Source organism: Mucilaginibacter gilvus, assembly GCF_004054195.1.
In the GTDB taxonomy this organism is placed as follows: domain Bacteria; phylum Bacteroidota; class Bacteroidia; order Sphingobacteriales; family Sphingobacteriaceae; genus Mucilaginibacter; species Mucilaginibacter gilvus.
In genome coordinates, this window is record NZ_SBIW01000001.1 from 57,672 (window position 1) to 115,342 (window position 57,671).

The following is a 57,671-nucleotide window of genomic DNA, read 5'->3' on the forward strand; positions in this document are numbered from 1 at the left end:
TCACAATATCCTGTGCTTCTTTTTTGCTGATGATGTGGCGGGCGGTCAGTTTCTCTTCTTTGATAAACCCACGGTCGCGCAGCCAGTCGTCGTTGTACATTTTGCCCAGGTAGCGGGTACCATGATCAGGGAAAATCACCACTACCACATCGCCCTCTTTAAACATGTGCTTCATTTGCAGCACACCCGCTATTGCCGAGCCGGTTGAGTTACCAGCAAAGATGGCTTCCTTACGGGCTATCTCGCGTGTCATGAGGGCGGCATCCATATCGGTCACTTTCTCAAAATGGTCTATCAGGCTAAAATCAACGTTCGCCGGCAAAAAATCCTCACCGATGCCTTCGGTGATATACGGGTAGATCTCGTTCTTATCAAACTCGCCGGTTTCCTTGTATTTTTTAAATACCGAGCCGTAAGTATCGATCCCTAAAATTTTGATGTCAGGGTTTTTCTCTTTCAGGAAACGGGCTATGCCGGATAGCGTGCCACCGGTACCTACGCCCGCTACTACGTGGGTAACCTTTCCTTCGGTTTGTTCCCAAATTTCGGGGCCGGTTTGCTCGTAGTGCGCCTGCGAATTGCTCAGGTTATCGTACTGGTTCGGCTTCCATGAATTTGGCACTTCGCGCTCCAGGCGCGATGATACCGAATAGTACGATCGCGGGTCTTCCGGTTCCACGTTGGTAGGGCACACAATCACCTCGGCACCAAAGGCGCGCAGGGCGTCGAACTTCTCTTTAGATTGTTTATCGGTACTCGTGAAGATACATTTATAACCTTTTATTACCGCTGCAATGGCCAGGCCCATACCTGTATTACCCGATGTACCTTCTATGATGGTACCGCCCGGCTTAAGTTTGCCGCTTTTCTCGGCATCCTCAATCATTTTGAGGGCCATACGGTCCTTTATAGAGTTACCCGGGTTAGTGGTTTCAATTTTTGCCAAAACCGTAGCCGGAATGTCTTTTACTATTTTATTCAGTTTAACCATGGGCGTATTGCCTATGGTTTCGAGGATGTTATTATACCACATAATTTAAATTCTACCAGTTCTATGTATAAAACGGGGCAGGCCTCAAAATTAGCTTTCTTAAATGATATTTTTTTATGGAATAGTAAATACATGTGCATCTTAACAATATAAGTACTTACCAAACAATCATAAAACGCATAATTTAGCCGTATATGCCACAATTATTTACCAGGACAATCGCATCCGCCCTTTTATTTATTTGCAGTTCAGCGCTTGCCCAGCGCCCGCTAACCAATAGCCGGCAAAGCAGTTATTATACTTACATATACAAATTAAGCGATGCGGATATGCTTGGCTTTTATAGATCGCCCGAGAAACCATTTGACGATAAAGTGCTGAGGAACCCGGTTGATTCTTTCAAAACAAATAAATATTGGGAAAACACCTTGCCGCCCGGTAACTATGTAAAGGCCTATGCCGAACAGAACAGACTGAGGTACTCGCTTATAGAAAACCATTCGGCTTTTTTAAAACTGTTCACCAGCAAATACGAACACCGTTTTGCGCTTACGGATAAAAAGGGCGCGTATATTACCAAAGCAACGGCTTGGCTTAACGGCAAAAAAGTGCTATACGATGAAAAAAGTGGCACCTGGTATTTTAAAAAAGGCAAAAACGGGAACACACTACAGGTAGATTACGCGGGGGTAAGCAACTTCTATACCGTAGCGCCCACCAAGGAATATGATTACTACCAAAGTACATCAAAAAGCTGGTACGCGGCTTTATGGACATCTATCAAAAACATCTTTAAAAAAGATCCCAATAACCGCTATAAACCAAGGCCGTATACCGGGTTTATGGCGTTTAACAAACCCATTTATAAGCCGGGCGATACGGTAAAACTTAAAGCATTCATATTTACCCAGAGCGATAAAAAACCCATCAGGCAGAAAAAACTATTGGTGAAGCTGGTGAAGAATAACGAACGCAAAAACATAGGCGAAGTAACCGCTTATAGGGATGGTGGCTTTGAATATAGTTTTGTGCTGAGCGATACCCTAAAGTTGGAATTGGATGAACGTTACGAAGTACTGCTTACCGACCCTGCAAAAGCATCTAAAACCGGCAATGACGATCGTGACGAAAACAAGGACCTGGTGTACTCCGGCAATTTTCAGTACGAAGAATACGAGCTAAAATCAATAAAGTTTGAAATGCGGGCAGATAAAAAAGAGCATTGGCCGGGCAGCCCGCAAGTTTTATACTTAAAAGCGACTGATGAAAATAACCTGCCGGTAGCCGACGGGCGGGTTACCCTAACCTTAAAAACGGTCAATATCACCAGCCAAAAAACCAGCCACCAATACACACCGGATACCTTGTGGATGCATAAATTCCCGCTGGATGCCGTTGGTGAAACCAAAATAACCATACCAGATTCCATCTTCCCGAAAGCGGATATCAACTACAGTATGGAGGCCGAATTTTTAAACGCCGATAACGAACGGCAAAACCAATGGGCCAGCGCCAATTTTCTGTATCAAAAATTTAATATCCTTACCGATGTGGTTAACGATTCCTTAAAAATTGATTACCAGCACCTGGGTAAGTCCGCTATAAGTAAGGCTATAGTAAACGCATTAAATGCCGTTGGCGACACACTTTCCAAAGAGGAAATAACGCTACCCGGGTTTGTGAAGGTAAAACCCGACGCAACTGATTACAACATTGAAACCGATAGCACCAGCACCGATATTGAGATGAAAGATTTTGAGGGCAACATCTCCCTCTCTGGCGAGCGCACAGCCGATTCGTTATTTGTTACTGTGGCCAACCCGCGTAAACTGCCATTTTTTTATTCGGTTTTTGCAAACGGCAAGTTATTAGACGCCGGCAACGAAACTAAGTTATTTTACAAAAAAGCCTATACATCAAATAAGCCGGTTAACTTTCGCGTTAACTATATCTGGGCGGGACAGGTGCAAACGCAGGATGCCAACCTGGCCTACCGTACAGACCTGCTCACTATTAATGTAAGGCAGCCTGTCTCGGTTTACCCCGGCCAAAAGGCGCAAACCGATATCGTGGTGACAGATGCCGCAGGCCGGCCCGTTGCCAATACCGATGTTACTGCCTGGGCGCTCACCAAAAAATTCAACTACGGTGCGCCGAATACGCCTTTTTTGGGCAAACCTTATTATGTCGCCAAGGGCAAAAAACAATTTAAGATGGAGGAAACCGACATAAACGGGGCCATCAAGTTAAATTGGCTGCGCTGGAGCCGCGAAATTGGGCTGGATAGCATTGCTTATTACCAGTTTACCCATCCTAAAACCACCTATCGCTTAGAGGAGCCCGGTATTGATACCATTACCCAAATAGCGCCCTTTATTGTACAGGGCGGAGACATCATCCCGGTACATATTTTGTTTATCGACAATGTGCCGGTTTATTTTAGCCGGGCAAAACAAATGCAGCCATACAGCTTTAAGGTGAGGCCGGGCTACCACTCCCTCATGTTCCGTACGGCTACACAAAACATCCAGATGGATAGTGTGTTGGTGCAAAAATCAAAAAAACTGATCTTAAGCATTAACGCCGATACTTACCCGGTTATTAAAATGAAAGATACCCTTAGTTTTGCCGAGGCCGATAATGTGAATAAATACCTCATCAGCGTAGTAAATAATTTTGATGGCAAAAGAGCGCTCATTGCACAAACCGACCGGATCTTTTTTTTAAATCCTTACAGCATTGCAGAAAGCACCGTGCTTACCGGCCCGATATCACCAAATTATACCGTGTTCGACCGCCAGGGCGATAAACCGCAACCATTTATTGCCGAATCGAATTATTCATACTGGTTTACGCCGGGGCTCATCACGCAAAAAAGCATCAGCGCCAGCTACCCGTTTAGTCGCGCTTTAGCCAATATATCGGGCAACGCCAATTACAAACAGTATGTGCTTAGCAACAATGCCGCAGATAGCCTTTGGCAAGATTACCTGGACCAGCGCAGCAATAGCAGCCGCCTCTTTAACAACCCCGCTATCGCCGATAAAGAAATTGGAAGGTTAAGCATACGCCGAAAAGTAGTAGAAAACAAGAAGATGGAACTCATTAAAAACGTGATCCTTTACAGATACAATGACCCGGACTTTATCAGGATATACCCCGGCAGCACAACCGATTTTGGCAAGCTGAGCAAAGGTAATTACCGCATGCTGTTCTTACTAAAAGGCGATAGCTACGATATGAAAGAAAACATAAGCGTAAAAGCTTACGGCGTGAACTATTATGAAATGAGCATACTGCCAGTGCACGCCCGGGATTCGGTAAGTATTAGAATAGGCCGGGTGATAAGCGAACGAAAAAGCGAGGTATACCGAAATTTTGATAACCAGATAGAAAACGATGAACTGAAGTTAAAAGAGATATTTAATGAAAAGTATTTCAACACCAGCGATTTCAGCCAAATGGTTACCGGCAAGGTTATCGGCAGCGACGACAAATTGCCAATTGTTGGTGCTACTATAAAAGTAAAGGGTACTACCAATAGCGCAGTTACCAGCATTAACGGCACGTTCCGCCTAAGGGTACCGACGAATGGCAAACTGGTAGCAAGTTACCTGGGTTACTATACACAGGAAGTTGATTTTATCTCCGGCACCAATGTTAAAATAACTATGCAGGCTTCCCAAAACCAGTTGCAGGAAGTTGTAGTAGTTGGATACAGTACTACCAGGAGAAAGGATATTTCGGGTGCCGTTACCCATGTTACCGCCGCTCAGTTTTTGCAAGGCCAGGCCAGCGGCGTAACCGTGATAAGTGAAGGGGTGCCCGGTGCCGGCCCTACTATTTATATAAAAGGCCTGTCATCGATAGCGGGCAAAACCCCTATTTATGTTATTGATGGTGCAATTGTAACTGACCTGAAAGGCCTCAATCCAAATGAAATAGGCGAAATAAGCGTATTGAAAGATGCGGCGGCGACGGCTATATACGGGGCGCAAGGAGCCAACGGCGTTATCATCATTACCAAAAAAACAACGGCAAATGCATTAGTTGCTCCTGCAGATGCGCCTGTGACGGGGCAGCAAACCTTACGCAAAAACTTCTCGGATTACGCTTACTGGCAACCCAAACTTACCACCGATGCCAACGGCAAGGCAAGTTTCACCAGCGTTTTCCCGGATGATATTACCAACTGGCTCACTTTTATCATTGCCGTTAACGGGCAGCGGCAAAGCGGATTTACCGAGCACGAGATAAAATCCTTTAAACCGCTTAGCGCCAATTTTATAGCGCCGCAATTTGCTTTGGAAGGCGATGAGATGAGCTTGATAGGTAAGGTGATGAATTATACGTCCGTCCCTATTATAGCTAACCGTACTTTTAAATATAACGGCGCAGTGCTTAAGCAGGGCGCTATCCAGGTAATAAATGCCAAAATAGATACGCTGAGCATTACTGCAACCAACACAGACAGCCTGGCCTTTGAATATAGTATAAAACGCGATAACGGTTATTTTGATGGAGAGCAGCGCAAAATACCGGTAGTGAAACAAGGCGTACAGGAAACTAAAGGCATTTTTGAAGCTCTGGACCGGGATACCACCATTAACCTCAAATTCGACCCGGCAATGGGGCCGGTAACTTTTAGGGCCGAAGCATCTGCCCTACCCGCGCTTGCCGAAGAAGCCAAACACCTGCGCGAGTATAAATATTTGTGTAACGAACAACTGGCCTCCAAACTAAAAGGTCTGCTGGCCGAAAAACGCATCCAAACGTTCCTAAACCTGCCTTTTAATTACGAACGAAATATTTTGGACATCATCAAAAAATTGCAGGATGGCCGTAACAGCAGCGGTATATGGGGCTGGTGGGCCAACAGTAACGACGAGCTCTGGCTGAGCCTGCACGCTGTAGAGGCTCTTTTAGATGCAAAAACCATGGGTTACACGGTAAACTTAGATCAGCCTAAATTAACGGCCTATTTGGTTCATCAATTAGAAAGCTATCGTGGCGAAGAAAAACTGGCCTGCCTGCAATTACTGTATAAACTTGGTGCCAAGGTGGATTATGCAAAATATTTTGGGGTGATAGAAAAGGAATACAAGGCCCAAAAAGATGTACCTAATTACAACCGCTTGCGCCTGATGTTGTTAAAACAAGAGATAGGGCTGAGCGTGAAAACTGATAGCCTGCTGGCTGCCGCTCATAAAACCATGTTCGGTAATAAGTATTGGGGCGAGGAGAGTTACCAATTCTTTGACAACTCGGTACAGGTTAGCGCGCTGGCCTATAAGATCATCAAAGCCGAGGGCAAGCACCCCGAAGTGCTGGCTAAAATACGCGGATACTTTTTGGAGCAGCGCAGCCATGGCGAGTGGCGCAACACCTACGAATCGGCATTGATACTGGAAACAATCCTGCCCGATCTGCTGGAAAAGGATAAGCAGATAAAACTATCGGTATTGACCATCAAGGGAAGTAGCACCGAAACAATTACGGCCTTCCCCTATACCGCTACGCTTAAAGATAATACCATCAGCTTGAGCAAAACTGGCAGCCTGCCTGTTTACATTACCGGCTATCAGCAATTTTGGAACAGCAAGCCCGAAAAGGTAAACAAGGATTTTAAGGTAGATACCTGGTTTGAGAAAAACGGCGATAAGCGTACCCGGTTAAAAGGCGGAGAGGCGGTACAGCTTAAAGCCGAAGTAACTGTGAAGGGCGATGCTGATTTTGTAATGGTAGAGATCCCCATCCCCGCTGGCTGCTCTTACGACAGCAAAGCGCAACAATACGCCAATAACGAGGTACACCGCGAATTTTTTAAAGAAAAGGTAAGCATATTTTGCCGCAAGCTCAAGCAGGGCACCTACACTTTCACCGTAAACCTGATGCCGCGTTATGGCGGCAATTACAACCTAAACCCGGCTAAGGCCGAGCAAATGTATTTCCCGGTGTTTTATGGCCGGGAAGGGATGAAGAAGGTGGTGGTTGCAGATTAAACGTTATAAAAAAACGTCATTGCTGTAAGGCACGAAGCAATCTCTAAACTATGCATAGCCGCTATATATTGCCGACCTGCCTATCTGGAGATTGCTTAGTTCCTCGCAATGACGCGTGGGGTATTAGCATAACTTAGAATTTCAGGTGCTTCACCGTTAAGCCGCCGTTGATGAGTTGCTTTAACGATTCGATACCTACCCTTAAGTGAGTTTCTACGTATTGTTCGGTTACGGATGAGTCGCTTTCGGCGGTTTTTACACCTTCGGGGATCATCGGTTGGTCTGATACCAGCAGCAATGCGCCCGTTGGGATCTTGTTGGCGAAGCCGGTGGTAAATATCGTCGCGGTTTCCATATCTATTGCCATAGCGCGCAGTTCCTTCAGGTATTTTTTAAAGTCTTTATCATGCTCCCACACGCGGCGGTTGGTGGTGTAGCATGTTCCGGTCCAGTAATCGCGACCAAAATCGCGTATAGTGGTAGATATGGCTTTCTGCAGCGCAAAGGATGGCAGCGCAGGCACTTCTGCTGGGAGGTAATCGTTCGATGTACCCTCACCGCGAATGGCTGCTATGGGCAGTATCAGGTCACCTACGTTGTTCTTCTTTTTCAGGCCGCCACATTTCCCTAAAAATATTACTGCTTGGGGGTGTATGGCGGTTAGCAGGTCCATTACGGTTGCCGCTACCGAGCTTCCCATCCCAAAGTTGATAATGCTGATACCGTTGGCGGTTACGCTTTGCATCGGCTTATCCAAGCCCATAATAGGCGCGTTCTCGTTCCACTCGGAGAACAGCTGCAGGTATTTAGAAAAGTTGGTGAGGATAATGTACTTGCCAAAAGCATCAAGCGGGCGACCGGTGTAACGCGGCAGCCAGTTGGCAACAATGGCTTCTTTGGTTTTTAAGCCCGATTTTACGGGCGATGTTACTTCTTTTACTTTCTTTTCTTCTTTTGGTGTTGCGTCTTTTTTGGCGTCTAATTGTTCGTTCATTTTTTGAGTTCTCCTATTATTTATCCCATTGGCGAATTCCTTTGGGGGCGTTTAAAAACCTTTTTATACAGCAAACCCCGGCGGATTATAGCCAGGGCTGCGGGTTTTGTTATACAAATATAGCTATTTAAAGCCAATTTATTGTTAAGCTACCTTTAATTTTTTAAGGTCCGACTTTTCAAACTTCTCTCTCGCATACTCCAGCGTAACGTTTAAGCGCTTCACATCCTTTTTGGATGGGAACTCAAACATAGCATCTATCATGATGGCTTCGCAGATAGAACGCAGGCCACGGGCGCCTAATTTAAACTCCATTGCCTTATCAACAATAAAGTCTAAAACGTCTATATCAAACTCCAGCTTTACACCTTCGTATTCAAACAACTTTTTGTACTGTTTCAATAAAGAGTTCTTTGGCTCGGTTAAGATATTATGCAATGCTTCCCTATCCAACGGATTAAGATAGGTAAGCACCGGCAAACGGCCTATCAGCTCGGGGATCAACCCAAACGATTTCAGATCCTGCGGGGTGATGTATTTGTACAGGTTCTTCATGTCCACTTCGTTATCATCACGCTTCATTTTGTAACCTACGGTTTGGGTACGCAGCCTGTTGGCGATCTTTCTGTCGATGCCATCAAACGCGCCGCCGCAGATGAATAAAATATTGCTGGTATTAACGGTGATCATCTTTTGGTCGGGGTGTTTACGGCCGCCTTGTGGCGGTACGTTAACCATGGTTCCTTCCAAAATTTTCAATAAAGCCTGTTGCACACCCTCGCCGCTTACATCGCGGGTGATAGACGCGTTATCGCTTTTACGGGCGATCTTATCCACTTCATCGATATATACAATACCGCGCTCGGCAGTGTTTACATCATAATCCGCGCTTTGCAGCAAACGGGTAAGGATGCTTTCCACATCCTCGCCTACATAGCCAGCTTCGGTTAGTACGGTAGCATCACAAATACAGAATGGGACGTTCAATATCTTGGCAAGCGTTTTCGCCAGCAGGGTTTTACCCGTACCAGTTTCGCCCACCATAATAATGTTTGATTTTTCTATCTCTACCTCATCCTTATCAACACGCTGGTTAAGGCGTTTGTAGTGGTTGTATACCGATACCGCCAGCACCTTCTTGGCATCGTCCTGGCCAATGATGTATTGATCGAGGTGGGATTTTATTTCTGCCGGTTTTAAAATAGCAGGCGACGATGGCGAAGCTTTCACCTTGCGCACTTTAAGTTCTTCGGCCAGTATCTCGTTAGCCTGGTTAACGCACTTATCACAAATATGCGCGTCGAGCCCGGCTATCAGCATCAGGGAGTCTTGTTTACCTGCGCCGCAAAATGAGCACCTGATCTCCTTGCTGTTCTTGTTCATCTGCTAATTGGTTTATCAAAAATAATCAATTAAATTTAATTGCAATGTGTGTACAATTGTTAAGGTTGTACACACAATTGATTATTTTGTTTTGTTACTGTTTCCTTTTAAAACTTCATCAACCATACCAAATTCTTTTGCTTCGTCTGCAATCATCCAGTAATCACGGTCTGATGCTTCCCAAACTTTTTCGTACGATGCACCGCTATGGTCGGCGATGATCTGGTATAATTCTTTTTTCAGTTTGGTGATCTCGTGATACGTGATCTCGATATCGCTTTGCTGGCCCTGCGCACCGCCCGATGGCTGGTGGATCATTACCCTTGAATGTGGTAAGGCTGCCCTTTTACCAGCTGTACCTGCGCACAACAATACAGCGCCCATTGACGCCGCCATGCCGGTACAAATTGTAGCCACATCATTAGAGATGAACTGCATGGTATCATAAATGCCCAAACCTGCATAAACAGAGCCACCCGGCGAGTTAATATAGATCTGGATATCGCGCTTTGCATCTGCCGATTGGAGAAATAGCAATTGAGCCTGAATAATGTTTGCATTCTGGTCATAAATAGCGTCGCCAAGGAAAATGATGCGGTCCATCATCAAACGCGAGAACACATCCATCTGGGCAACGTTCATCTGGCGCTCTTCGATGATGTATGGGGTCATGCCGGTTGGGTTGTAAATGCCGCTTGGCTGGCTGTTACGATCGAAGGTTGAAAGGTACTTATCTACGGTGAGGCCGTTTAAACGGTGGTGTTTAACGGCATATTTACGAAATTCGTTCTTATCGATATTACTGCTCATGATATGTGTTTGTTATAAAATAAATGCTTTTGGGTAACAGGGCTAAATATAGTTTTTAGTTGAATAGATTTGATAGTATAAAGTTTGTGTAAAGTAAAAAAAAAGCCTCACCCCAATCCTCTCCAAAGGAGAGGGAGTAAGAGCTTCTTCAAGTCCTCTCCTTTGGAGAGGATTTAGGTAAGGCTTAAACGCCAAAAGCATTTGCTTGTAGGCAAATGCTTTTGGTAAAGGATATTATTAAACGGAAATGCTTAGTCTTCCAGTTTGTTAAAATCTGTAAACAGGATCTCTTTTTTATCCAGGGTGATCACGCTTTTTACGTAATCAAAAACCTTAACGGCCTTTACTTCCTCAAATATTTTGTTTGCCTGTTCTTTGTTTTGCAAATACTGTACGGTGTACTGCGCCAATTGCTCCTCTGGAAGCGATTGCTGGCTGTACGCGCGGAACTGCTGATCCAAGCTCATTTTCGCGTAATTAAATACTTCGTCGTATTTAATATCGATGTTGCCATCTTTCGTGATCTTGTTTGCTATCAGCGTCCATTTCAGGTTTTTTGCAAAATCGTTGTAACCACTTTCCAATTCTTCCTCGGTTAGTTTTTCGTTGGTTGCTTTCAACCAGCGTTTCAAAAACTCATCGGGCAAGTTAAATTGCGTTTTGTTAAGGCTGTAGTTGTAAATGTCGTTCTGCAGTTTGCGTTCGCTATCCTGCTGCATCATTGTTTCAACTTCTTCGGTTATTTTTTCCCTGAAGCCTTCTTCGGTAGTTACGGTACCTTCACCAAATAATTTGTCAAAGAACTCCTGGTTTAAATCTGCTTCTTCTAAACGGTTAACGTTCTTAACCGTTAATTTGAAGTTCGATTTTAAATCAGCTGCTGTTTCCTCGTCAACCTTAAGCACGCCTGCAATTTTAGCTGCATCGTTACCATAAGCTGCCTGGATATCCAGCATTACTTCGTCACCTTTTTTTAAACCTATTAATGATGCTTTGATAGCCTCATCTTTTATCAGATCTAAACGAACCGATGCCGTGTTGCTAATGCCATCCTCAAAAACAGAACCATCCGGAGAAAGTTGCACTAATTCGGAATAAAGAACATCATCATCTGCCGATACGTCAGGATTTGTCATTTTGCCATAAGCGCGACGGATACTTTTCACGCGCTGAGCCAATGTTTCTTCATCAGCTTTGATGGTGTATTGGGTTATCTGGTCTTTAGAAGTAAAGTCGATATCAAACTCAGGTGCCAAACCAATTTCGTAGTTAAACTCAAAATCGTCGGCAAAATCCCAGTTGTACTCTTTACGGTCGTCTTCGTGTTTTGGCAAAGGCTGGCCCAGTACTTCCAGTTTTTCTTCTTCTAAGTATTTGTTCAGGGTATCGCTCAGCATGTTGTTGATCTCGTCAACCAAAATGCTTTTGCCATACATTCTTTTAATGTGTGCAGTCGGCACCATACCCGGGCGGAAACCTGAGATCTTTGCTTTCTTAGCTTGTTCCTTAATCGCTTTTTCTACGCGTGGCTGGTAGTCAGCCGGGTTTAAATTGATCTTTACAACCGTGTTAAGGTTATCAACTTTTTCCTGTGATATATTCATCTTTTTTACCGGATAGTGTTTTAATACAATAAACCACCATGCAATTTTTTCAACCGCATGGCAGCTTTTTAGAGGCGCAAAAGTATAAATTTATTTCGAGAATTTATTTGGCCAGGGGTTTGTTTTCGAATTTTACAAACGTGTTGCTTACCTGTTTAACTATTTGCAGGTAAGCGTGTACCAGCTCCAAGTCACCATTCTTCATGCTGCCGTATTTCCAACAGGGAATAGTAGTTTGGAAAGCGCCGGAGTTTACAACTATAGTTTTGCGCTGCAATTTACTAACTAAGCGGGAAACCAACTATGGTTTTGTCCAGTCACCTATGTCTTTTTGTATATCGGGCTTAATATTTGCCCAGCGTAATTAGCGTCGGGCATGTTATATTCGTTACTACCTACAAACTTCATCCCGAGTATGACTTGCCTAAATCGACTATATTATGACATCGGTACAGCCGGCGGTTTACGCCAAATATTTAACATATTCAATGTATAACCTTGCGTATACAGTCGTCTAATGCTCTTTTTGTGGCATGGTATGTACCGATATATTAGCGAACAATCAAGCTGGTGCTCCGGCCAGGCGGTTTTTCGTTAGGTTAAGGGTGCGCAAAAAAGCAGGGGGGGGGGTATCAAACGACACACAATAAATCAATTGTTGATTTCATTAATTTGTTTACGTGCAGCTAAAGATGCTCTGTGTATAAAAAGCCACGCAGATGCATTATAAAAAGTGCTTATTAATTCCCACCGTATCAAAACCCAAACAGTTAACAATAAAAGATAAATCAAGGGTAATACTGATACAACAACAACTAAAACTTGACAAAGCGATTTATGATGTTCTGATAATAGGTACTCACTATAATACACTCTATAATTAAAAAATGCGAAACCAGCAGATATTATGGCAGTAACAATGACAAACAAAATACCTATACTTAAAATTCTAAAATAGTTCCGCCTATTGACCCATTTTGGTATTACTATTAAAGACCAAACTTGAAAAACAATAGCGCCAACGGTAAAATTCATGAAAAACCAATTAATACCTATACGCCAAGAAGCATTTTCATTCTCCTCTTGAATAGCACTAAATAACACAATAAACAAACAATAAAAACCTGTAAAAAAGAAAGTGGGGAAATATCTTTTTAGCAACGTAGTCGCTTCTTTATCATCACCCTTCGGGCCGAGAGTTTGTAAAAACGAGTTGACTGCCGATAGACTTCCGGTTGAAATAAAGTCCGCTAAATTAAAAAGCGAAGACGCTAATAGAGGGAAAATATCAAGTAGCCTAAAGTCCCGCACTTTCTTATTTTTAAAGACTTCAAAATAGTCATAAGCAGCAGCCCTAATTTTTTCATTTTCTTCAACTTTTGTCGTTAATGGTGGCCTAATTTTCAACACTAAGGCACTTTCAATAAATCCTAATAGAGCGCCACCACCAAAGTAAGCGCCGCATAAAAATTCAAAAAAATGAGACAGGTGGTATAAATGCTCCATTAAAAAATCGACCTAATTAACAAACCACTTTTTTTGAATCAGGAAACTCTGTGTCAAAAACGTTGATTAATGTTGAAGCATTAGTAAGATCATTAAAGCTAAACCAAGCAAGGTAATTTTCGGTATCCTTTTCGAATCTATATTTATTATTATCAAAAACAGAAAAATGTTTAACTTTTCCTTCTTTTGATAATTTGTCGATAAGCGAATTATTAGCCATTTTGCATTCGATTGGTTTTCCAGCCTTTTTCGCTGTTAACAGCATTTTAAATGCTTTCGAATTAGTGTTGGGTAAGTCTAAAAATAAAATTTGAAATTTTACGTCTTTTTCAATGGCACTTCTCAAGGAACCAAGATAGTTTTCTTGATTACTAACCCTACCATCAAAACTACCTACGACCATTCTGGCTATAGTTTTTGTTTCGTCCAATAGTTTGGACATAGCGATCGCCGCGTGATACTGTCCGGCATTTGCCAAAGTTTCATTAGAATTTATCTTCGCTTTCGAATCGACAAGCTCTTGATAATATTTTAATTCATCGTGATTAATGAGTATAAGGTCCATTTTATCCATATATAAAGGGATAATCGTTATTAGGTTAAGGTTTGTATATAACGTGCAAATTATAAATAAAGTTTCATTATTTCCTAATAATCAATTATTTAAGCAAGCTAAAATTAAGGAATTAGCAAATAGGCTACTTAAAGTCGACGAAAAATAAATTATTTAAAAAAAAATAGACTTTAAATGAAATAATTGCATTTAAACGGGCAGTTTATTCTAAACGATGTGGTCAACATGCTTAATAACTATCTTCTCAAATCGTGACATGTCTCTGTGCATCGATGTGGTCGTCATAACAAAGCACACCGATTATCGTTCAAGCTTAGCTTTTTGCTTAATTAATTGATCTTGGTGATCGACGAAGCACCTGATTTATCGCTGCTTACATTTGAGGGGCTGCCGCGGTATTCAATTTCTGATGCTCCGCTGGTGTGTACGCTCAGATCTTTCAACACGTTGATTTTGCAATGGCTGGCCCCAGATGTTTCGATTCGGTACTTGCCCACTACAAAATCAAGCGCGTCAATGTCCCCGCTGCCGCTCAGGCTTACATCGTGCGATGCCGCCTGGCCTTTCAGCTTTAGTTCGGTACTTCCGCTGCCTTCGGTATGTACATCTGCCGCGCTGATATCCATATCTAATTTGGTAGAACCTGAAAGGTTTAGATCCAGGTTGCCGGTAGTGATACGGCCTATGGAAGTTATTTCTACCGCGCCCGATGCTTCAACAGCGCTAAGCGCTTTCACACCAATAGAAATTACCATTTCGGTGCGGCTATCGAGGTTACGGGTGGTGTATATGCGCAGTTTGTCGCCCTCTACTTCTGTTTTAATATATTTAAGCAAATTGTCATCGGCGGTAATGGTTACTATGGATGAGCTATCCTGTTTAAGGGTAACTTTTAATCCGCCCGAAATATCAACTTTTGTAAAATCTACAACGGTACGCTTTTCTGTAGCCGCCTTACCCGAGCCATGGATACGCCTGAACCTTCTGCATGATGATGATAACAGGCTCACCGAAAGCAGTGCAACCAAAACGAATATTTGTAAATAAGATTTTTTCATGGTAAGTTTTTTTGTTTTTGACACCGTTTATTGCCCTGAAGTTACACTAAAAGTTAAAATAAAAAAAGCCGTTACCCGGCAACAGCTTTTAACATATATATGTTGAATTGTGAAAGGTGCATATTATAAACCGGCTATGTCTCTTTTACCTGCTGCAGGCACCTGCATTTTGCTTTCGTTAACGGTGATGAAGTTATCGTTGATCACTTTTGCAGAGTCTGCGTATTTTAAGCTGTATTCGGTAACGCTGCCGGTTAAGGTTGCTTTTGCATTGTCGTTTACGGTTAAGGTGGTGCGGTAGGCTTCTATGTTTAAAGTTGCGGTTGCGTTATCATACAAATTAACATCCAGGTCTATTTTTGACAAGCTGCCGAATGATTTTACAGCTGCGTTATCATAAACCGAGATGGCACGCAGATCGTTTGCGGTTACCCAAACCACTAATTTTTCTGCTTTGTAAGATGAGATGCGTAACACACCGTTTTGGCTTTGTACCAAAGCGCTTTCGGCATAGTACTGGTTGTATACTTTCACCTGGTCGGTGTTGCCGTCAGATATGTAAAGCTCTACGTTGCCGTGTACTTCTATTTTGCTGATCTGGCTGATGTTTGTTAAGATAGTGCTTACTTCTTTGTTATCATTTTTTACGGAAGCGAAGCTTGAATTTGTGCTGCCAACTGCTAATGCTACGATAGCTAAGATGGTAAATATTGATGTTTTCATGATATTAATATTTTGATTTTGAATACTTTATGTTGTTTAGTAACTTAATACACAGATAAGACGACCCCAAGCAGGAAACGTTACAGCCAAATAGTGTGAAATAGACACAGTGCGGGTTTATATCGGTGAACGACGGATTTGAGTCGGCGAAGTAGGAGGAGAAAAGATGTGCAGATAGGCAAGAAATAAGAGACAAGAATCAAGAAGGAGAAAAATCTATTTCTTTTCCCGCAGCGGCTCTTCACGCCCTTTTTGGTGTTGTCACCAACAAGCCGCCATGCATCCAAGCCTCGCATCTCGGAGACCGTCCTAAACGATGTTGGTGACACCACTTACAGCGGTGGAAAAATCACAACTTATTAATACATTTAAGCCGCCTAACAAATGGGTTTTTATGAATATTAATTTGGCGTTATTATTAAAAAGGCTATCATTATTGTGGCTGTTAATATTCGGAGTGTTAACAAGTGTGGTCCTTTTTTTCTGTGTGTCTGCACGGATTCATCCGCACGAAAAAGGCATTTCGCTTACTGACTTAAAAGATTATTTATATCTGTCAGTAGGGTTGTTATTTATGTCCCTTTTGTTTAGAGTTTTATCAATTGTGGTTTACAAAAAGTGAATTTGGGCTTCCTGATACTAACAAAAAAGCCACCGTTTACACGGTGGCTTTGACTGAATATATGTTGAACTTTTGCAAAAGTATTACTTACAAGATAGCTAATTCTGCTTTAGCCGGGGTAAACCTGTTGGTGATCTTCTCTGTTTTGCTGATTGAAGCTAAATCAGTGTTGTTAACGGTTGCAGACTGATCACGAACCAGGTTATACTCGCTTACGTTACCGGTAACATCTGCTTTAGCGTGGTCGTTTACGGTGATGTTTGCTTTAAAAGCATCAAGGTTCAATTTTGCAGATGCGTTGTTGTAGAGGTTAACATCCAGGTCGATCTTAGACAGGTTACCGAAAGATTTTACTTCAGCGTTGTCATAAGCAGAGATGCTGCGCAGGTCGGCGGCTGTAACCCAAACCACTAAGGTTTTTGCGTTGTATGATGCGATGCACAGTACACCGTTCTCGTTTTTAACCACCGCGCTTTCGGCATAGTAACGGTTGTAAACTTTTACCTGGTCGGCAATGCCGTCTGATACAAATAACTGCACGTTACCGCGGATCTCAATTTTGTTTATCTGGCTTACGTTTGTTAAAACGGTTGCTACTTCTTCCTGGTTATTATTTGCTGCAGCGAAGCTGGTTGTTACAGTACCTATGGCTAAAGTGAAGATGGTTGCTATGGTTAAAAATGTTGTTTTCATGATTCCTAATATTTTGATTGTGAGTGCTATTTGTGTTTTTCGTTTTATTAAATACACCAATATGACGCCCTCACATAGGAAACGTTACAGCGAAATACGGCCAATTAGACGTACGGGGGGATTACATCGGTGAACGGCTGAAATAGGTCGGCGAAAAGCATGGAGAAAAACGTGCAGATGAGCAAATTTCAGATGTACAGATGAATAATACTTACGCTGGAACTTTTAAAAAGTTGTCAAATCTATACAATCCTCTTCCCTACAGATAATACTTCTCCCCATCCGTTTTTATTTTACCTGCATCCAGCAGCATACGGATAGTTTCTATCTTTTCCTTTTCGGCACCGATTTTAAGGGTGGTTACCAACTCGCCGATGTTATAATTGTCGATACTAAGTAGCTGCACTATCTCGTTGGTAATATTCTCAAAAATTTCAGCGGCGTTCTTTTGGCGTTTTTCGGCAAGGCATACATCGCACACGCCGCATTTGGTGGCGTTGGGTTCATCAAAGTAAGCCAGCAGCATTTGACTGCGGCAGCGCTTGTGTTCGGCATAGGCAAAAACGGCTTCCATTTTACGGCGGTAGGTAGCTTTCCGGGTCTCTATATCAGCCTTATTTATGTATACGTTATTGGCTTGCTGCCTTGCCCTTATCCAGGTTATCTGGGGCTTATCGGTTTGGGGCAGGTAGTTCAACACCCCAAAACTTTGCAATTTAGTTAAGCCCTCTGCCACCTGTTGCACGCTCATGTTGGTGCGCCGCGCCAGGTCGAACTCTTTTAAACGCACGTAATTTTCAAATGCCCCGCCGTAAGAGCGTAGCAAGGTTTTAACGAAGGGGTCCCAGCCCGGGTTTTGGATCTGGAAGTTATACAGTTCCTCATTCAAAACCTCAAACCTGAACCGCGATGGTAAAAAAACGCTCTCGCTGAAGGCAATGTATTCGTTCTGTTCTAAAAACTTTAAGGCATTAATGGTTTTAATACTATCCAATTTGTAACGACTGCAAAAATCGCCCAGGTCAAGGTCAAAATTGGCACCTTCGCCTGTATCATAAGCTACTTGGCAATAATTGCCCAAATAGTGATAGATCTGTTTTATCTCCACCACTGAGGGGAAATTCAGCAAGAACATTTTTTCCTTCCGCAACCTATCGCTAAGGTTGTATAATAATATACCGTAAGCCTTCTGCTCATCGCGGCCTGCCCTGCCGGCTTCCTGGTAATACGCTTCCAGGCTATCAGGCATTTCCAGGTGTATCACAAACCGCACATCCGCCTTATCAATCCCCATCCCGAAGGCGTTGGTAGCTACGATGATGCGGTTACGGTTGTTTTTCCAGGCCTCCTGCTTTTCGGCGCGTTCATCGGCACTTAGGCCGGCGTGGTAATAATCGGCTTTGATGCCATTATCGTTAAAAAATTTGGCAACCTCGGCGGTGCCTTTGCGGCTGCGCACATACACAATGCCGCTGCCTTTTATATTATTGGCGATATCCAGCAGATTGCGGCTTTTGTTTTCGGTATCGCGCACTACATAGCTGATATTCTTGCGGGCAAAGCTTTGCTGGTATACTATGCTGCCGGGTTTAAAAAGTAATTTCTCCTGAATATCTGTCCGCACATCTGCTGTAGCGGTAGCGGTGAGGGCAAGCACCGGCACGTTGGGGTGCAATTCGCGCAAGTCGGCGATGTGCAGGTAAGGCGGGCGAAAATCATATCCCCATTGCGAAATACAGTGCGCCTCGTCTACCGCAAACAGGTTCACCTTCATGTATTTGATGCGTTCGCGCACCAATTCGCTCAGCAAGCGCTCGGGCGAGAGATACAGGAATTTGGTATAGCCGTAAATGCAGTTATCCAAAGCTATATCCACCTCTCGCCTGCTCATGCCCGATACAATGGAAACGGCATCAATACCTTTGGCTTTCAGGTTCTCTACCTGATCTTTCATCAGCGCGATAAGCGGCGAAACCACAATACAGATGCCATCCTTAGCCAACGCGGGGATCTGAAAACATACCGATTTACCGCCACCTGTTGGCAATAGCGCCAACGTATCGTGCCCCTGCAATACCGACGCGATGATCTCTTCCTGCATCGGCCGGAAGTTATCGTGCCCCCAATATTGTTTGAGTATTTCGCGTGTGGTCATTGGCCGGTATAAAAAAAGCCCGGCAAATGGCGGGCTTTTCAATAAATTATAGTGTGATTATTATCTCGTTTTGATATCGGTATACTCCCTGTCGGTGGCGCCAACGTAAATCTGGCGAGGGCGGCCGATAGGCTCTTTGTTGGCTTTCATCTCTTTCCACTGGGCAATCCATCCCGGCAAACGGCCAAGGGCAAAAAGCACGGTAAACATATCGGTAGGGAAACCTAAAGCGGTATAAATGATACCCGAGTAGAAATCTACGTTAGGGTAAAGCTTGCGCTCTACAAAGTATGGATCGCTCAAGGCAACTTCTTCCAGTTTTTTAGCTATTTCCAGGGTTTCGTCCTGTATGTGCAGTTTCTCTAAAATATCGTCGCAAGCTTTTTTAATGATCTTGGCACGCGGGTCGAAGTTTTTGTAAACACGGTGGCCAAAACCCATCAAACGGAACGGGTCATTCTTGTCTTTTGCTTTCTTTATCCATTTATCGGTATCACCGCCATCTTCCTTAATTTTATTCAGCATTTCTATTACGGCCTGGTTGGCGCCGCCATGCAGTGGGCCCCAAAGCGCAGAGATCCCTGCGGATATAGACGCGTATAAGTTAGCATCAGACGAGCCTACGATACGCACGGTTGAAGTAGAGCAGTTTTGTTCGTGGTCGGCATGTAGTATCAGCAGTTTGTTCATGGCGCTTACTACAACCGGGTCTATCTCCATATCTTCTGTACGCTGCCCAAACGTCATGTGCATAAAATTGGTTACGTAATCCAACTTATTCTGCGGATACATCATCGGGTGACCCAATGATTTTTTGTAGATCCAGGATACGATGGTGCTCATTTTAGCGATCAGCTTAATGATCTCGAGATTCACTTCCTCAGCAGTTAAGCCTTGTTTAAGCGATGCCGGGTTAAATGCCGCCAAAGCGCCAATTAACGATGACAACTGCCCCATTGGATGCGAACCTGAAGGGAAGCCATCAAAAAACTTCTTCATATCCTCGTGCACCAAGGTATGGCGGCTTATCTCCAGCTCAAAACTTTTCAGTTGTTCTGTAGTAGGCAGTTCTCCATATATCAGCAAATAAGAAACTTCGGTAAAAGTTGAGTTTTCTGCAAGCTGCTCTATCGGATAGCCACGGTATTTCAAGATTCCTACCTCGCCATCTAAAAATGTGATAGCGCTTTTTGTAGCGCCGGTATTTTTATAACCCACATCAAGGGTTACATAACCGGTAAGGTCGCGTAGCTTAGATATATCGATAGCTTTTTCACCTTCAGTACCCTCAATCACCGGCAGATCGTACGTTTTATCACCAATTTTTAGTTGTGCAGTATCAGACATAGAAAATTTAGTATTTGCAACAAATGTAAATAAATATGCGTATTAAACAGCTTCAAGATAAATTTACCGTTTGTAAAATTCTTAACGTAAGTTGGCATCTTTTTACCGTATATTGTTTCGTGCAAATTAAAAACAACTTAATAGATGTCGTTTAGAGAGCGAACCCTCCAGTTAATAGAAAATGACAATACCATTTACAGGTTGCTTTTATTAGGGCTGCTTATTGCCGGTCCGTCGCTGCATTACCTGTGTTTCTACAATTCTTACGATCCCATTTGGCTGCGCGCCATCAATTCATCACTGAGCGCCGCAGCGCTCGCACTATCATTCACTCCGTACAAAACAGCTTACCGCTGGCTGGTTAATATCACCATTTTATCGTACCTGGTTATTAATAATGGCATATTGCTTGGCGCAAACGGCTTTGAGCACGTGTACCTGTTCAGTTCTATCACCATATTTATTTCGTTAACTTTCTTTTGCAACGAGCGCGGGGAATTTGTTATCGTTAGTGTACTTAATTTTCTTGCCATACTTGGCGCTTATTATTATTCACCCAAATTATTCATATCGGGCGGGGTACTTGCTGTTCTGCTCGTTGTTTTTACAATAATAGCTTACATATCGTTCTTTGTAATGCTCAATTATCAGGTTCAGTTTAAAAAGGCGCTTAGCGAGGTAATGCAGCTGAACGAATCGCTTGTAGAGAACGATCATAAGCTGCGCGCCAGCCGCGAACAACTCCACGCGCTCATCAGTTCGGTAAACGACACCATTTTTGAACTGGACGAGAATTTTATATGCCTTAATGTATGGTTTGGGCAGCAAAGCCCATCGTACCTAACAAAAGAGCAGTTTTTAAATAAACACCTGTTTGATGTACTGGGCCAAGAAAAGGCTACACCGTTTGCCAACTTATATGCGCACGTATTGGCGCACCAGCAAACGGCCACTTTAGAGTTCCCTTCGTTATACGGCCAGCCAAAATGGTTTATGGGTAAAGCCGCACCGGTCTTTGACGCCAATGGAACTTACCTGCGCCGCATATCGTTATCGGTAACCGATATTACCGACCAAAAAAAGCGTGCAGATGCCCTCAAGGAAAGCGAAGCCCTTTTAAAACAGGCACAAAGCATAGCAAAAACAGGCAACTGGTGGTTTGACGCCGTTACGAGGGAGAATTATTGGTCTGATAACCTGCATAGAATACTGGAAATTGATGAGATACCCGGGGGTATGGACAAGTTTCAATATTACATGAGCTTAGTACACCCGGACGACCTAAAGCCGACTGTGGAATACTTCTCCAATATCACCATTATTACCAACCCCAACCACGAACATAAACTGGTAACACCCCAGGGTAATATTAAATATATTAAGGTATTACGTGGCGACCTGCAAACCGACGAAACCGGTAACTTAAGCCGTATAGTTGGCATTATACAGGATATTACAGACGCCCGCCTGGCCGAAAAAGCGGTAAAAATAAGCCAGACCGAACTGCTGGAAGCCCAAAAAATAGCAAAAATTGGTAACTGGAAATTTGATAACACCACAAAAAACCTCACTTGGAGCGATGAAGTAAACGCTATTTATGAACTGGACGGAAGCGAAGCGATATTATCGCTGGCTGGCAGGGCGTTAATAAAATACATTCACCCCGAGGATGTTTACCTGATCAGAAACTTGTTTAAAGCTGCTTCGGAGGTTGCAGTGGAATACCGTATTATTACGCCAAAAGGTAATATAAAATACATCAGCGTAATTACCGGTAACCTTATGTTACGCGAAGATGGCTCCGTACGAAAAACTGTAGGCACCCTGCAGGATATCACCCAACGCAAACAGGCCGAAATCGACCACAAAAGCACCGAGAACAAATTCCAGCAGGTACTGGAAACCATTAAACTGGCGGCTATTTCCCTGGATGCCAACGGCACCGTAATATTTTGCAATAAATATTTGGCCCAATTGCTCGGCTATCAGCAGGATGAGGTACTTGGCATGAACTGGATGGATAGTTTTGTGCCGAACGAACTGCAGGAAACGATGACCGGCTGGTTTAAAACCAATACCGTTAAAGCACATTTTATAAACCCAGTTATTTGCCGCAACGGCGAAACCCGCACTATCAGCTGGCAAAACACCATCAGCTACGATGAAGAGGGGAATTTAAAGGGCACCACCAGCATAGGTGAGGACATTACGCTGCAACAAATTGCAAGGCAGGAGCTCATTATAGCCAAAGAACAAGCCGAGCGCTCTTCGCACTTTAAATCGGAGTTCCTCTCTATCATGAGCCACGAGATCCGCACACCCATGAACGCCGTAATAGGCACCACCAACCTGCTGCTGTCAGAAGATCCACGCCCCGAGCAATTAGAATACCTAAACACCCTAAAATTTAGCGGCGAAAACCTGCTGGCCATTATTAACGATATACTGGATTATAATAAAATAGAGGCCGGGAAACTGGTGCTAAACCAATCGGTGTTTAACATCCACCACCTGGCACAAAACATACGGCAGTCGTTTTACGCCAAAGCGATAGAAAAAAGCCTGGAGATCGTATTGATAGCCGACAATAGCATCCCCGAGTACCTCATGGGCGACCAAACCAGGCTGGGCCAGATACTTATAAACCTGGTAAACAACGCCGTTAAGTTCACCAAAAAGGGCAAAGTAACCCTTGAACTGGTAAACGAGCAGCTAAACGATAAAGAAATACTGATCAAATTTAAAGTTACCGATACCGGCATAGGTATAGCTGCCGAAAACCTGGACGTTATCTTTGATCCGTTCATCCAGGAGGAGCAGGTAATCAATAACGATTACGGCGGTACCGGGCTTGGCCTTGCCATCACCAAGCGGCTCGTGGAGCTTTATAACAGCAGCATCCATGTAACAAGCGAATTAGACAAAGGCACCCAGTTCAGTTTCTCGGTACTGTTTAAACTTGCCGCACAACGCATAAACCAACCCGAAACAGCATCCCTTATAACGTTGCCGCCAAACCTGTATGGCATGAATATTTTGGTGGTTGATGATAACAAAATGAATATCATGATAGCCTCCAAGTTCCTTAAAAAATGGCAGGCAAATGTAGATGAAGCCCTAAACGGACAAATAGCGGTGGATATGGCGGCCGACAAGGTGTACGATCTAATTATTATGGACCTGCAAATGCCGGTAATGGACGGCTTTGAAGCCTCGGCCGTTATCAAGCAAGCTCAGCCCGCCATACCTATTATAGCCTTCACAGCAGATGCCATGCCCGAAACGCACGCCAAAGCTTTTGAACACGGCATGTGCGATTACCTCACCAAGCCATTTGTGCCCGAGGATCTGTTCAGCAAGATATCGAAACATTGCAAACCGGCGTCTATTGCACCTACGGGTTTAGTGTAGTTTTATTTAGTTTGTGCGGATAGCCTCTACCGGGTCTAATCGCGAAGCAAAGTAGGCCGGCACTATGCCTGATACAACGCCGATGCCTACGGAGATGCTTATTCCGAGTATGATATTACTCATATCCAAAACTATCTCCAGGTCAGCAGCGGCTTTTACCGCCAGGGTACATAAATATACAACACCAAGCCCTATCAGGCCTCCCATAATACATAGCACAACCGATTCAATCAAAAATTGAAGCAGGATAAAATAATTTTTCGCGCCCAGCGATTTTTGAATACCGATAATATTGGTACGCTCTTTTACCGATACGAACATAATATTGGCAATACCGAAGCCCCCAACTAACACAGAAAATCCGCCTATGATTAGCCCTGCCCAGTTTACAACTGTAAATAAACTATCCAGGCTGTTAGTGAGAATGCTGGATTTATTCAGTGAAAAATTATCTTCGGCGCCGGGGCGTATGCTACGAATAGAGCGCATTAGCCCCCGTACTTCGCTTTCTACCTCAACGTCCGACAAATTATCATTTCCTTTTACAACAATTTGTGGGTTATACTTTTCATTCTCAATATCAATAACGTTTTTGGCAAAGTTTAGCGGCAACAATACCTCCTTATCAGTAGAGATGCCCAGCATATCATCTCCCTGTTTGCTAAATACACCAATAATGGTAACCTTACGGCCCATAATTTTTATTTGCTTACCCACGGCTGTCCCGTCCGGAAAAAGGTTTGCGGCAATATCGTAACCTATTATCGTAATAGGCGAACCCGTTCGCGATTCGATATCTGTAAAATACCGCCCGTCCTGAAAGTCAAAGTTCAGCACCTTATCATGCTCGTGCGATACGGCATCTATCTGCGCGCCGTCAACCGTATTGCTTCCGTACTTTACTGTGCGGTTATCAATGCTTATTTCGTATGAAGTTGCTTTGGCCGTTTGGCTGCGTCGGCGGATCTGTTCAAAATCGCGTAGCTTAGGTACCGGGCGTTGCAAATACTTCCACCACGGGAAATTATCTTCGCCTACCCAGGGCCATTTTTGTATATAAATACTGTTGCTGCCTAATTTATTTACGCTTTTTTGCAAGTTATTTCGCAAGGTATCCACGGCAGAAAAAACCGCTATAATGGTAAATATACCAATGGTTACGCCCAGTAGAGATAATAGCGTACGCAGTTTATTTTGCCTAAGCGCATCGTATGCAAACAGGAAACTTTCGCGGATAAGTTTTAATATGATCATATCAGTATTTTTCTGTAGAGGCTTCTTAGGCCGCCCTGTTATTTAACAAAACCGGGGTAACAATTGGTTAGACCGCCATTAAGGCTTTAAGTTACAGCAATTTTAATAAAAGTATTTTCCTTACAATCAAAACGAAATGCAGAAAAATCGGTTAATCTAACAAAAAATCCGTACATTTGCGCCCTGAAAATTCATATATAAAGCATGAAATTATCCCAGTTTAAATTCAACTTACCCGAGTCATTGATCGCTCATTCACCATCAGATATACGCGACGAATCGCGTTTAATGGTTTTACACCGCGATTCGGGCAAGATTGAGCATAAAATATTTAAGGATGTACTGGATTATTTTGACGACAAGGATGTAATGATCCTGAACAACACAAAAGTATTCCCTGCGCGCATGTACGGCAACAAAGAAAAAACCGGTGCCACCATCGAAGTTTTTTTGCTGCGCGAACTTAATAAAGAACTACGCCTTTGGGACGTTTTGGTTGACCCGGCTCGTAAAATACGTGTTGGCAACAAACTATATTTTGGCGACGACGATCTGTTAATTGCCGAGGTTGTGGATAATACTACCTCGCGTGGCCGTACCATCCGCTTTTTGTTTGACGGTACCGACGAAGAGTTCCGCCGCAATGTGGAGATCTTAGGTGAAACGCCACTGCCAAAATACATTAAACGCAAAGCCACTGCCGACGATAAAGAACGCTACCAAACCATATTTGCCAAGCACGAAGGCGCTGTTGCAGCCCCAACCGCCGGCTTGCACTTTAGCCGCGAGCTGATGAAACGCCTGGAACTGAAAGGTGTTGAATTTGCCGAGGTTACCCTGCACGTAGGCTTAGGTACCTTCCGCCCGGTTGAGGTGGAGGATCTGACCAAACACAAGATGGATTCTGAGCAGTTTATCATCGAAGCAAAACAGGCTGACATTGTAAACAAAGGCATCGAACGTAAAAGCCGCATCTGCGCCGTAGGTACAACCTCCATGCGCGCGGTTGAATCTGCCGTATCTGCAGGTAAATCCCTAAAGGCAGCTAACGACTGGACCAGCAAATTCATCTTCCCTCCTTACGAATTTAGCATTGCCAACAGCATGATCACCAACTTCCACACACCAGAATCTACCCTGTTGATGATGGTAAGCGCTTTTGGCGGTTACGAGCATGTAATGAATGCCTACGAAGTAGCCGTGAAAGAGAAATACCGGTTTTACAGCTACGGCGACGCGATGCTGATCATTTAATTTTCGATTTCGGACTTCGGAATTTCGATTTCGGATTTATATACAATGTCATTTCGCAAAACGGAATGACATTTTTTTTTAAGCTGCAAATCGTAAATTAGCCGCCATGCCAATCCAAAATCCGAACTCAGAAATCCAAAATCCGAAATCCACATACGCTGTTATCGTAGCAGGTGGTTCGGGTACCCGTATGCAATCGGCTTTGCCTAAGCAATTTTTGGAGTTGAGCGGCAAACCGGTGCTGATGTATACGCTGGAAGCATTTCACAATAGCGAGTCATCTCCGCAGCTTATTTTGGTGTTGCATGCTCATTATCATGAGGTGTGGAAAGAGCTATGCGCTGTGCATAACTTCGCTATAAAACACATATTAATTTCGGGTGGCGAAACACGCTTCCATTCGGTTAAGAATGCCATTGACCAGATTACCGATAAAGGTGTGCTAATTGCTGTACACGATGCCGTAAGGCCGCTGATAAGCCCGGCAGTAATAGACGAGGCCTACCAATGCGCACAAAGGCATGGCAGCGCCGTTGTGGCTGTTAAGAGCCGCGATTCGGTAAGGCAGTTAACTGGTAATGTATCACAAAGCTTAAACCGTGATGGCATTTACCTGGTGCAAACTCCGCAAACTTTTCAATCGGCTTTGCTAAAGGCAGCTTACGAGCAGCCTTACGACCCAAAATTCACCGATGATGCTTCGGTAGTAGAGCAGCTTGGCGTTCAAATACAGCTAATTGAGGGTAATTACGCCAATATCAAGATCACCTTCCCCGAGGATATAGACATTGCCGAGGCCCTTATAAACAAAAAAGCCACCGGATAACCGGTGGCTGATGTTCGATAAAAATATCGTGGGTTAAGCTCTCCTGATCACGCCTAATATTAAAGCGATGATTGCGATCACTAATAAAACGTGAATAATGTTGCCGCCAAACGGGCTAACGAATGCGCCGAAGATCCAAATAATAACCAGGATAACTGCAATGATGTACAATAAGCTTCTCATGTTGTAAAGTTTTTTTGTTAAAGTTTAGTTAATTATATAAAAATGCTAAAACCAAAATCGTTCCAAAGTTTATAAAACTCTTTTATGTTTTTTTCGCCTGTTAAAATTAGCGCACCGGGATAACAGACTGGGCACAGTGTGGATCAAGCCCTTCTTATTACGCCCAGTATCAAAGCAATAATTGCTATTACCAATAATACGTGGATAATGTTGCCGGCATGGTTAAAGAAAAACCCGAATATCCATCCGATAATCAGGATAACTGCGACTATGTACAATAAGCCTCTCATGTTGTTGTGTATTTATATGTTAATATTTAAGTTGATTATACAGCGCTAATACCAAAATCATTCCAAAAAGTGATAATAAAAAAAAGAACGCTGGGATACAGCGTTCTTTTGTATGCTAAAATATCACAGCGGGCATTTAGGCTGGCTGCAACATTGCTCAAGCCCTTCTAATCACTCCCAACAGTAACGCGATAATGGCAATTACCAGTAAAATATGGATAATGTTGCCGGAACCTGCGTAGAAAAATCCGAATGCCCATCCTATTATCAGGATAACGGCGATGATGTACAATAAGCCTCTCATAGTGTTGTGTTTTTTGTAGATGTTTAGTATAGATGTATTTAAACACACCTATACCAAAATCATTCCAAAAACGTTTATGAACGCAAAAAACTATACGGTAAACAGCAAGCGTCAAAAGAGGTGTAGCCCCGAAACATCCGATAACAACGGATTTCGGCCCGTTGCGCTAAACAAAAAAGCCCCCGAAATTCGGAGGCTTTCACTATTATCAGGCAACGTTAATACTCGTCTTCGTTAAAAAAGAAGTCGTCTTTGGTAGGGTAATCCGGCCAAATCTCCTCTATATTTTCGTAAGGCTCTCCATCGTCTTCCAGTGCCTGCAGGTTCTCAATAACCTCTACCGGCGCTCCGGAACGGATAGCGTAATCAATTAATTCATCTTTAGTTGCCGGCCAAGGCGCATCTTCTAAGTGTGATGCTAATTCAAGTGTCCAATACATGCTTTTATATTAATTGGTAAATTTCCGTTTTCGCAAAAGTATAATATTTTTAAATCGATTTTTACTATTTTTTTGTAATTTTTTTATAACCTTGGTATCCAGTTATTTTCCGGCACCCCAGCATCGTTTCCAACCTTTCGCGCCAGCGTAAATAAATAGTCGCTCAGGCGGTTAAGATATATGTTTACCTGTCCGTCTACCGTGCTTTCTTCCGCCAGGTGAACGGTTAAGCGTTCGGCCCGGCGACATACACAGCGCGCTATATGGCAGTAAGATATAACATTATTACCACCCGGCAAAATAAAATGCCGCAACTCGGGCAAAGTTTCGTTCATCTTGTCTATTTCTTGCTCCAGCAGCTCAATATCTTCGGTTTTCAGGTCGGGAATCACCATGCGGGATTTTTCCGGATCTGCCGCCAGCGAGGAGCCTATGGTAAAAAGCCTGTCCTGTATCTCCTTCAAAACATCTTTATCGTGGGCGGTAATAGGCTGGTCGCGGATGAGGCCTACGTAACTGTTCAGTTCGTCCACAGTGCCATAACTTTCTATGCGCAGATGATGCTTAGGCACCCGGGTACCGCCTATAAGGGATGTGTAACCTTTATCGCCTGTTTTCGTATATATCTTCATAATCAACACGAATTTCACCAATAATCATATCAATTTGTGAAATTCGTGGCTATTTATTTCGTTAAGCTGTATAAGCAACTAATTTTAAACTTAAACTTGCACCTTGTGTTCTGTTTCAAATATATACCATTACAGATTATGAAGCTCATTCTCCCTGCCGCAAAACTCACCGCATTAAGTTTATGCCTTATATCGCTTTTAAGTTTTAGCTGCGGCGGTAGTGCAGGTAAACAAACTGTTCCCGCAACGGCTACTATCACCCCTTCCTTTAGCAAATTTTTAAGCGAGCGACAATACAACGATCTTTTCCCGCAGCGCGCAAAATTTTATACTTACCAGGCTTTTATTAAAGCTGTGGACGAGATGGCACAGGTAAAAGTACAGGTTACCCGGCGCGCGGTATCGGTTTATCAGTTAATCCGTACAGACAAGCGCACCGGTAAAGACGGCATTGTGCGCCAGGATGGCGACTGGAACGAACCCTGGGCAAAAGAAAAGCCCGACAGCGTTTACCTGGTAAATTACGGCGGTTTTTGTACTGATAAAGATGCGATAAACAACAAGCGCGAACTGGCGGCATTCTTCGCGCAGATATCGCACGAAACCCGCCACGGTATGAACGGCAGCTACACCGACGGGTTGATGCTTACCCACGAGGATAACACCAGCCTGCAATACGTTATCGACAGCGACGAATACCCGCCTGTAAAAGGACAAAAATATTATGGCCGCGGGCCAATGCAGATCAGCTACAACGGCAACTACGGCTACGCGTCGGATTGTATCTTTGGAAACAAACATATCTTACTGGACAACCCTGCACTGGTAGAAACCGACCCCGTGGTAGCCTTTAAAACTGCTATCTATTTTTGGATGACGCCCGAAACCCACAAACCATCGGCCCATGATGTGATGATAGGCAAATGGCAACCAAACACTAAAGATAAGGCCGCGGGCCGTGCCCCCGGCTTCGGTATGACGATAGTAATTGTAAACGGCGCGCTGGAATGCAAAAAAGGCGAAGACAACTACAGCATGAACGACCGTATTGGCTTTTACCAGTTTTATCTTAAAAAACTGGGAGCAACCGATCCAAATTGCGCCTGTAGCTGCGGGAAAATGGCACCGTACAGTTATTGATAATCCATTTGTTTAAAGTCAGGCTGATGAAATTAGTTGTCGCATTACTATTATTTGGCCTCACGGCTCATGCATCCCTAAAATCCGATACCACCAAAGTATACCCCAACCGCCCGTCATCCCTCGGCATTATCGGCGATACTGCCGATGTGCATACTGATACCAAACTGGGCGTAGTGATAATTGGTGGCGGTAAAGATGTAGATGCGGCCTTTAAATGGATGATTAGCCGGAGCGGCGGCGGAGATGTAGTGATCATCCGCGCATCGGGCACAGGGGCTTATAACCCCTATATTTATGAGCTGGGCAAAGTAAATTCGGTGGAAACGCTGAAGATAGATTCGCGCGAACTGGCTGAGAATGATACCGTGGTGAACATCATACGCAATGCCGAAATGCTTTTCATCGCCGGCGGCGACCAAAGCAACTACATGAAGTACTGGAAAGGCACCAAAACCATGGATGCCATCAACTACCTGCTCAATAAGAAACACGTGCCTGTTGGCGGCACCAGCGCGGGCTGCGCTATCTTGGGCGGCTTTTATTACAGCGGCGAAATTGCCAGCCTTACGGCAGATACCGCGCTGGCCAATCCATACCACAATTTAGTAAAGCTCTACAATAACGACTTTCTGCACGCCCCCTACTTGCAAAACGTAATTACCGACCAACATTACGTAACCCGAAGCCGCCAGGGCCGCCATGTGGTTTTCCTCGCACGAATAGCCCGCGACTGGCATACCAACATTAAAGGCATAGCCGCTGATGAACGCACCGCCGTTTGTATGGACGAGAATGGGCAGGCATTAGTATTCGGCAGCAGCAGGGCCTACTTTTTATTACCCGACGCAAAGAAACCCGCCGAAACCCTCGCCCCCGGCAAACCACTTACCTGGAAACAAAATCAGCAGGCCATCAAAGTTTATGAGATACAAGGCACGGATCAGGGTGCCGGACATTTCGACCTAACAAAATTTGATGAGAGCAAAGCCAGCGGCGGCAACTGGCAATGGTGGTGGGTGCAGGATGGGGTATTACATAAATAAAATTCAATTTTTCTTATTTGATATCACTTGGAATTAGCGGATATTAGGCAGCATAACTCAAACTGTTATCATGAAAGTCTTAAAAATATTACTACTCTTTGCAGCCTGCTTTTTATGCACGCCCCTGTTTGCCCAGCAACAAACGCCCGAAACTTACATCAGCAAGTTTTTTATAGAGTACCGCAGCTCACCCGCAACTGCTATTGATAACTTGTATGCCAGCAATGTTTGGATGTCGCAATCGCAGGATGCTATTACCGCGTTAAAAACAAAATTAAACTCGCTTACAACGGACGTTGTGGGCAATTACTACGGGCAGGAACTTATTAGCACCAAACAGGTACGAGGGCGGTTAAAAGTTTATTCGTACCTGTTGAAATACGACAGGCAACCCGTACGCTTCATATTTAAATTTTACAAAGCACACGACAAATGGATGCTCTACGGCTTCAAATTTGATGATGATATGGATGCCGAACTCGAACGCGCAGCCCGCCTGGATGCTCCCGACCTGACCCCATTGGCAAAGCAATAATTATAAACACACCAAAAACAGACAAGCCCTGTACAAATGCGTACTGGGCTTGCTGGCTTAATATCGTCGTTTAAAATTATTCTGATTTGCCTACCAAAGTCCATTTATAACTCGCACCATCTTTCAGAATACCAAAATAGTCAAACGTTCCGCTGGCACGGTCGCCGGCAGCATCTAAGGCATCGGCACCGGTTACGCCGGTATCTTTGTTAGCTTCGGCCACAAAAAGGGTTTTTATCTTGGCAAAGTCGGTGGTGCTGCCGTCGGTACCTTCCAGCGTGTAGGCTATGGTCCATAAGGCATCGTAAGCCGCTAAAGCGTAAGCATCCGGGTCTGTACCGGTTTTAGCTTTTATACGCGCGGCCAATGGCTCCCATTTACTTTTATAGGCATCCGGCAACCCAAACGATGGCGCAAAAAAACCGGTTTTAATGGCGAACTCGGCAACAACCGGGTCGGTTAGTAGCGCGGTGCTCAGCACTACGCCGTCGCCGCCGTACCACTTAATACTATTAAGAGTTGGTTCTGCGCTGGCCAGTTTAAACAGCTCGATACCTTCATCAAACGACGCTAAATATACAGCAACTTTACCGGTACCCTTGGATACCGTTAAACGGGCAACTTCTGTTTTGATACTGGCTATAACCGATGCGTAGTTGGTTGTAGTAATTGGATATGGGGCTATTGCTGCCACCTCACCGCCTTTTGCGGCAAACGCAGCGCCGGTTGAAGTTTGCAGGCCTTTGTTGCCGGCATCATCGCGGGCAACGGTAACCAAACCTGTGCTGCCTTGTTTAAAAATGGTAGCACCGCTTGCGGCACCTTCAATTTTATCTGATGGGCAAAAACGGAAAATGTTATCACCTGCAATAGCTAAACTGCCCGCCGTACTGCTTTGGCTTACTACCAAAACATCGTGGGCATCTGCTTCGGGCTTTATGGTAGCAAGTTCTGCGCTCGACTGTGGGCCGATAAAGAATTTTACACCGAGGTCTTTAGCCGCAACAAATAGTAATCTTGCAGTTTCGGTTTCCAGTTTGGTATCTGATATGGCAACCTCAATATGGAATTTGGCATCTTTTTGCGCCAGGTATTTATTAATATCCTCCTGCGCCAGTTCCAAAGCAGCCCTGGAGGTTATCCCCAGCGACGACCAGTTGCCGGTGATAGAGAACAAACCCTGCACCTTTACAGGTTTCGACACGATAACTTTTGTTGATTTGGCGCAACTTTGTACCAGTAAAATAACAGCGAATAACGCGATAACCGGGAGTAATAATTTTCTCATTTAGCAGCAGGTTGTTTAATGGCGTAAATTAAGCAAAATTATCGTTCCGCAGTAAACAGTTTGGCACTGTTGGATAGCTGATTAAGTATTGCTTTAATTTTTTACCGTGGTATCACTCTCCATCCGCAGGCTTTCTTCGTGTATAGCATTCATCAATTCGGTGATAAAAACGGGCGAGAGGCCTTCCTTACCACCTGCAATTATGGCCTTATTTACTACCTCCCTAAATCGGGCCGGCTGCAAAGGCGGGATGTTGTTCTTCTTTTTATACGCCCCTATTTCCTGCACAATGCGCTGCCTACTGCCCAAAATGCTTATCAGCAATTTATCCAGCGAATCTATCCTTTTACGGCTGGCGCTTAACTCCCGGTTTATTACAGTGGCGCTTTTTGCCTGGGCCGATGCGGTAAAACTAAGCGCTACACAGCAAATGGTGCAAATCAGCATTATTTTAATATGTTTCATAGGTGGCGGGGTTAATTAATAGTGAAAATACACAAAATTATTAATCTGCCGCTTAGTATATTTAGCCTGTTTAATTTATATAAATGGGCGAATTTTTATTTGATACAAAAGGGCTTTCACAACACACTATCGACAACTTCCAGGCAACTTATGATGAGCTGCGGGCGCATTTTAATATGCAGCTTACCGGGCACATCAATTTCCACCTCGAAGATTTTGACGCCTTTAACCAATACCATGATTATAACCTGCTGGGTTCCTACGTCATTAAAAACGGGCGCAGCGACTGCTATATATTGTTTTTGGACACCCACTCCAAAAAAGCCCACGAGGGCTTAATAACCGACCATTTTGAATACCAAACCTGGGCTCTGGCTTACCTCAAGCGCGATTTTGGCCGCGTAAAGATCCGCCCGGAAACCTTGCGCGATAAACTCGCCGAACTGATACATCCGCTGGAACTCGATTTTAAAGAGGACAAAGCCTTTAGCGATACCTTTTACGTGATGGTGAACGACCACGCCAAAGCCATCAACTGCATGGACCGCCACTTCCGCAACGCGGTGATGGATATACGGGAGGACGACTTTGTAATCGAAATAGTAAACCACACCCTCGTTATCGGCAATAAAAAACCTATTACGTCAGAACGCGCCGTTTACATGGCCGAGTTTGTTTGCAAACTGGCGGAGGTGTGTTAGGCTGATCTCTTTAACCTTATTTTAGCACCGCAGGTAAAATATACTGCTGCATAATTTTATCAGCCTGGGGGTGCGCGTAGCCTTCGTTGTAAGCCGTTGCGGTGATGATAACCACCAGTGGCGCGTCTTTAAATACAAAGATCTTGTTGCCGCCGTTGCCGGTGCAGTACCAGGTTTCGTAAGCTCTATCGCCGATAGTGTAGGTTTTATTCCAGAAGAGGTAGCCGTAATTGCCTGGGCCAACCACATCTGCCGGCAGGGCAATTTGCTTGGTGAATGATTTTTGCGCCCACTCCTTCGGGATGACCTGTTTGCCATTCCAAACGCCGCCGTTTTTATAAAGCTGCCCGAATTTGGCAAAATCCAGCGCCCTTAACCTGATGCCGCCTGCTGTATTAGCCACATGTTGCGGGGTATATTGCCATCTGTAATTGGTAATGCCTAAGGGTTTAAATAATTTGGTGTCGGCATATTTATCCAACCCGCCGGGTACTTTTTGGTTGAGGATATCCCCTACCACCACTATACCCGCTGTAAAATAGTTCCAGCTTTTGTAGGCTTCCTTGCTGCTGTCCACTTTCAGATCCAGCGCGAATTTTACCCAGTTATCCGTCGGGTACATATTGTTTTCGTTCCCAGGGGAGTTATCATCGTTATCATTCGCATCAAAAACAGAACTCATGGTGAGCAGGCTTTTAATGGTGATACCATCTTTTTTTGGAGCATAATTCTGGTAGTTCTTCAGGTTATAAAAATTACCGAGCGTTTGCTGTTCCGATTTGATGTAGCCCTCCTTTATAGCAATGCCCATTACCGCCGATGCGAAGGTTTTTCCTACCGAGCGCGGATCGTGCAGGCTGTCCCTACCTTCGCCGTTAAAATATTCCTCTATTAAAAGCTTACCGTTTTTGATAACTACGATACCGCTGATGTTCTTGAACTTATTTTGGGCTATCTTTTCGTTCATGCCCATGATCAGCTTTTTATCGTAAACTTCTGTAGATACCGGCCAGCCGCTGTTTGGTTTGATGGTTTGAATTTGTATATCCTTCACCTCCGCAGGCGAAACGATCAATTTCAGATCGCCTTTGGCAATAACTTCCCCCACTTTGAGTGCCGGGATGGCAATGTATGGGCGCAGCTCTATCCGCAGTGTATGCGCGCCTGTTGTTAAGGCATCCTCGCCGCCACGCATCATCATGCGGCCAAACAGGTAACGGCTCCACATATCCTCGTGAAAAGTACTGATGAGCTTAACACGCAGTGCCGTGCGGCCGTTTTTAAAACGCGCGTAGCCAGCCCCTTTATGCAGGTTTTCCTGGTAAATGGGTTTGTCGTCAATATAAAACGTGAATTGATAATTGCCCTCATTCAGTTGCGCCAAGGTAAGGTCGGGTGCCATTTGGTGCTGGTAATTGGTAAGCGAGTTACCCATAAAAGCACACATGCTGAGGTTGTTTTTTGGGTTTAATACCAACTCCTGTAAAACATCGGCATCCTTTATTTGCGCCACGGGGATGGTATCATTCAAAAAAATAATGCGGCCAATGTTGGTCTTTTGTCGCACCCCTGTAATAGGCTCCGGGGTTACAATATCGGTGGTTTGCGCGGTTGTGTTAAGCGATACCAGGCAAAGCGCGGCAAATAAAATGTGTTTTATGTTGATATGCATGTTTTTAGTTTTGATGTTGTCTATGCAAATCTCCGCTAAATTAAGCCTGCAAAATAGAACAGGATTAACATGCCTGCAATAAAAGTTTGCGGTAGATGGTAGGGTTTGCCTGGTTAAAACTTTTAAAGCTCCGCAGAAAATGGCTCTGGTCTGCAAAGCCGCAGGTAAGGGCAATATCGGTTAAGGATAAATTATTATTGGGCAGCAACGAGAACGCTTTTTCTATTCGCAGCTTGCGGATGTACTCGCCAAGGTTGCAATTAAAATATCTGGAGAAATCCCTCGATAAATGCACCGGGTGGATCTGTAACATGCCCGATAGCTCGCTTAGCGTGAATTTGCCGGCGATATTATCGTTTAAAATATCTCTCAACCTACCAACCCAAAGTGGTGCTTGTTTGGCGTCGGATATGCTATCACCCTGCATTTTGGCCAAAGCCTGCAATAATAATATTTCGGTGGAAAGTGCTGTAATACCATCCTGGATCTTGGTTTCGCGGAATATCTTGTAGAAAAGGAATTTTACATCGGGGTTGGCTACCGCGAAACTGCCCTGTAAATTATCCCGGTAAAATTTGAAACTATTGAACCAGCTTTCGTTCAGTTCGATATGGAAACCGCGTGTAAAACCTTTGGGTTTTATATTGTAATGCGCGTCCTGCCAGTTGTGGAACAGCAGGCTGCCGGCGGTACAGTTGTAAACTTCTTTTTTGTTGCCTTCTATCACCTTTCCATCCAGTATGAAGGTAAAGTAGGCGTTATCGTGGTAGTGCCAGTCTACCCTGTCGTGTGTGTATTCGGTATCGGTAATGGTGGCAAAATCCAGGTGGATGGTGCTGTTGGTTTGCCCGTAAAAGCGCCCGGTTTTTAAATTCTCCACAATGCTTGTTTATCAATCCTTCAACCTATTCTTTTTAGCTTGCTTCTGCTCAAATGTCAAAACGCATTTATTAAGAACGTGCCTTTCTTCCTCTGTTATCTCTGTTGTGATATCATTTAATATCTCCATCACAAAGTAGTACTCCTCCATTAAACTAATGGTTTGGCGCTTTAATATCAATGACAATTTATATTTTGATTGGGAATAAAGCAGAAAATAACCCGGCAATCCATTTGCCTTCAAATCATCATCCAAGGCCTTTTTGAATTCATCAGGAGCATACTTAAGCATTGAAAAAATATCAGAAAACCCAAGTTTCATGCTTTTTAAAGCAAGTGGCTTGCTTTTAGTTTCCAAGTTGTTGAGCATGGAAACCGGCGAAGGGAGATTGCCAATATTTATGCCCTGCAAATAAGCTTCGGCTTGTGTAAGCGTCGATTTATGTTGCCAGATTATTTCAAAAACCTTTTTATACAGATCGTAATTGGTTTTATCGATCTTTATCATAACTACTTACCCAGGTCTATCCCCACTGCGGCGCTATGCTGGCGCACGGTTTGTATGTTGGTATTTTCGTAATCTTTTTCTACCAAACCATCGCGCATACGCACAATACGGTGGGCGTGCTGGGCTATATCCTCCTCGTGCGTTACCAGTATAATGGTATTACCTTTAGCGTGGATATCTTCAATCAACCCCATAATTTCTATGGACGTTTTTGTATCTAAGTTACCTGTTGGCTCATCCGCAAGGATGATGGATGGATTGTTGATCAATGCGCGGGCCACAGCTACGCGTTGGCGCTGCCCGCCCGATAGCTCGTTAGGGCGGTGATCTGTACGGTTACCCAGACCTACGTTTTCTAACGCAGCTTTGGCGCGTGCCTGCCTTTTTTCTTTGCTGATGCCTGCATAAACAAGCGGGAGGGCAACGTTATCTAAAGCGCTGTTACGCGGTAAAAGGTTAAATGTCTGAAAAACGAAGCCAATTTCGGAATTACGCACTTCGGCCAATTCATTATCCGTCATGTGGCTTACGTTGAGCCCGTTGAGGATGTACTCGCCTTTGGTTGGCGTATCTAAACAGCCCAAAATATTCATCAGGGTAGACTTCCCCGAACCCGAAGGCCCCATCAGCGCCACAAATTCACCTTTATTGATACTTAAAGTTACCGATTTTATAGCATGTATAATTTCGGCACCTATAACATACTTACGCCCGATATCTTTTAAAATAATTAGTGGCTCTTCCTTGGTTTTTAATGGCTCTTCCTTGGATTTGTTCAGTGGTATCATCCGTTTTTCTTTCTTTGACAGTAGCGTAGGGTGAAATGTTACAGGGGAAATTTAATTTCGGATATCGGAGTTTCGATTTCGGATCTATTTACTTTAGACTTAAAACTCACTTGATCACCTTCGCTACTAAAAAGTGGCTGTTATCATGATCCGGCGCATTCTTCAATGCTTCTTCGGTGGTGATAATCTGCTTCACCACATCATCGCGGAGCACGTTGGGCTCATCCGTCATGTATACCAATGGCTCTACACCGGTGGTATCTACCTCGTTCAGCTTATCCATAAAGCCCAGTATCTTGTTCATATCGGCAATCATCTCCGCCTTTTCATCGGGGGCAAGTTCCAGCCGGGCAAGGTGGGCTATTTTATCAACTGTTTGTTCGTCTATGGTCATGCTCTTCTAATTTTTGGCTGATGATGGCGTGTACCTCGTCGCGCAGGGCATCGGCATCATCAATAGTTAAATGCGCCGTTTCTATCGGCTTATGTACAAATATATTACATACACCCGGTTTCGAGCCATATTTAAGCCCGTCGTCCCATAAAATTTCCCAGGTATTTAGGGATGTAACCGGGATGATTGGCAATTTAAGTTCGATGGCCATCCGGAAGGGGCCGTTCTTGAAATCTTTTAGTTGGGGCGGATAATTATCGGGGATGGTAGCTTCGGGGAAGATGATGGTAGTAACGCCGCTTTCTAAACGTTCCATCACTTTTTTAAATGCACGGAATGATGCGATTTTGCTTTGCCTGTCTACAGGTACGTCCACCGTTCGGAAAAACAAGGCTGTCACAAAAAAATCGGCCAGTTCCTGCTTACCCATAAAACAGCAATCGTTTGTTTTCACAAAAATGCTCATGGCGGTAATATCCAGGTTGCTGGTGTGGTTGGGGCAAATAATGTAGGTGCGGCTCCAGTCTATCGGTTGCTCTATCTCAAAAACATACAATATGCCCAAGCAAAACGAACTTACTATGCCCCATACCCGCCGCAGGGCGTTCATATACTTATATCGGGAAGGTTTTCGCGAAAAAAAGTAAAAGAAGGGGAACAATAACAAGTATGAAAATGCCACGCTAAAGGCGTAAAGGTAAACGTGCAGTTTCTTCAATATCATTTTCATCAGCCTCAAAAATATAAAAAATACTTACTTTCGCCCCCTATATGGAAACTGTTGTTAGTGGTATACGATCTACCGGAAATTTGCACTTAGGTAATTATTACGGAGCTGTTCAAAACTTCGTGAAAATGCAGCATGAATATAACTGCTATTTTTTTATTGCCGATCTGCATTCTTTAACCACGCACCCTACCCCTGCCAACCTGCACGGTAACGTAAAACAGGTTTTGGTGGAGTATCTGGCTGCGGGTATCGACCCGGAGAAGGCCACAATTTATGTACAAAGCGACGTGCCCGAAGTTACCGAGTTGTACCTGTACCTCAACATGAACGCCTACACCGGCGAACTGGAACGCTCTACATCCTTTAAAGATAAAGTACGCGCCAACCCCGATAACGTGAACGCCGGCCTTTTAACCTACCCGGTTTTAATGGCTGCGGATATCATTATCCACAAGGCTACAAAAGTACCAGTAGGTAAAGATCAGGAACAACACCTGGAAATGGCCCGCACCTTTGGCAACCGCTTTAATCGTTTGTATAATAATGATTACTTCCCCGAGCCTTATGCGTTTAGCATGGGCAAAAACCTGGTAAAAATACCTGGACTTGATGGTAAAGGTAAAATGGGCAAGAGCGAAGGCGAAGGCAACGCGATATTTTTATCAGACACGCCGGAAGCTATCCGTAAAAAAGTAATGCGCGCCGTTACCGATGGCGGCCCTACCACCGAGAACCAGGAAAAACCACAGGAGATCCAAAATCTGTTCGACCTGATGAAGGTTGTATCTACACCGGATACTTACGTCCATTTCGACGGCCTGTACAATAGCATGGGCATCCGTTACGGCGACCTGAAAAAACAGCTTGCCGAGGATATGATCGTCGCTACACAGCCCATCCGCGAAAAAATAACCGATATAGCTAACGATGCCGCATACCTGCGCCAGGTTGCTATTTACGGAGCCGCCAAGGCCCGCGAAAGCGCCCAGAAAACCATTAGGGAGGTGAGGGAAATTATCGGTTTCAGGAAGTTTTAATTCGGTTGATGTCTGAATCAGAATTTTCAGAATTAGAAAATTTTCAGAATTCAGGCGAGACAACAAAAAACATTCTGTTAATTCTGTAAATTCGGGAAATTCTGATTCAGACATTTATATATGCACATAGCTATTGTAGGAAATATTGGCGCGGGTAAAACTACACTTACCGAAATGCTGGCGAAAAATTATGGTTGGGAACCCCTTTACGAGGCGGTAGACAATAACCCCTACCTGGAAGATTTTTACAGCGAAATGAAACGCTGGAGCTTTAACCTGCAGATCTATTTCCTCAACAGCCGCTACCGCCAGATAGTGGAGATACAGCGCAGTGGCCGCAACATTATACAGGACCGTACCATTTACGAGGATGCCTACATTTTTGCAGAGAACCTGCACGATATGGGCCTGATGACCACCCGCGATTACGAGAACTACGAGGCCATGTTTGATAACATTACCGAGTTCATCAAACCGCCCGATCTACTGGTGTATCTTAAAGCATCGGTACCTACGCTGGTGAACAACATACAGCGCCGCGGCCGCGAATATGAGATAGGCATCCGGATAGATTACCTCTCTAAACTGAACGAGAAGTACGATAAATGGATAAAAAACTACAAACTGGGTAAACTGCTGGTGCTGGATAAAGACAACCTGGATTTTGCCAACAAAACCGAAGATATGGCTACTATTGTGGAGAAGATAGAGCGCGAAATAAACGGGTTGTTTTAATTGAAATGAAGATAAAACTATTATTGCTATTAGCCATATGCGCTTGCAACGAGACGCTGTTTGCACAAGCTAAACCTGCCGTTAATTACGTGGTCACCACCGCTCACGACACCATAAAATGCGAACTAAAAGGCACACGCAAGTATCTTCCTCTAAATTCGGCCGACAAAAAATTTATTAAAATAACACCCGATAAGATACTTGAAGTTTTTGAAGCAAAAGATTCTACCACGTATGCCGCAGTGCGCAAACCCGACCAGGTGGATTCGGTTTATTTGCCGCGCCGTGAGCATGGGAAACTCGACCTGTATGAAGATGAACAATCCTATTACGGCGGAGGAGCCTTTAATGGAGGTATGGGATTTTCCGGAACAACTGTTAACTGGTATATCAGTAAAAACGGCGCACCTATTATTCAGTTAAAATCGAATTCTATTTTTAATAATGGAAGCCAAAGCAAGCGTAAAAATCTCTTTATAGAGATGATAGCAGACGATGCCCCTTTATTGGAAGAGTTTAAAAAACAGGATAGCTTTAGTTTTAAAGCCTTGCAAAAGTATGTACACCGGTACAACCAGGATATGCGAGGTAAATAATCTTACATAACTGCATGCGCTAACTTTTCCCACCGTTGTTTGTGTTGTCACCAACAACCCGGATGTTTTTAAATGGCTAATCCTTATATCTAAGTTATATAACGGCTTTACGGTTTAAACGTGTCCACATACATTGCGGGCTTGTAGGTGACGACACCGACAAGGTGCTAAAACGGAGTTTATTATATCAGAAAAATATATTGTTCCATATTTTAGTGGTTTTCTACTCTCATTTACCTGATTATCTGTTTGTTATCAATGCAAAAACACTTAATTTCACCTTTTGCTGTCCTTTTTTTTAAAATTGTTAAGATTGATGTTTGCTTTATGGAAAAATTATTTAAAATCAGAATCGACTCGGTGGAGTTTGATTCTAACCAAGTAGACTTAATTGTAAGTAGAATTGGGAAAAATGAAATTGATGAATTGGCTTTGTCTAAACTAAAAATTCAAGGTTTAACATCCGACCCCAGAAACTTTAACTACTCAATTTCTGGCAAAGACCTGTATGTAGAAGGGTGGGCATCACAAATTCAAAAATCTGCAACGGCAGAATTTATTATGTAGTAAAGAATTAAAGCGTCCTCGCTACATCGAGGACGCTTTAATTCTTTCCAAGAACATCTTATTTCCCGCCGGTGTTGGTGTTGTTAACAATAACCCTGAGATACAAGGACGGGAGCCACCGATAACGCCGACGCTCGCAGTCAAAAGTCTTGTTCGGGCTTGTTCGGGCTGTTCGCGCAAACAACCGAACACGAACATACCGTAAAACATATTGCCACACGCAATAATTTCCAACCCTTACAACCTCTCCAACTCCCGAAAATTTTTCAACCCCTTTTCCACATTCGCATTTTCCATACCCCAAAACCCGCAAATTTTCTTACTTTTGTACCCCGTACACAAACATTCGGCAACGACCTTATTCCGCTGCCGGGATTTCAAAAAAATCTCATGACTAAATACATTTTTGTTACGGGTGGCGTTACTTCGTCATTAGGCAAAGGCATTATTTCTGCCTCGTTAGCTAAACTCCTCCAGGCCCGCGGTTACCGCGTTACCATCCAAAAGTTCGACCCGTATATTAATATCGATCCGGGAACCCTTAACCCTTACGAGCATGGCGAATGCTACGTTACCGAGGACGGTGCAGAAACCGACCTTGACCTTGGCCACTACGAACGTTTTTTAAACACCCCAACATCAAAAGCCAATAACATTACCACAGGTCGTATTTACCAAAATGTAATTAACCGCGAACGCGAAGGCGCTTTCCTTGGTAAAACCGTGCAGGTTGTTCCGCACATTACCGATGAGATAAAACGTAACATGCGTATCCTGGGCGAAACAGGAGATTATGACATCGTGATCACCGAAATTGGCGGTACCGTTGGCGATATCGAATCGCTGCCCTTTGTGGAAGCCGTACGCCAGTTTAAATGGGAAGTTGGCAGCGGCAACGCGCTGGTGATCCACCTTACCTTAATACCTTATTTAGCTGCTGCCGGTGAGTTAAAGACCAAACCAACCCAGCACTCTGTAAAAATGCTTTTGGAGTACGGGATACAGCCGGATATTTTGGTTTGCCGTACCGAGCACCATATTAATATGGATATCCGTAAAAAGATAGCCCTGTTTTGTAACGTAAACATCAACGCGGTTATCGAGTCGATGGATGCATCAACTATTTACGATGTACCATTGCTGATGCTGAAAGAGCAACTGGACAAAACAGTATTAACCAAACTTAAGCTTCCTCACAAGAACGAGCCAAATCTGGATAGCTGGAAAGAGTTTTTGGGTCGTCTTAAAAATCCGACTTCCGAAGTTCGCATTGGCCTTGTAGGTAAATATGTAGAGCTGCCGGATGCCTACAAATCTATCATCGAATCGTTCATACACGCTGGTGCCAAAAACGAGTGCAAGGTTAAGGTACAGTACATCCCATCAGAACAATTAACTGTAGAGAACGCTATAGACAAGCTGAAAGGCTTACATGGCGTATTGGTTGCCCCCGGCTTCGGCGAGCGCGGTTTTGAGGGCAAAATAGAGGCGATACGCTACGTGCGCCAAAATAACATCCCATTCTTTGGTATCTGCCTGGGTATGCAATGTGCCGTGGTTGAATTTGGCCGCAACGTGTTGGGCCTTGCCAACGCCAGCAGCACAGAGATGAACCAGGACACCCCGCACCCGGTTATCGCCATGATGGAAGATCAGAAGAACATCACCAATAAAGGTGGTACCATGCGTTTAGGATCCTACCCATGCGACCTTAAAAAAGGCAGCAAGGCAGCAGCTATTTACGGCAAAACCAGCATCACCGAGCGCCACCGCCACCGTTACGAATTTAACAACAAGTACCTTAAACAGTACGAAACCGCCGGTTTACTACCATCGGGCATTAACCCCGAAAACGGTTTGGTAGAGGTAGTTGAACTTAAAAACCACCCGTTTTTTGTTGGCGCGCAGTTCCACCCCGAATTAAAATCAACAGTTGCAAATCCACACCCACTTTTTATTAACTTTGTCGCCGCTTCGCTGGCCTACGCACGCAAGAATTAACAATTAAAACAGTAGGTTGATGGACACCCGGTTGTAACAAAACCAGCTGATGTTAATCATACGATATATTAGATAATGGATAGAAATACGTTTACAGGATTATTCCTGATCATGATCATCATGGGGGCCTCGATCTATTTTATGAAGCCCAGTGATGAGGCCATAAAAAAAGAAAGAGCAGTAGCCCACCAGGATTCGCTTAAAAGAGCCGGCATAAAAGCCCCCGCTACAGTCGCCAAGTTTGATACTGCTAAAAAATCTACCGTGGTAGATTCTGCCGTATTAAAAACCGCTTTCGGTGCAGCAACCGTAGGCAAAGAAGAGTTTGTAACTGTTGAGAATAAAGATATCCGCCTAAAGCTATCTACCAAAGGCGGTAAGGTTTACTCTGCGGAGCTAAAAAACTATAAAACGTTTGATAAAAAACCGCTTATTCTTTTCAGCGGCGATAAAAACACCTTTGGCCTTACATTTAGTGCTGCCGGTAAACCTATCAATACCAACGATTTGTACTTTACCCCAAGTGCAACTGAGTTGAAAGTTGCCGGTAAAGATTCGTCTTCGCTTACCATGCGTTTAAGCTACAGCCCTACACAGTATATAGATTATGTATACAATTTAAAGGGTACCGGCTATAAACTGGGTCTTATCATTAAACCCGTTGGGCTTGACCAAGTGATCGCTAACAGCGGCACGCTTAACCTCAGCTGGGCTGCCAGCCTGCATAAGCAGGAAAAAGACATTAAAATGGAGCGCCAGTACTCTACCGTGTATTATAAAAATACAGACAATGAGGTGGATTACCTGAGCGAAGCCAAAGACGAGGCAAAACCCATCACCGACAAAAAAATGCAGTGGGTGGCATTTAAGCAGCACTTTTTCTCTAACGCGTTGATCGCAACCGGCGGCATCAGCAAATCTAACTTAGCGGTTAGTACCGATATTAACGATACTACCGATGTGAAGCAAATGAAAGCTGACCTATCCTTTGGCCGTAATGCTTTGGGCGAGGCACCGCTGCTGTTTTACTTCGGCCCAAACCGTTACTCTACCTTAAAGGACCAGGGTTACGACCTGCAAAAACTGGTTAACCTGGGCTGGGGTCCGTTGAAATACATCAACCAGTTTGCTACCCTGCCTATATTTAACTTCCTGAATAAATTCAACTGGAACTATGGTATCATCATCTTAGCTTTAACCCTTATCCTGAAGTTGGTATTGTCCCCGCTTACCTACAAGTCGTACTTAAGTATGGCCAAGATGCGCGTTTTAAAGCCGGAAATGGATGAGATAAAAGGTAAAGTTGGCGAGGACAACCCTACGCTTTTACAGCAGGAATACCTGAAGCTTTACAAAAAAGCAGGCGTGAACCCGCTGGGTGGTTGTTTGCCGTTGGTGATACAAATGCCGATAGTGATCGCGTTCTTCCGCTTTTTCCCAAGCTTATTTGAGCTTCGCGGCCAAAGCTTTCTGTGGATGCACGATCTTTCCACGTACGATTCGGTTATCACCTTCGCGCCAATATTTGGTGTAAGTCACATCAGTTTGATGTGTTTGCTGATGACCATCTCAACGCTGATCTACACTTATTTCAACAACCAAATCTCGGGCGCGACGGGGCAGATGAAGTACATCGGCTATATTACGCCGCTTATCTTCCTCATCACCCTTAACAGCTACCCATCAGGTTTAAACTACTATTACTTTTTGGCCAACATGCTAACCTTTTTACAGCAATACCTGATCAAATTCATGGTTGATGATAAGAAGATCCATGCCCAGATCCAGGAGAATAAAAAGAAACCCGACGACCCTAAAAAGAAAAAAACAGGTTTCGGTGCCAAACTCGACGAAATGATGCGCGCTCAAGCACAAGTGCAAGCGAAGAAGAAATAATCTTTTGGACGAAAGACTAAAAGACGAAAGATAAAATACAAACCCACAGCTTTATAGGCTGTGGGTTTTTTGTTGGTTTGATTTTTAACACCGCATTGTTATAAGGCACGAGGCAATCTCCTTGGCAGCAGGGCGGTTACGCAAATCCACTTTGCGCGCAAGGGATTGTGCGATTCCCCTGTTGAGAGTAATAGCCCAGGATAAGACAAGATCATGAAACGTTCCGATGGAACGTATTACTTGCTATTTGTTTTTCTACCCATGAAACGTTCCTACAGAACGATTTCAATTTTTTCATTCCATCGGGATGTTTCATGGGTAGATATTTGTTTTTTACCCATGAAACGTTCCTACAGAACGATTTCAATTTTTTCATCCCATCGGGATGTTTCATGGGTAGAAACAACGGAAATAAGTAGTATCACGTTCCATCGGAACGTTTCATGGATTGCCACTTGTCTAATCATAGGCTATTACTCTCTCAAGAGGTGTGGAAGGGTGTGTTCGCGCGTTGCAAAGTTGGCAAACACACCCCTGCCACCGCTCATTCCTGCCCGCCTCCTTTGGAGAAGGGAATCGAAAATTCTACGCTTAACTTTTTTAACCTCTCACAACTAAATATATTAGCAAAATTGTTTTACATTTGAAATATGTACGCAATTGTGGATATTGAGACTACGGGGGGGCATGCCAGCGCCAATGGCATTACGGAGATTGCTATATGCATCCACGACGGTAAAAAAGTTACCCGCCGTTTTAAGAGCCTGGTGAACCCGCAACGCGATATCCCGGTGTATATCCGCGCCTTAACCGGCATCACCAACGAAATGGTGAGCACCGCCCCGCTGTTTGAAGATGTGGCACACGAGATCTACCACCTGCTAAAAGGCCAGATCTTCGTGGCACACAACGTTAATTTCGATTATTCTTTTTTACGCTACCACCTCCACGCCGCCGGCTACGAATTGAATGCTAATAAGCTTTGCACGGTAAGGCTTGGGCGCAAGATCATGCCGGGGCTGCTGTCGTACAGTTTGGGCAAGCTTTGCTCGCACCTGGGTATTGGCAACAACAGCCGCCACCGTGCCATGGGCGATGCCGAAGCAACCGCGCATCTGTTTTCCCTATACCTTAAGAGTGATACGGCCAACCATATTGGGCAAGCCCTGAAACTAAACTCGAAAGAGCAGCGTTTGCCGGCCAATTTGCCAAAAGCAGATGTGGATGCCCTGCCCAATTGCCCCGGCGTGTACTATTTTCACGATGAAAAAGGCAAAGTGGTTTACGTGGGCAAAGCCAAAAACCTAAAAAAACGGGTATGCAGCCATTTCACGGGCAACAACGCGGGCCAGCAGCGGCAGGAATTTTTAAAAAGCATTCACCGCATCAGTCACCAGGTTTGCGGTACCGAACTAATTGCCTTCGTGCTGGAAGCCGTGGAGATCAAACGCCTCTGGCCAAAATACAACCGTTCGCTTAAACGTTTCGAGAACACTTACGGGCTTTATGCCTACGAGGACCAGCGCGGTTACCTGCGCCTGGCGGTTGATAAACACCGGAAGCACATGCCATCTATATATGCCTGCAACTCGCTGCTGGAAGGCTACAGCCTGCTGAATAAACTGATAGAAACCTTTAGCCTGTGCCCCAAAATGTGCTTTGTTCAAAAGAACGACCAACCCTGCAGCGGTAACAATGTAAACGCCTGCGCCTGCGAAGGCCACGAAACACCCAACGAATACAACATCAAAGTAACTGCAGCTATAGATGAGCTGAAGAAAGCCCTGCCCACCTTCGCCATCCGCGATGAAGGCCGCAACGGCGAAGAGCACAGCTGTATCCTGATAGAAGAAGGCCGTTTTTACGGTATGGGCTATATCTCCCATTATTTTGATGCCAATAACATCCAGCAACTTAAAAACTACCTCACCCCCTACCCAGGTAATGATTATATCAAAAACATTGTAACGGGTTATGCCAGCAGATACCCGGAACGGAAAGTTAGTTTTGCGGGATAGGTTCTTGTCAATCCATTTCATTTCGAGGAAGCACAGCGACGAGAAATCTTATACGCCGTGCTTTAACGCCAGTGCATTACCGTTTGCTTAAACAACAAGTATGGTGTAAAAGATTTTTCGCTATCGCTCAAGAGATAGTTTTTCACACTCGCCTTACACGCACTATCTCCCGCATACCGGTTCGAAATGACATCGTATTTATTATTTTCAACAACTCCCCAAACAATTAAATTTCTCTCAGGTTAATATATTATCATTTAAAAATATAGCAACCTATTATGGATAGCATTAACCAACAACAACCCGAAGATAATTTTGAGAACCTGGAAGGCAACCAAGCCTGGAAAAAACTAAAGGAAATGGCCGAGGGTACCAGCTGTTTTTTTTGCAGCAATATTAAAACCGGACTGCCATTTTCTACCCGCCCTATGTCGCCGCAAAAAATAGATGATAATGGCGACCTGTGGTTCCTGAGCGCTAACGACAGCCACAAAAACGCGGAGATCTTAATAGACCCAATGGTGCAACTACTATTCCAGGGTTCTAAATACTCCGATTTCCTGAACGTTTACGGGATAGCCGAGGTAAGCGAAGACAAGGAAAAGATAAAAGAGCTATGGCAACCCATACTAAAAGTCTGGTTCACCGAAGGTGAGAATGATCCGCGCATCTCTGTTATCAAAGTAAGCCCAACACAAGGTTATTATTGGGATAACAAGCACGGCAACGCTGTTGCTTTTGTGAAACAATTAGTAGGTGCCGCTATTGGCAAAACGCTTGACGATTCGATAGAGGGGAAACTTCAACCCTAACCTTTGTTGATAAGGCCGGCCCGGGTACTCATTTTTAGATATGTTCTAATAACCTGGCCGGCCCATCAACTTTATAAGTGCAGGCCCACCATCGGCCACACGATCTGCCTGATAAATTGCCAGTGAAACAGGAGCGGCATCGGTACTATCAGCCAAAAGAAAACCCATATTCTCGCCACCACCTGGTTCTGCAGAAACATAATCCCACGGCTCTGCAATAACTTTTCTATTAACACCAATATTCCCTGTATCACAAAATATAGCGTCGGCAAACCGTAGCCACTATTTACGGGCAGGCTCAGCGCCAGTTCGTGCAGCAGGCCCGAAAAAATAAAGGATACTATTAACGCCACGGCCGCACCGGTCTTATTTTTCAACGGGCGAAATATGGCTACCGAGGTCATTTCGCTGAAAGCGATATTCCAACGCTTGCTCCAAAGTTCGGTAAGGCTCAAAGCTTTTGCCGGCTGCCTGAATAAATAATAGGTATTTACGCCCGAGAACCGCCACATCCCTGCACTGATACTGAGCAAGCCGAAGTGTAAGATCAAACTTAAACCAATTAATAGGATTGGGGTCACCAAAACATAGGTTAAGGAGCCATCAAGCCGCAAAGCGACAAGCCAATGAGCAAGCAAAATCAATATCGCACCGGCAATTATCCGGCTGACCCCGAACTTAACCATCGGCCAGGCATTTGGTAAGGCTTTTTGGCCAAGTGTTTCGAAAGGCTGCGCACGCATCCCTACCCAGCCAATGGCATACGTGAGCCATTGTTTAAAGCTAAGCGTAAGCCGTCTGCTTTTGTAGCCTTCCGTCACCGCTATCACCTTCATACCGCTAAACGTAGTTGCAATAATAGTCAGCATTTTCAGGATAGGATGATCGTTGAGGAATATAAAATAAACAACCGCTATACTGATTACCAGCATTGCCCAACCGGCGAATAGCATTTGCTTTTTCAAAAAAACATAACCAATCAGTACTATCCCCAAATTTATGAAGGCGAAATAAACGAAGTGGATGAGCAATTGCATAGTCATACCTGTTGAAAATTGATGTAAAAAGCCAAACTGTAAACGATGCTGAGGGAGACAAATAGAGAAACCAATATTATTTCCACCACCTTATTCAGCTTCCCAACAGGGAAGCTGCTCCTGTCGAAATAAAAGAACTGAATGAGCACCCTCGAGATCCAGTAAACGGCAATAAAGCCGGTAATCAGCATAGCCAGCCGCGAACCATTGAGCAGGTCGCCTGCAGCGAATAAAGAGATCAGCCCAAAACACAAGTTTATTATGAGGATATAGGCCGCGTAAGTCCAAAACATTTGGTTGATCAGCAGCTGAACTTTTGCCAGCTCTGTACCCCACTTCAATACTTTTGGGATTGCCAAACTCCCGGCCACCAATGCCAGTTGCGCCAGCCCTGCCAGTTGAAGTAATTGATAAACAGTGGCCTTTTCCATTTCGCTACCCGGTTTTAATTCAGTGCGCAAATATAAATACAATTCTAAACTTTCAAAATATATTGAAAATTTAATTTATTATTGTGGTGCCCCCTCGATAAATAAAAAGCCTTGCATTAATACTGCAAGGCTTTTCGTTCCTAAGCGTTCCTCGCAGAACAATGCCATTACCTTTAAGATGAAGAATTCATTTTTTTACTCTTAATATGACAAAATAATCAATTAAAAAAATGCATTTTGTGTTAACCCTTAAAAATGCAACTTACTGATTAATAATTATTTAAAAAGTTAACACTCTGAATTGTGTTAACTTTTGTAAACTTTTTCAACTCTAATTGCGGGCGTCTATTTCAAATACTTATCGTACCATTTAATATACCGTTCTACCCTATCAACCTGGTAGCTGGGGATGCTGATGCCGTGATTTTGGTTGGGATACAATATCAGTTCGGCATCTACGCCAAGCGATTTTAGCGCCTGGTACATCTGCTCGCTGCCGGCAGTTGGCACGTTAAAATCCTTCAGGCCCGACATAAACAGCACCGGTGTTTTTATCCTGTCGGCATGTAAGAAGGGGTACGAGATCTTGTTGTACACCTCAATATTCTTCCATGGCTGGCCCAGTTCATTGTCGTACTGCAAAATATATTGATCTATACCATAATTGGCAATTTGCAAGGCACTGCCTGCGCCGCTTGCCGCCGCTTTAAAACGGGTGTCGCTGGCTATCAAAAAGTCGGTAGTGATACCACCGTAGCTCCAGCCGCCTACGCCCAGTTTAGCCGGGTCGGCAATGCCGCGTTTTACCAGCTCATCAACCGCGCCATGCAGGTCAATCACCTCTTTGTTACCCCAATCGGCAGCTATCGCCTTGGTATAATCAATACCCCGGCCCGAGCTGCCACGGTAATTTACCGTAGCTACCGCATAGCCTGCGCTGGCTAATACCTGGCAGGTGCCATCAAAACTGTAATCGTCCTGCGCCACAGGGCCGCCATGCACAAAAAGGATGAAAGGCATCTTTTTGGTGCTGGTGCTATCGGGGCGATATAGTACGCCCGATACTTTTGTACCATCTTTACTTGTAGATTGAAAGCTGGTAACCTGTGCCAGTTGTACCTTGCTCAGCCATTCCTGCTGCTGAAAGGTTAGGCGTCGCAGTTTGCCGGCTTCCATCGCGTAGATCTCGAGCGGCAAATACGGGTCGCTTACAGTTGTTACCCAGTTGCCGGCGCTATGCGCTGTAATATCGCCCACGCTTATTTTGCCACGGGTAGCGGATATAATGCTTATCTTTTTGTTTGCGATGGTGTACGTAGCCGCATAGCGCTCGCGGTCGTCATCTACCAAAAAGGCGATGCTTTTGCCGTCTTTGCTCCATTCGGGGCTGTCTACCGGTCGGTCGAGCTGCTTGGTAAGCAACTGGTTACTGCTCCCGTCTGCATTCATTATACACAGGATGTTCTGGTCATACATATTGTATCCCTCGCTATCCTGACGTAGGTAGGCAATGGTTTTACCATCGGGACTAATTCTTGGACTAATATCGTGACCTTTCCAGGTAGTCAGTTGTTTAACAGCTCCGTTTGCTTTAGCTTCCACAACAAAAATATCATTATTCTCGCTCCTGTCAGGGTCGGCATCGTGGTTGCTCACAAACACAATGCTTTTGCCATCCGGGCTCCAGGTTGGCGAGCGCTCATCAAACTTACCCTTGGTAATGGTATCCAATTTTTTGGTATTGATATCAAAAATATACAGGTGATTGCGGGCATCATCCAGGTAGCCCTGGTAATCCTGCTTAAAATGGTAACGATCTAACACTATTGGCTTTGCTGTTTTGGGCGCTTCCTTGCCTTTGTTGTCCGGGTCGCCAATAACGATAACTACTTTGCTGCCATCCGGGTTCCATTCGTAATCGCCAAGGTTTCCTTTTATATCCGTTATTTTTTTGGCCTCGCCACCGCGTCGGTCCATCAGCCATAATTGCGATCCATTCTTTGATTCGCGTGAGGATAAAAACGCCAGGTATGCACCATCCGGGCTCCACCGTGCCCTTGAGGCCGGCTCGGCTCCGTGTGTAAGCTGGATAGACGTTTTGCCGTCCCAACTTTGCATCCAAAGGTGCGATACGCGTTTATCCTTTGCGGTATCCACGGTAGAAACACCGTAAGCCACCCATTTACCATCCGGCGAAACCTGTGGGTCGCTTACTGCCGGGATTTTATAAAAATCAGTCGGCTTAAAAGGTTTTTTTTCGGTTTGGGCGAATGCGGCGGATGCCAGCGATGCGGCGAAAAGCAGCGTAAGGTATTTTTTCATATCAAAGCATTAGATTGGAATGTAATTTAAGGAATTACTGATATATAATGCTAATAGTTATGATTTTTTGAATGATGCGATGGTAAGATGTTACATACATCGCATGTATTCTCAAAATTACGGCCCGCTTTGCTTAACAAAGAGGGCCGTAATGTTATCCGCCGAATAAGCTTCCTAATCCGCCACCGCCTGAAAGGCTTTTGGTTATATTATCGGGAGTGATGCTTTGATCGTTAGGGTCGTTTGCCTTATGTGCAAACTTTTGCAGTATGCCGGGCAAAGCTGCTGCTATTGCCCCCGTAGCAGCCGGGCTTAGCCCAAATTTACTGCCTAAACTGCCTACCAACCCGCCAGTGATGGCATTAGTAACCGGGCTGCCCGAAGTAAGACTACCCGTTAATGAAGATAATAATCCACCAACACCACCCTGGGCAGCTGCCTCGGTTTGAATGCCGTTGTTTACATGAGTTGCTATTTCGTGGTGCACATCATCGGCTCTATCAGCCGGTATGTTGTTAGCTACCTGCGGGTTTCCCCCAATTTGTTGTTTTACAAGATTTAATATCTGGTCGAACATAATTTGTATACATTAAAATTAAACCTGGGTTAAATATTGGCTGTAGGCGTAGCCTTCTTCGCCCTTGTCGGTACGTACAAGGCTCCATTGGTCATTAGCGCGGCTTATTACTGTAACTATAGCATTATGCGCGGCTTTGCCTACAATGGGCTGATCAGTGCCCGGGCCTTTTCTTATGTTTAGGTTAGACGATTCGGTACTCACTTTTGCCTGTGTGCCCGTGGCGGCAGATGCATCTATATTAAGTATCAGATCACCGGCGCGGTAATCGGGATCTATTTTATTGTAGATGTCCCATAACGAATCTTTCAACGCCCCGCTGCTTGTGCTGCCATCAATATATAGTACGTTGCCTTGCTCGCGAACCTGTAGATTACTGATTCCGCCGGTTTTTGCCGCCTGTATAAGTTCGGCGTATTTTTCCTGTAGTGCCATAGTGTTATTTGCTTATGGTGAGATTATTATTTATTTTTTTGGCATGCAAAGCGTTCAAATTCATCATTAGCTTTTGCAATTTTTCGCGTGTGATATCACCGGTTAGGTTTATCTCACCATTGCTAACTGTAGCAGTTACGCCGGGGAAATCTTTCGTGGCGTCTTTTACGCCGTTTGTAAGCTCATCATCGGCTGCAATCGTTACCGGCGCAACGGTAACGGTATCAGTTTTAACTGTATCTGCTGATACAGCATCGGTTTTCTTCCCTTTACAGGCTGTGAATTGTATTGAAGCTGCTATAGCGCAGGCTACAAACATTGTTTTAAAAAGCTGTTTTTTCATAAAATTTATTAAGTTGATTACTTAATATTTAATGAAACAGCGGACCTTTTGTTTCATATAAGTAACAAATAATAACTAATTGTAAATATTATAAACCGGGCCACTTTGTGGAAAAGAGACAAGTATTAGATTGCGTTAGGGACTAACACATTTGTAAACAGCAAGCGTGAGTGTGCTGTGCCCAATTGCAATATCAGTAATTGACCTACAAGAAATGGTTCTATTAACCAGAGTAGAGGGTGGCGCGGATATGGTGGAGACGCGGTACCTCGCGCCTCTACCATCAATTAAATCTCGACGTATTAATATTTATTGTGCTTACAAAAGATGCGAAGTAACTTGTCTCTACAGATCAGATAGCTCTATATCACCCCCGCTTTCTCCAGCTCCGCCTGCATCTGCTGCTGCAAACTCAAAGCTTCTGCCCTTGCTGCCTCAGCAAAGTCCTCGCCGTTACTGGCGTAGATAATAGAGCGGGACGCGTTTACGATCAGTCCGCAATCTTTGGTGATGCCGTATTTACACACCTCTTCCAGGCTGCCGCCCTGGGCACCTACGCCGGGTACCAGCAAAAAATTATCGGGTGCGTATTGGCGTATATTGGTAAACTCCGTGCTTTTAGTAGCGCCTACTACAAACATCAGCCTATCTACACCGGCCCAGGTATTGGCCTTTTGTATCACGGTTTCATACAGGTAGCCCTCGCCGGTGTTCAGGTACTGGAAATCCTTACTCCCTACCGATGAGGTAAGCGCCAGGATGATCACCCACTTGCCATCGTACTTTAAGTAAGGCGTTACGCTATCGTTCCCCATATAAGGCGTAACGGTAATGGCGTCAAAGCCCATCCCGGTAACATCCTCGTTAAAAAATGCCTTGGCGTAGTTGTCAGACGTGTTGCCGATATCGCCGCGCTTGGCATCTATAATAGATAAACAGTCCTTAGGCAGGTATTCATAAGTGGATATCAGGCTTTGCAAGCCTTTCATTCCCCGGCTCTCATAAAAAGCGGCGTTGGGTTTGTATGCGATGCACAGATCCTTAGTAGCATCAATAATGCGTTTGTTGAATTCAAAGGCCGGATCGGGGTATTCTTTTAAAAATTCGGGGATTTTATCTACATCCGTATCTAATCCCACACATAAAAATGTTTTCTTTTGTTTTATCTGTTGTATAAGCTGCTGGCGGGATATCATGGAGAGTTATTTTATTAAATGCCAAAAGTCTAAAAAAATACGCGAAAGGTATTATTTTTTTATTAAATTTGCATTTTAAGAATATTTCATTAAAATTGCATTGTTATCCCCTGCGTCTTCTTGCACACAAGAAACAATTTTTATCACCACGTCGTTATTTCTGATACTTACCTGGCTTAAATTTTGCATATACAGGGTTGCAAAACAATCTTTCAACTAAAAAATCCTTTTGAACTATAATTCATATCATGTCTGATACAATCGAATTGAACGACAAACTCGTTTCTGAGTTGCGCGACATTGCTAAAAGTTTAGGTATTGCCACCGCCGATGAGCTTAGAAAAGCCCAACTGATAGTTGCAATAGTTGAACAACAGCAATTAATAGAAGCCGCCCGCAGCCAGCAGAGCACCGTCGAAAATAATTACGCTCCAAAAGCTGCTCCCGCAGAAACTGAAGCGCCAGAAGCCGAAGAAAAAACACGCAAAAGAACCCGCGTGGTAAAAGCTAAGAACGAACCAAGGGTAGAAGTACCTTTAAACGATACCAACTCATTTGAGCAGGATGAAGACGAGTTGGAGAATAACAACCGTGGCAACAACACCCCTGCAGTTTCGGCTACTACTACCGAAACTGAAGAGGAGCAGGCCATACGTGCTGATCAATTGCCTGCCGCTGATACCCGCCCTCAAAAATTTGAACGCCGCGTTAATAATACAGGTAACGGCCCTGCGCAAAAAAACCAGGAACCCGCCATTAACATGGATTTTGACAACGTAATTGTAAACGAAGGTGTGCTGGAAATTATGCCCGATGGCTATGGCTTCCTGCGCTCATCAGATTATAACTACCTCACATCTCCGGATGATATATATGTATCGCAGTCGCAAATAAAATTGTTCGGCCTTAAAACCGGCGATACAGTGCGCGGTAGCATCCGCCCACCAAAAGAAGGCGAAAAATATTTCCCATTGGTACGTGTAGAAGCCATTAACGGTAGGATCCCTGCCGAAGTGCGAGACCGTGTACCTTTCGACCACTTAACCCCGCTTTTCCCGTCCGAAAAACTGAGCCTGTTCACTGATGCCGGTAACTATTCTACCCGTATTATGGACCTGTTCTCGCCTATCGGTAAAGGCCAGCGCGGATTAATTGTAGCGCAGCCAAAAACGGGTAAAACCATGTTGTTGAAGGATGTTGCTAACGCGATTGCCAAAAACCACCCCGAAGTTTACCTGATCATCTTATTAATTGATGAGCGACCCGAGGAGGTTACCGATATGGCCCGCAGTGTACGCGCCGAGGTAGTATCGTCAACTTTTGATGAGCCTGCAGAGCGCCACGTAAAAATTGCCAATATTGTATTAGAGAAAGCAAAACGCATGGTAGAGTGCGGGCACGATGTTGTTATTCTGCTGGATTCTATCACCCGTTTGGCGCGTGCCTATAACACGGTTGCCCCTGCATCCGGTAAAATATTATCGGGTGGTGTGGACGCTAACGCGCTGCATAAGCCGAAACGCTTTTTTGGTGCGGCCCGTAACATTGAGGATGGCGGTTCGTTAACCATCATCGCTACGGCACTTACCGAAACCGGCTCTAAAATGGATGAGGTTATCTTTGAAGAATTTAAAGGTACAGGGAACATGGAGCTGCAGTTGGATCGTAAATTATCCAACAAACGCATCTTCCCGGCTATTGATATCACAGCATCGAGCACCCGCCGCGACGACCTGTTGCTTGACCGCGACACGTTACAACGCATCTGGATTTTGCGTAATCACCTTGCCGATATGAATTCACAGGAGAGTATGGAGTTTTTACAGGCTCAGATAAGAGGTACAAAAACTAACGAAGAGTTCCTGATTTCGATGAATTCATAATATATTTATATATATGGAGTTATAATTTAGCACAATGTTAATTTATAACTCCGTGTTTTTTATAAAAATAATGATACCTTCATAACCAATTATGAGGAGGCGAGTAAAAAAACATCTTCCGAATGCCATAACGTGCGCAAATCTGTTTAGCGGCTGTGTGGGCATCGTGTTTGCTTTCCAGGATAACCTGGTAATTGCATCCTATGCCATTTTTTTGGCGGCCATTTTTGACTTTTTCGACGGCTTTGCCTCCAGGGTTTTAAATTCAACCTCCTGCATCGGTAAAGACCTTGATTCGCTGGCAGATATGGTAAGCTTTGGCTTTTTACCCTCGGCCATTATGTACGAGTTGCTTTTACAAGCTCCGCAAACGGGCATAAGCACCTGGCTTAATTTCATCGCTTTCCTCATCCCTGTATTCTCGGCATTAAGGCTGGCTAAATTCAATACAGATACCCGCCAGGCCGAAAGCTTTATAGGCCTCCCTACCCCGGCAAACGCCATCCTCATCGCTTCGTTCCCGTTGATATTAGAACAATACGATGGTTTAGACCGCTACATTTTAAACCCTTATGGTTTAATT

General features: G+C 44.3%; 52 protein-coding genes (2 of these 52 cut by a window edge). 18 read left to right on the forward strand and 34 right to left on the reverse strand.

Annotation, left to right across the window (positions count from 1 at the left end):
• Positions 1 to 1,033, reverse strand: partial view of a pyridoxal-phosphate dependent enzyme gene (locus tag EPL05_RS00295; RefSeq protein ID WP_128531514.1) — the 5' portion only. Its footprint begins 329 nt before the window's first position; 1,033 of the gene's 1,362 nt are visible here — the first part of the coding sequence; the start codon lies at positions 1,031 to 1,033; its stop codon lies beyond the left edge, outside the window.
• Positions 1,034 to 1,185: 152 nt separating this feature from the next.
• Here EPL05_RS00295 and EPL05_RS00300 point away from each other — a divergent pair, with 152 nt between their 5' ends.
• Positions 1,186 to 6,993: an alpha-2-macroglobulin family protein gene (locus EPL05_RS00300; protein WP_128531515.1), complete on the forward strand. Its 5,808-nt coding sequence runs from the start codon at positions 1,186 to 1,188 to the stop codon at positions 6,991 to 6,993.
• Between the two features lie 133 nt (positions 6,994 to 7,126).
• Here EPL05_RS00300 and EPL05_RS00305 read toward each other — a convergent pair whose 3' ends face one another.
• The 12 genes from EPL05_RS00305 to EPL05_RS00355 form a co-directional block, all read right to left on the reverse strand.
• Positions 7,127 to 7,987 carry an AMP nucleosidase gene (locus EPL05_RS00305; RefSeq protein ID WP_128531516.1) on the reverse strand — a complete coding sequence of 287 codons (861 nt, stop codon included), beginning with the start codon at positions 7,985 to 7,987 and terminating at the stop codon, positions 7,127 to 7,129.
• A 144-nt stretch (positions 7,988 to 8,131) separates the two neighbouring features.
• Positions 8,132 to 9,370 carry an ATP-dependent Clp protease ATP-binding subunit ClpX gene (gene clpX / locus EPL05_RS00310; RefSeq protein WP_128531517.1) on the reverse strand — a complete coding sequence of 413 codons (1,239 nt, stop codon included), beginning with the start codon at positions 9,368 to 9,370 and terminating at the stop codon, positions 8,132 to 8,134.
• Between the two features lie 81 nt (positions 9,371 to 9,451).
• Positions 9,452 to 10,180, reverse strand: a complete 729-nt coding sequence (clpP, locus tag EPL05_RS00315; protein WP_128531518.1) for an ATP-dependent Clp endopeptidase proteolytic subunit ClpP — start codon at positions 10,178 to 10,180, stop codon at positions 9,452 to 9,454.
• Between the two features lie 251 nt (positions 10,181 to 10,431).
• The gene (gene tig, locus EPL05_RS00320; RefSeq protein WP_128531519.1) at positions 10,432 to 11,784 is read right to left on the reverse strand and encodes a trigger factor; all 1,353 of its coding nucleotides are present in this window, start codon (positions 11,782 to 11,784) and stop codon (positions 10,432 to 10,434) included.
• A gap of 103 nt (positions 11,785 to 11,887) precedes the next feature.
• Entirely contained in the window at positions 11,888 to 12,061 is a 174-nt protein-coding gene (locus EPL05_RS23835; RefSeq protein ID WP_166727596.1) for a hypothetical protein, read from the reverse strand.
• A gap of 374 nt (positions 12,062 to 12,435) precedes the next feature.
• A complete protein-coding gene (locus EPL05_RS00325) occupies positions 12,436 to 13,290 on the reverse strand; it encodes a hypothetical protein (RefSeq protein ID WP_128531520.1) in 855 nt (284 codons plus the stop codon).
• A 16-nt stretch (positions 13,291 to 13,306) separates the two neighbouring features.
• Positions 13,307 to 13,855, reverse strand: coding sequence for a hypothetical protein (locus EPL05_RS00330; protein WP_128531521.1), 549 nt, complete (start codon positions 13,853 to 13,855; stop codon positions 13,307 to 13,309).
• 338 nt (positions 13,856 to 14,193) lie between these two features.
• Positions 14,194 to 14,922 (reverse strand): head GIN domain-containing protein, encoded by a 729-nt coding sequence (locus EPL05_RS00335; RefSeq protein WP_128531522.1) that lies wholly within the window; start codon positions 14,920 to 14,922, stop codon positions 14,194 to 14,196.
• Positions 14,923 to 15,045: 123 nt separating this feature from the next.
• Positions 15,046 to 15,645, reverse strand: coding sequence for a GIN domain-containing protein (locus tag EPL05_RS00340; RefSeq protein ID WP_128531523.1), 600 nt, complete (start codon positions 15,643 to 15,645; stop codon positions 15,046 to 15,048).
• A gap of 709 nt (positions 15,646 to 16,354) precedes the next feature.
• Positions 16,355 to 16,960: a GIN domain-containing protein gene (locus EPL05_RS00345; protein WP_128531524.1), complete on the reverse strand. Its 606-nt coding sequence runs from the start codon at positions 16,958 to 16,960 to the stop codon at positions 16,355 to 16,357.
• A 259-nt stretch (positions 16,961 to 17,219) separates the two neighbouring features.
• Positions 17,220 to 19,115, reverse strand: coding sequence for a RecQ family ATP-dependent DNA helicase (locus EPL05_RS00350; RefSeq protein WP_128531525.1), 1,896 nt, complete (start codon positions 19,113 to 19,115; stop codon positions 17,220 to 17,222).
• Between the two features lie 60 nt (positions 19,116 to 19,175).
• Positions 19,176 to 20,462 (reverse strand): citrate synthase, encoded by a 1,287-nt coding sequence (locus tag EPL05_RS00355; protein ID WP_128531526.1) that lies wholly within the window; start codon positions 20,460 to 20,462, stop codon positions 19,176 to 19,178.
• Positions 20,463 to 20,606: 144 nt separating this feature from the next.
• On the opposite strand from EPL05_RS00355, the gene EPL05_RS00360 reads away from it, so the two are divergent.
• On the forward strand, positions 20,607 to 23,873 hold the full coding sequence (locus tag EPL05_RS00360; protein ID WP_128531527.1) for a PAS domain S-box protein: 3,267 nt from the start codon (positions 20,607 to 20,609) through the stop codon (positions 23,871 to 23,873).
• A 6-nt stretch (positions 23,874 to 23,879) separates the two neighbouring features.
• Here the strand turns inward: EPL05_RS00360 and EPL05_RS00365 are convergent, their stop codons facing one another.
• Positions 23,880 to 25,127 (reverse strand): ABC transporter permease, encoded by a 1,248-nt coding sequence (locus EPL05_RS00365; protein ID WP_128531528.1) that lies wholly within the window; start codon positions 25,125 to 25,127, stop codon positions 23,880 to 23,882.
• Positions 25,128 to 25,331: 204 nt separating this feature from the next.
• On the opposite strand from EPL05_RS00365, the gene queA reads away from it, so the two are divergent.
• Together queA and EPL05_RS00375 are read left to right on the forward strand one after the other, a co-directional pair.
• Positions 25,332 to 26,381, forward strand: a complete 1,050-nt coding sequence (queA, locus tag EPL05_RS00370; protein WP_128531529.1) for a tRNA preQ1(34) S-adenosylmethionine ribosyltransferase-isomerase QueA — start codon at positions 25,332 to 25,334, stop codon at positions 26,379 to 26,381.
• Positions 26,382 to 26,487: 106 nt separating this feature from the next.
• On the forward strand, positions 26,488 to 27,207 hold the full coding sequence (locus EPL05_RS00375; protein WP_128531530.1) for a 2-C-methyl-D-erythritol 4-phosphate cytidylyltransferase: 720 nt from the start codon (positions 26,488 to 26,490) through the stop codon (positions 27,205 to 27,207).
• Positions 27,208 to 27,240: 33 nt separating this feature from the next.
• Here EPL05_RS00375 and EPL05_RS00380 read toward each other — a convergent pair whose 3' ends face one another.
• From EPL05_RS00380 to EPL05_RS00400, 5 genes are all read right to left on the reverse strand, one after another.
• Complete coding sequence (locus EPL05_RS00380; RefSeq protein WP_128531531.1) at positions 27,241 to 27,390, reverse strand: lmo0937 family membrane protein; 150 nt, start codon at positions 27,388 to 27,390, stop codon at positions 27,241 to 27,243.
• Positions 27,391 to 27,533: 143 nt separating this feature from the next.
• Positions 27,534 to 27,680 (reverse strand): lmo0937 family membrane protein, encoded by a 147-nt coding sequence (locus tag EPL05_RS00385; protein WP_128531532.1) that lies wholly within the window; start codon positions 27,678 to 27,680, stop codon positions 27,534 to 27,536.
• Between the two features lie 157 nt (positions 27,681 to 27,837).
• Positions 27,838 to 27,984 (reverse strand): lmo0937 family membrane protein, encoded by a 147-nt coding sequence (locus EPL05_RS00390; RefSeq protein WP_128531533.1) that lies wholly within the window; start codon positions 27,982 to 27,984, stop codon positions 27,838 to 27,840.
• A 218-nt stretch (positions 27,985 to 28,202) separates the two neighbouring features.
• Entirely contained in the window at positions 28,203 to 28,424 is a 222-nt protein-coding gene (locus EPL05_RS00395) for a DUF2795 domain-containing protein (RefSeq protein ID WP_002996718.1), read from the reverse strand.
• An 83-nt stretch (positions 28,425 to 28,507) separates the two neighbouring features.
• Entirely contained in the window at positions 28,508 to 29,056 is a 549-nt protein-coding gene (locus EPL05_RS00400; protein ID WP_128531534.1) for a cob(I)yrinic acid a,c-diamide adenosyltransferase, read from the reverse strand.
• Between the two features lie 138 nt (positions 29,057 to 29,194).
• Between EPL05_RS00400 and EPL05_RS00405 the strand changes: the two genes are divergently transcribed.
• From EPL05_RS00405 to EPL05_RS00415, 3 genes are all read left to right on the forward strand, one after another.
• Positions 29,195 to 30,196, forward strand: coding sequence for a chitinase (locus tag EPL05_RS00405; protein ID WP_128531535.1), 1,002 nt, complete (start codon positions 29,195 to 29,197; stop codon positions 30,194 to 30,196).
• Between the two features lie 26 nt (positions 30,197 to 30,222).
• A complete protein-coding gene (locus EPL05_RS00410) occupies positions 30,223 to 31,242 on the forward strand; it encodes a cyanophycinase (RefSeq protein WP_128531536.1) in 1,020 nt (339 codons plus the stop codon).
• Positions 31,243 to 31,312: 70 nt separating this feature from the next.
• Entirely contained in the window at positions 31,313 to 31,777 is a 465-nt protein-coding gene (locus EPL05_RS00415) for a hypothetical protein (RefSeq protein ID WP_128531537.1), read from the forward strand.
• 76 nt (positions 31,778 to 31,853) lie between these two features.
• Here EPL05_RS00415 and EPL05_RS00420 read toward each other — a convergent pair whose 3' ends face one another.
• The gene (locus EPL05_RS00420) at positions 31,854 to 33,065 is read right to left on the reverse strand and encodes an ABC transporter substrate-binding protein (RefSeq protein WP_128531538.1); all 1,212 of its coding nucleotides are present in this window, start codon (positions 33,063 to 33,065) and stop codon (positions 31,854 to 31,856) included.
• Between the two features lie 93 nt (positions 33,066 to 33,158).
• Positions 33,159 to 33,530 carry a chorismate mutase gene (locus EPL05_RS00425; RefSeq protein WP_128531539.1) on the reverse strand — a complete coding sequence of 124 codons (372 nt, stop codon included), beginning with the start codon at positions 33,528 to 33,530 and terminating at the stop codon, positions 33,159 to 33,161.
• A gap of 83 nt (positions 33,531 to 33,613) precedes the next feature.
• On the opposite strand from EPL05_RS00425, the gene EPL05_RS00430 reads away from it, so the two are divergent.
• Positions 33,614 to 34,231: a hypothetical protein gene (locus EPL05_RS00430; protein ID WP_128531540.1), complete on the forward strand. Its 618-nt coding sequence runs from the start codon at positions 33,614 to 33,616 to the stop codon at positions 34,229 to 34,231.
• Between the two features lie 16 nt (positions 34,232 to 34,247).
• Here EPL05_RS00430 and EPL05_RS00435 read toward each other — a convergent pair whose 3' ends face one another.
• The 6 genes from EPL05_RS00435 to EPL05_RS00460 form a co-directional block, all read right to left on the reverse strand.
• Positions 34,248 to 35,903 carry a serine hydrolase domain-containing protein gene (locus EPL05_RS00435; RefSeq protein WP_128531541.1) on the reverse strand — a complete coding sequence of 552 codons (1,656 nt, stop codon included), beginning with the start codon at positions 35,901 to 35,903 and terminating at the stop codon, positions 34,248 to 34,250.
• Between the two features lie 64 nt (positions 35,904 to 35,967).
• Entirely contained in the window at positions 35,968 to 36,783 is an 816-nt protein-coding gene (locus EPL05_RS00440; RefSeq protein WP_128531542.1) for a helix-turn-helix domain-containing protein, read from the reverse strand.
• A 12-nt stretch (positions 36,784 to 36,795) separates the two neighbouring features.
• Positions 36,796 to 37,290 (reverse strand): hypothetical protein, encoded by a 495-nt coding sequence (locus tag EPL05_RS00445; RefSeq protein WP_166727597.1) that lies wholly within the window; start codon positions 37,288 to 37,290, stop codon positions 36,796 to 36,798.
• Between the two features lie 2 nt (positions 37,291 to 37,292).
• A complete protein-coding gene (locus EPL05_RS00450; protein WP_128531544.1) occupies positions 37,293 to 38,078 on the reverse strand; it encodes an ABC transporter ATP-binding protein in 786 nt (261 codons plus the stop codon).
• 106 nt (positions 38,079 to 38,184) lie between these two features.
• On the reverse strand, positions 38,185 to 38,472 hold the full coding sequence (gene gatC, locus EPL05_RS00455; protein WP_128531545.1) for an Asp-tRNA(Asn)/Glu-tRNA(Gln) amidotransferase subunit GatC: 288 nt from the start codon (positions 38,470 to 38,472) through the stop codon (positions 38,185 to 38,187).
• Complete coding sequence (locus EPL05_RS00460) at positions 38,447 to 39,202, reverse strand: lysophospholipid acyltransferase family protein (protein WP_128531546.1); 756 nt, start codon at positions 39,200 to 39,202, stop codon at positions 38,447 to 38,449. Before EPL05_RS00460 ends, gatC begins: the two co-directional genes overlap by 26 nt.
• Positions 39,203 to 39,243: 41 nt before the next feature.
• On the opposite strand from EPL05_RS00460, the gene trpS reads away from it, so the two are divergent.
• From trpS to EPL05_RS00500, 8 genes are all read left to right on the forward strand, one after another.
• Positions 39,244 to 40,239 (forward strand): tryptophan--tRNA ligase, encoded by a 996-nt coding sequence (gene trpS, locus EPL05_RS00465; RefSeq protein ID WP_128531547.1) that lies wholly within the window; start codon positions 39,244 to 39,246, stop codon positions 40,237 to 40,239.
• A gap of 120 nt (positions 40,240 to 40,359) precedes the next feature.
• Entirely contained in the window at positions 40,360 to 40,974 is a 615-nt protein-coding gene (locus EPL05_RS00470; protein WP_128531548.1) for a deoxynucleoside kinase, read from the forward strand.
• 5 nt (positions 40,975 to 40,979) lie between these two features.
• Complete coding sequence (locus EPL05_RS00475) at positions 40,980 to 41,570, forward strand: hypothetical protein (protein ID WP_128531549.1); 591 nt, start codon at positions 40,980 to 40,982, stop codon at positions 41,568 to 41,570.
• Between the two features lie 327 nt (positions 41,571 to 41,897).
• Positions 41,898 to 42,137, forward strand: coding sequence for a hypothetical protein (locus EPL05_RS00480; RefSeq protein ID WP_128531550.1), 240 nt, complete (start codon positions 41,898 to 41,900; stop codon positions 42,135 to 42,137).
• A gap of 390 nt (positions 42,138 to 42,527) precedes the next feature.
• Positions 42,528 to 44,138: a CTP synthase gene (locus EPL05_RS00485; protein WP_128531551.1), complete on the forward strand. Its 1,611-nt coding sequence runs from the start codon at positions 42,528 to 42,530 to the stop codon at positions 44,136 to 44,138.
• A gap of 75 nt (positions 44,139 to 44,213) precedes the next feature.
• Positions 44,214 to 46,034, forward strand: coding sequence for a membrane protein insertase YidC (gene yidC / locus EPL05_RS00490; protein WP_128531552.1), 1,821 nt, complete (start codon positions 44,214 to 44,216; stop codon positions 46,032 to 46,034).
• A 650-nt stretch (positions 46,035 to 46,684) separates the two neighbouring features.
• Entirely contained in the window at positions 46,685 to 48,052 is a 1,368-nt protein-coding gene (locus EPL05_RS00495; protein ID WP_128531553.1) for an exonuclease domain-containing protein, read from the forward strand.
• Positions 48,053 to 48,330: 278 nt separating this feature from the next.
• Positions 48,331 to 48,864 carry a pyridoxamine 5'-phosphate oxidase family protein gene (locus tag EPL05_RS00500; protein ID WP_128531554.1) on the forward strand — a complete coding sequence of 178 codons (534 nt, stop codon included), beginning with the start codon at positions 48,331 to 48,333 and terminating at the stop codon, positions 48,862 to 48,864.
• 71 nt (positions 48,865 to 48,935) lie between these two features.
• On the opposite strand, the gene EPL05_RS00505 is transcribed toward EPL05_RS00500, so the two are convergent.
• The 7 genes from EPL05_RS00505 to pyrF form a co-directional block, all read right to left on the reverse strand.
• Positions 48,936 to 49,907 carry an MBOAT family protein gene (locus EPL05_RS00505; protein ID WP_128531555.1) on the reverse strand — a complete coding sequence of 324 codons (972 nt, stop codon included), beginning with the start codon at positions 49,905 to 49,907 and terminating at the stop codon, positions 48,936 to 48,938.
• A complete protein-coding gene (locus EPL05_RS00510; RefSeq protein WP_128531556.1) occupies positions 49,904 to 50,332 on the reverse strand; it encodes a hypothetical protein in 429 nt (142 codons plus the stop codon). Before EPL05_RS00510 ends, EPL05_RS00505 begins: the two co-directional genes overlap by 4 nt.
• 345 nt (positions 50,333 to 50,677) lie before the next feature.
• A complete protein-coding gene (locus EPL05_RS00515; protein ID WP_128531557.1) occupies positions 50,678 to 52,654 on the reverse strand; it encodes an alpha/beta hydrolase family protein in 1,977 nt (658 codons plus the stop codon).
• A gap of 154 nt (positions 52,655 to 52,808) precedes the next feature.
• The gene (locus EPL05_RS00520) at positions 52,809 to 53,231 is read right to left on the reverse strand and encodes a hypothetical protein (protein ID WP_128531558.1); all 423 of its coding nucleotides are present in this window, start codon (positions 53,229 to 53,231) and stop codon (positions 52,809 to 52,811) included.
• 18 nt (positions 53,232 to 53,249) lie between these two features.
• Entirely contained in the window at positions 53,250 to 53,666 is a 417-nt protein-coding gene (locus EPL05_RS00525) for an SH3 domain-containing protein (protein ID WP_128531559.1), read from the reverse strand.
• A gap of 4 nt (positions 53,667 to 53,670) precedes the next feature.
• Entirely contained in the window at positions 53,671 to 54,009 is a 339-nt protein-coding gene (locus tag EPL05_RS00530) for a hypothetical protein (protein ID WP_128531560.1), read from the reverse strand.
• Between the two features lie 362 nt (positions 54,010 to 54,371).
• Positions 54,372 to 55,202, reverse strand: a complete 831-nt coding sequence (gene pyrF, locus EPL05_RS00535) for an orotidine-5'-phosphate decarboxylase (protein ID WP_166727617.1) — start codon at positions 55,200 to 55,202, stop codon at positions 54,372 to 54,374.
• A 251-nt stretch (positions 55,203 to 55,453) separates the two neighbouring features.
• Here pyrF and rho point away from each other — a divergent pair, with 251 nt between their 5' ends.
• Both rho and pssA read left to right on the forward strand, forming a co-directional pair.
• Positions 55,454 to 57,088, forward strand: coding sequence for a transcription termination factor Rho (gene rho, locus EPL05_RS00540; RefSeq protein ID WP_128531562.1), 1,635 nt, complete (start codon positions 55,454 to 55,456; stop codon positions 57,086 to 57,088).
• 91 nt (positions 57,089 to 57,179) lie between these two features.
• On the forward strand, positions 57,180 to 57,671 hold the 5' portion of the coding sequence (gene pssA, locus EPL05_RS00545; RefSeq protein ID WP_128531563.1) for a CDP-diacylglycerol--serine O-phosphatidyltransferase. 249 nt of this gene lie beyond the right edge of the window; the window shows 492 of its 741 coding nt (coding positions 1-492); the start codon lies at positions 57,180 to 57,182; its stop codon lies beyond the right edge, outside the window.

Coding starts and splice junctions, on each gene's coding strand:
- queA (WP_128531529.1), top strand. CDS start 25,332: ATGAAATTATCCCAGTTTAAATTCAACTTACCCGAGTCATTGATCGCT.
- yidC (WP_128531552.1), top strand. CDS start 44,214: ATGGATAGAAATACGTTTACAGGATTATTCCTGATCATGATCATCATG.
- EPL05_RS00495 (WP_128531553.1), top strand. CDS start 46,685: ATGTACGCAATTGTGGATATTGAGACTACGGGGGGGCATGCCAGCGCC.
- EPL05_RS00305 (WP_128531516.1), bottom strand. CDS start 7,987: ATGAACGAACAATTAGACGCCAAAAAAGACGCAACACCAAAAGAAGAA.
- EPL05_RS00530 (WP_128531560.1), bottom strand. CDS start 54,009: ATGAAAAAACAGCTTTTTAAAACAATGTTTGTAGCCTGCGCTATAGCA.
- EPL05_RS00375 (WP_128531530.1), top strand. CDS start 26,488: ATGCCAATCCAAAATCCGAACTCAGAAATCCAAAATCCGAAATCCACA.
- EPL05_RS00345 (WP_128531524.1), bottom strand. CDS start 16,960: ATGAAAACAACATTTTTAACCATAGCAACCATCTTCACTTTAGCCATA.
- EPL05_RS00415 (WP_128531537.1), top strand. CDS start 31,313: ATGAAAGTCTTAAAAATATTACTACTCTTTGCAGCCTGCTTTTTATGC.
- EPL05_RS00325 (WP_128531520.1), bottom strand. CDS start 13,290: ATGGAGCATTTATACCACCTGTCTCATTTTTTTGAATTTTTATGCGGC.
- EPL05_RS00340 (WP_128531523.1), bottom strand. CDS start 15,645: ATGAAAACATCAATATTTACCATCTTAGCTATCGTAGCATTAGCAGTT.
- EPL05_RS00335 (WP_128531522.1), bottom strand. CDS start 14,922: ATGAAAAAATCTTATTTACAAATATTCGTTTTGGTTGCACTGCTTTCG.
- EPL05_RS00410 (WP_128531536.1), top strand. CDS start 30,223: ATGAAATTAGTTGTCGCATTACTATTATTTGGCCTCACGGCTCATGCA.
- EPL05_RS00500 (WP_128531554.1), top strand. CDS start 48,331: ATGGATAGCATTAACCAACAACAACCCGAAGATAATTTTGAGAACCTG.
- EPL05_RS00475 (WP_128531549.1), top strand. CDS start 40,980: ATGAAGATAAAACTATTATTGCTATTAGCCATATGCGCTTGCAACGAG.
- EPL05_RS00405 (WP_128531535.1), top strand. CDS start 29,195: ATGAAGCTCATTCTCCCTGCCGCAAAACTCACCGCATTAAGTTTATGC.
- EPL05_RS00400 (WP_128531534.1), bottom strand. CDS start 29,056: ATGAAGATATATACGAAAACAGGCGATAAAGGTTACACATCCCTTATA.
- EPL05_RS00525 (WP_128531559.1), bottom strand. CDS start 53,666: ATGGCACTACAGGAAAAATACGCCGAACTTATACAGGCGGCAAAAACC.
- EPL05_RS00300 (WP_128531515.1), top strand. CDS start 1,186: ATGCCACAATTATTTACCAGGACAATCGCATCCGCCCTTTTATTTATT.
- EPL05_RS00445 (WP_166727597.1), bottom strand. CDS start 37,290: ATGATAAAGATCGATAAAACCAATTACGATCTGTATAAAAAGGTTTTT.
- EPL05_RS00480 (WP_128531550.1), top strand. CDS start 41,898: ATGGAAAAATTATTTAAAATCAGAATCGACTCGGTGGAGTTTGATTCT.
- EPL05_RS00510 (WP_128531556.1), bottom strand. CDS start 50,332: ATGGAAAAGGCCACTGTTTATCAATTACTTCAACTGGCAGGGCTGGCG.
- EPL05_RS00395 (WP_002996718.1), bottom strand. CDS start 28,424: ATGTATTGGACACTTGAATTAGCATCACACTTAGAAGATGCGCCTTGG.
- EPL05_RS00470 (WP_128531548.1), top strand. CDS start 40,360: ATGCACATAGCTATTGTAGGAAATATTGGCGCGGGTAAAACTACACTT.
- tig (WP_128531519.1), bottom strand. CDS start 11,784: ATGAATATATCACAGGAAAAAGTTGATAACCTTAACACGGTTGTAAAG.
- EPL05_RS00350 (WP_128531525.1), bottom strand. CDS start 19,115: ATGACCACACGCGAAATACTCAAACAATATTGGGGGCACGATAACTTC.
- EPL05_RS00355 (WP_128531526.1), bottom strand. CDS start 20,462: ATGTCTGATACTGCACAACTAAAAATTGGTGATAAAACGTACGATCTG.
- trpS (WP_128531547.1), top strand. CDS start 39,244: ATGGAAACTGTTGTTAGTGGTATACGATCTACCGGAAATTTGCACTTA.
- gatC (WP_128531545.1), bottom strand. CDS start 38,472: ATGACCATAGACGAACAAACAGTTGATAAAATAGCCCACCTTGCCCGG.
- EPL05_RS00360 (WP_128531527.1), top strand. CDS start 20,607: ATGTCGTTTAGAGAGCGAACCCTCCAGTTAATAGAAAATGACAATACC.
- clpX (WP_128531517.1), bottom strand. CDS start 9,370: ATGAACAAGAACAGCAAGGAGATCAGGTGCTCATTTTGCGGCGCAGGT.
- clpP (WP_128531518.1), bottom strand. CDS start 10,180: ATGAGCAGTAATATCGATAAGAACGAATTTCGTAAATATGCCGTTAAA.
- EPL05_RS00485 (WP_128531551.1), top strand. CDS start 42,528: ATGACTAAATACATTTTTGTTACGGGTGGCGTTACTTCGTCATTAGGC.
- EPL05_RS00385 (WP_128531532.1), bottom strand. CDS start 27,680: ATGAGAGGCTTATTGTACATAGTCGCAGTTATCCTGATTATCGGATGG.
- EPL05_RS00515 (WP_128531557.1), bottom strand. CDS start 52,654: ATGAAAAAATACCTTACGCTGCTTTTCGCCGCATCGCTGGCATCCGCC.
- EPL05_RS00430 (WP_128531540.1), top strand. CDS start 33,614: ATGGGCGAATTTTTATTTGATACAAAAGGGCTTTCACAACACACTATC.
- EPL05_RS00425 (WP_128531539.1), bottom strand. CDS start 33,530: ATGAAACATATTAAAATAATGCTGATTTGCACCATTTGCTGTGTAGCG.
- rho (WP_128531562.1), top strand. CDS start 55,454: ATGTCTGATACAATCGAATTGAACGACAAACTCGTTTCTGAGTTGCGC.
- EPL05_RS00365 (WP_128531528.1), bottom strand. CDS start 25,127: ATGATCATATTAAAACTTATCCGCGAAAGTTTCCTGTTTGCATACGAT.
- EPL05_RS00420 (WP_128531538.1), bottom strand. CDS start 33,065: ATGAGAAAATTATTACTCCCGGTTATCGCGTTATTCGCTGTTATTTTA.
- EPL05_RS00520 (WP_128531558.1), bottom strand. CDS start 53,231: ATGTTCGACCAGATATTAAATCTTGTAAAACAACAAATTGGGGGAAAC.
- EPL05_RS00435 (WP_128531541.1), bottom strand. CDS start 35,903: ATGCATATCAACATAAAACACATTTTATTTGCCGCGCTTTGCCTGGTA.
- EPL05_RS00330 (WP_128531521.1), bottom strand. CDS start 13,855: ATGGACCTTATACTCATTAATCACGATGAATTAAAATATTATCAAGAG.
- EPL05_RS00460 (WP_128531546.1), bottom strand. CDS start 39,202: ATGAAAATGATATTGAAGAAACTGCACGTTTACCTTTACGCCTTTAGC.
- EPL05_RS00380 (WP_128531531.1), bottom strand. CDS start 27,390: ATGAGAAGCTTATTGTACATCATTGCAGTTATCCTGGTTATTATTTGG.
- EPL05_RS00450 (WP_128531544.1), bottom strand. CDS start 38,078: ATGATACCACTGAACAAATCCAAGGAAGAGCCATTAAAAACCAAGGAA.
- EPL05_RS00390 (WP_128531533.1), bottom strand. CDS start 27,984: ATGAGAGGCTTATTGTACATCATCGCCGTTATCCTGATAATAGGATGG.
- EPL05_RS00505 (WP_128531555.1), bottom strand. CDS start 49,907: ATGACTATGCAATTGCTCATCCACTTCGTTTATTTCGCCTTCATAAAT.